Here is a 57,671-nt window from a genome sequence, read left to right as displayed (position 1 = left end):
GCTTATATCCGGCGGAGGGGCAGTAAGGGCCTTGCTGGGATCGACGGGCTCTTTCTTGCCGAATATCTGGCCCGTAATGCCATTGCCCCAATCCACGATTTGCTGATAGATTGGCGATACGGCTTGCGTGACGGTAGGCTGGGAGAACACGAATGCCCCGAATGCCATGGAAGCTGCGATAATACCGGCCAACTGAAATCTGCGGCGTCGCTGTTTCCGATTGTTAAGTTTCTCGACCTGCAGCTTGACTTGCTGCCAGGATTGTCGCTTGGATTCGTCGTCAGTAGGGAGTGAGGAACGTGAAGCTGCACGATCAAAGGCTTCATCAAAGGCCTCATCAAACCAATCATCGTATTTTTCGTTGCTCATCCAATTCACCCCACTCTCTATACAGCATTTTCTTAACGGATTCCCTGGCCCGGAACAAACGCTGCTTCACGATCTCTTCGCGAGTATTCAGCAGCTCCGCGATTTCCCTGTAGGTCAGGCTGTGCTTCCAACGATACTCAATCAATAGCTTGTATTCAGGCTTCAATTGGTCGAGGTACTGCCCGATCGATTCCTCCAGCAAATTCGATTCCACCTGGTGTTCGACGTTCGTGGAAGAAACTACCACGTCCTCTTCATTAATAAAAACACTATCGACATCCACTTGGTTACGGTATTTTTTATTTTTCTTAAATAATTCATGGTTGAGTTTTTCGCGACGACACGGAGCCAGCCCCGCATCTTGCTTTCCGTTTCGAACTTCGGCTTGCTTGTGATCACTTTGATAAAGGACTCCTGAATGATATCCTCAACAGCAGCATGATCCCGTACGACATACAGTATTTGCCCATAAACGAGGTCATAAAATTCATAATAGATTTCTTCCTGAATAGGTTCGCTCAGATCAGCGAAATCTGCTGCAAGGAGGAGCTGTAATCGGTTGGACACGCGATAATCCCCTCTCTGGTGTAACCATCCTATTTCTCTCATCATTTTACAACATATCGGGTAAAAAAGCCCTACAAATTCTAGTAACAGCCGACTCTGGAGACCCTAGGCATCCCGGCTTATCCTATTGAATTCATGGTATTGGGCCCGCTTTTCGCCTCTGTTATCGGCAAGCCAATGAGCTGCGCCCATCTCTTCATCATATGCTCGGCCATCAATGGGTATTAATCGAATCTGGGATTGACTCGGCAAGAGAAAGGGCGGGGATGGACCAGATAAAAACAGGGCAGCCTCTGAGAATCAGGCTGCCCTGTTGACTTAATCGAATGCTGAGTTGCTAGTCATGGTAACGGGAAATATGGCGATTATGCCCAGTTACCATCGATGAAGACCGGCTCTTCCTTGCCATCATGCGTGATTCCCGTAATCTGAAGCTCCTTGGAGCCCATCATGAAGTCGACGTGCGTAATGCTGGTGTTCAGGCCGCTTGCCTGGAGCTGTTCGGACGTCATGGTCTTGCCGCCTTCAAGGTTGAAGGCATATGCGCTCCCGATGGCCAGGTGACAGGATGCATTTTCATCAAACAGCGTATTGTAATACAGGATGCCGCTTTCCGAGATCGGGGAGCGATGGGGGACAAGAGCCACCTCGCCCAGATAATGCGACCCTTCGTCCATGGAGATCAGTCGGGTTAAAGTATCCTGGCCTTGTTCGGCGGAAAAATCGACGATGCGCCCTTTCTCGAACGTAATCGAGAAATTGTCGATGATGTTGCCGCCGTAGCTCAAAGGCTTCGTGCTGCGTACGGTGCCGTTGACGCCGGTTTTGAGAGGGGCGGTGAATACTTCCTCCGTCGGGATGTTGGCAACGAAGCGCTCGCCTTTTTCGTTGTGGCTGCCCGCCTGGGCCCATATATGACCCTCCGGCAGCTCGATTGTCAGATCCGTTCCAGGTGAAGTGAACCGGAGCTTGTGATATTTCTTGGCATTGAGTTCATCCGATTTGCGCTGAAGGGTATGGATATGCTCCTCCCACGCTCCAATAGGATCTTCCAGGTCCGCGCGAACCGCGTGGAAAATCGCGTCCCACATTTTGTCCACCTGCTGGTCGGCAGGAACGTCAGGAAACACCTTGGAAGCCCAATCGGGGGAAGCGTACGCAATGCCGGTCCAGCTCATTTTGTCGGCCTGCTGGTATTGCCGGTATTTCGACATGGCTGCGCCATATGTACGTTGATAATTGGATATACGCTCGGGATCGACTCCTTTTAACAGGTCGGGGTTCGAGGAGAGGATCGTCAAGAAAGCGGCTCCTTGTTCGGCAAGTTCGGTTACTTCCTCTGCGTAATAAGTCGGCGGTTCCAAAAAAACTTCGTCGGGCGCCAGATCGTACCGAATCCGATTCACGATCTCGTCACTGTAATTCACTTTCACTTGCTTGGCACCCGTTTCGTAGGCTTTCTTCACGATCAGGCGCACCAGCGGCGCCGCATCGATCATGGCGTTAACCACCAGCGTTTGTCCCGGCTGCACGTTGGCGCCGACCTTGACGGCTAGCTCCGCATAGCGTTCCAATTTTTGTTCAAAGCTGGACATGACAGACCCTCCATTTCTTATATGCTGCCTCATAGCAACTTCAAGCGTTGTTTAGATTATCGCACAATTTTTAAGTTTGTAAATCAACCTCGGGTCAATTAAAGTCCGAAAAAGTTCAAGAAAGCAGCTACTTCGCGAGAAATAGCTGCTTACGCTGCATCTTATTCTTAAAATGCCCAGTTTCCTTTCAGGAATACGGGTTCTTCCTTGCCATCTGCCGTCACGCCGTAAATATCCATGTCGCCGGATCCGATCATGAAGTCGACATGGGTTACGCTCGTATTGAGGCCGCTCTGAATCAGCTGTTCCTGATTCATGTCCTTGCCGCCCTCGAGACAGAAAGCATAAGCGCTGCCGAGCGCCAGATGGTTGGAGGCATTCTCGTCAAACAACGTGTTGTAATACAGGATGTTCGACTCCGAGATCGGAGATTGATGTGGCACAAGCGCCACTTCACCAAGGTAACGGGCACCTTCATCCATGTTCAAAAGACGCTCCAAAGTCTCATACCCTTGCTCCGCCGTGAAGCTGACCACCTTGCCTTCTGCAAAAGTAAGGGAGAAGTTGTTTATGATGTTACCGGCATAACTTAATGGCTTCGTACTATGTACGGTCCCGTTGACGCCTGTTTTGAGAGGGGCGGTAAAGACTTCCTCTGTCGGCATGTTAGCCACGAAGGAGTGTCCTCTTTCGTTGATGCTGTCGCCTTGTGCCCAAATGTGCCCTTCCGGCAGCTCGATGGTAAGATCGGTTCCCGGCGCAACATAGTGGAGCTTCTTGTATTTCTTGGCGTTCAGCACGGAGGATTTGGCTTCAAGCACTTCGAGATGTTGGTTCCAGGCCTCTACCGGGTTCTCCTGGTCCACACGTACGGTGTGGAAAATCGCTTCCCACAATTTGCCGACCTGCTCGGATTCCGGAACATCCGGGAATACCTTCGCGGCCCACGCAGCCGAAGGAACTGCGACCAGGCACCAGCTGAACTTGTCGGACTGCTGATAGGCACGGTATTGCTTCAATGCTTCGCCGCGCGCCTTGTAGAAGTTTCCGATGCGCTCGGAATCGATGCCGCTGAGCAGATCGGGGTTCTCGGCCAGCACGTGCAGAACGGCTGCCCCGTTCTCGACCAGCTCCGTCATTTCTCCGGCATACCATTTTGGCGCTTCGGTAAACACGTCATCCGCAGCTTTTTCGAATTGAAGCCTTGTTATCGTTTCGTCGGTCCACAGGATCTTAACGAGGCGGGCCCCCGCTTCGTATGCCTTCTTCGCGATCAAGCGGGTAAACTCGGCGGAATCGACAGGAGCATGGACCACCAGCGTTTGCCCTTCCTGTATGTTGACTCCAACCTTTACGGCCAACTCGGCATATTTGTCCAGGTATGTATTGAAATCGGACATTTGGAACCCTCCAATGCAATTATTAATGTAACACCCCATATTATACTAGATCGAGCTGTATAAGAAAAACCATAATCAGCGATCAAGAAAAGTGATATACTGAGTCTTGTGAGTGCTTTACAACGTAACGAAGGAGCGTGAAAACGTGTCACAAGTCCGAATCGAGCGTGCGGATATGAAGCGGGATGATGCCGATCAATTCGTGGGATATACCGTATTTTCTATAGATGGACATGCCTCATCCTACGAGATCACCTTCCTGAGCAAGAACGGCCGGGATTGGGATTACAGTTTGAACTTTGCCGGCGAGCCGGGAATCGAGGAGCAGTTTCTCCAGATAGACGAGCGGATCGAAAACGATGACGAGCTGTTTGACGATTTGCTGGATGCAGCCATTGATGCCAGCGAGTTCGGGGAATCAGAGGCGGACTAAAGAAACGTATTTAAGAAACAAACCGTACACCTCTCTTGGATCGAGGCGTACGGTTTGTTTACATGCGGCAATGAGCGGGCCGGATAGCTTATCCGATTGTGATTCGTCCTTCGGGATGGCGGTACAGCTCCTTGTTATTCTTGCGGCTAAGCGCGTAGGCAAGCGTTAGCGGTCCCAGCCGGCCGAGGAACATGAGCATGGCAATGGTTACCTTGCCCACCCCGGAGAGCTCGGTGGTAAGACCCATGGATAACCCGGCCGTGCCGAAGGCGGATACGGCTTCGAACAGAATCCTTAAGAATTCGCCTGACTCCGTAACGGACAGGAACATCGAGGCGCCTACCAATAGCAGCAGCGATAGAATCGTCAGCGTAATGGAGCGGTAAACCAGGGCTTGGGAGATGCGGTTGCGATAGAGCACCACATCGCGTTTTCCCTGAATCATCGTGACGACGGCACCGATCAGCACGGCGAAGGTAGTCACCTTGATGCCGCCTCCGGTCGATCCGGGCGCTGCCCCGATGAACATCAGGAGAATCATGAAGAACTGGGACGATTGCTCAAGACTCGCAATGTCCAAGGTGCTGACGCCACCCGAACGAGGAGTGATCGATTGGAATATGGAAGCCATGATCTTTACCGGATACGAAAGAGGCCCCAAGGTTTTGGGATTGCTGTGCTCCAGGATAAAGATCATGACGGCCCCGATCACGATTAACAGGGACGTCACCGTCAAGACAACCTTGGAATGAAGCGAAAGCTTTTTGCATTTCGGATACTCGATGAGATCAAAAATAACGATGAAGCCGATGCCTCCAAGGAAAATCAGGAACATCAGGATAATATTCACGATAGGATCCGCTACATAGGTGGCAAACCCTGAGAAGGGTCCGTGAATTTGGCCAAAGAGATCAAAGCCTGCATTGTTAAAGATGGAGATGCTCTGGAATATGCCGAAGTATGCCGCATCGGAAAGCGGCATGATGGCAGAGAACCTGAGCGTCAAAAGCAAGGCGCCCGCGCCTTCTATGATCAGCGTGTAGACCAGCACTCTTCGGATGAGATCCACGATGCCTTGTATTTGGTATTGTCCCATCGCTTCCTGAAGGATCATGCGCTCCCGGAGCGAGATTCTGCGGTTGAACATCAATGCAATCCAGGTGGCCGAGGTCATAAACCCCAAGCCGCCAAGCTGAACCAGCATAAGCATGACAATTTGTCCAAATATCGACCAGTGGGTGCCCGTATCCACGACGGTTAATCCCGTCACGCTAATGGCAGACACGGCCGTAAAGAGAGCATCTACCAGCGGAGTCGAAGTCCCGTCGGCGGTAGCGATAGGGAGCTTAAGCAGAAAAGTTCCGATCAGTGTAATCGATGCGAAACCGATCGCCAAGAATTTAGGAGGCGTCATTTGATTGCGTAGGTCTTTCTTTTTCATGCCGATTATCCTTTACCGAAAGTTTAATTTTGAAATCAATCTCTAATATAACACGAAAGGTGAATCATTTAACCATCATGAATTCGAACCGAGCACCGATTCCCGTTTTTATCCCGTTATTTATAGGGATTATAGCCATATCCTTTTCATCGATTTTCGTAAAATGGTCCGGCAGTCCCGTTTCCATTCAGGCCATGTACCGATTGGTGATCACGTTTCTGATCATGCTGCCGTTCGCGGGAAAATACGTGCCCGTTATCCGATCGCTGAAGCGCTCCGAAGTGCTTCTGCTGATTCTGTCCGGTGCGATGCTGGCCCTGCATTTTTTGTTATGGATGGGTTCCCTGAAGTGGACGAGCGTAGCCAGTTCTACGATCATCCTGGCCCTTCAGCCGGTATTCGTCATGATCGGCGCCTACATCTGGTTTAAGGAGAAAACGTCGCTGGCGGCCATAGGAGGTATGGCCATCGCCTTTCTCGGCGTGTTCCTTCTCATTGGCAGCAGCGGCTTCAGCGGGAGCAAGGGACATCTGACCGGCGATATCATGTCTTTGCTGGGGACGGCCGCGGTGGCCGTCCATATGCTGCTCGGACAACTGCTGCTCAGACGACTCCCGTCATTCCTGTACAGCTGGCTGGTTTTTGCGGTAGCTGCTGCCGTATTGGCGGTATATAACGTGGGCATGCAGATTCCGCTGGCCGGTTATTCCGCTCGCGAGTGGGGGATATTCACATTGTTGGCCGTAGTCCCCACGGTATTCGGTCATCTGTTATTCAATTGGCTGATGAAGTATGCGACTGCCTCCACCGTGTCAATGAGCGTTCTCGGAGAGCCGGTTGGAGCGAGTCTGCTGGCTTTTCTCCTGCTGAATGAGTCGATGAATTCGCTGCAAGCTGCAGGCGGAGCGCTGGTACTGTTAGGGCTGGTATTGTTCTTGAAAGTCGGCAGAAGCAAAAAGCAGCCGGTGGACATCCAGCCTGAAGCGCTGGGCTGATCCCGCATTATTTTGCCTGATGGACTAGTTCCCGCAAAATTAGCGTACACTGAGCATTGAAAAGCCAAATTATTACAATTGTGGAATGAAGGCTTAGAGCGGGGGGCGCGTGAGTGAAAGCAGTCACTTATCAAGGCAGACATCGGATCAAAGTGAAGGAAATGAAAGACGCCGTTCTTCGGCACAGCGACGATATCTTGATTCGAGTCACCACCACGGCGATCTGTGGATCTGATTTGCATATATATAACGGCGAGCTGAGGCAGCTTAACGATAATTACATTATCGGACATGAGCCCATGGGGGTCGTTGTGGATGCAGGGCCGGAAGTAAGCAGGGTCAAAGTGGGCGATCGCGTAATCATTCCTTTTATCGTGTCCTGCGGCAAGTGTGTCTTCTGCCAGAATCAAATGGAGAGCCAATGCGATTATGCGAATGAAGCAAAGGATACCGGCGGTTTTTTTGGATACAGTGACGCGTACGGCGGCTTTCAAGGCGCGCAGGCGGAGCTGCTCCGGGTACCTTATGGTAATGTCATGCCTTTTATCATTCCGGAGGATGCCGAGATGGAGGATGAAAAGCTGCTCATGCTGTCCGATGCGCTGCCAACCGCGATCTGGAGCGTGGAGAACGGAGGAGTTAAGCCCGGCGATGTCGTCATTGTTCTCGGGTGCGGCCCGATAGGCTTGTTAACGCAGAAGTTTGCATGGCTGAAAGGAGCGAAGCGGGTCATCGCCATCGACCATGTGGACTACAGGCTGGCGCATGCCAGCCGCACCAATTATGTGGAAACCTACAACTTCGAGAAGATACCCGAGATCGAGAACTATATCCTTGAGATAACCAAGGGCGGCGCCGACGTGGTCATCGATTGCGTGGGCCTGGATGCCAAACGGACCGGCATCGAGATGCTGGGCAGCATGCTGAAGCTTCAGGGGGGCTCCTTGGGGGCTTTTCGCATGGCTGCGAGAATGGTGCGCAAATACGGGACCATCCAGCTTACGGGCGTATATGGGCTTATCTACAATGCATTTCCGCTAGGCGAACTGTTTGAACGCAATATTACGTTAAAAATGGGTCTTGCCCCGGTCATTCATTACATGCCCCGCCTGTATCAAATGTTGAAAGAGGGGACGGTGGATCCTTCGGATATCATTACCCACCGGTTTCCGATGGAGAAGGCTGCCCTTGGCTATGATATTTTCAATGAGAGGAAGGATGGCTGTATCAAAGTCATCCTGAAGCCTTAGGCCACGGCGATCCAATTAAAACGAGGAGCGTTTCGGAAGATGAGCAGCACGTCCGGAACGCTTTTTTATTTGTATGGAAAAAAACGATCCCTGGCGTTGACAAGCCAGCAAGAAGTATTCATAGTAATGAAAAATAGAATTGTAGAGGGAGAGAGGAATCGAACACAGATGAGCACCAAGTCAGAACGGCTTCCCGCCGATATCGAGGGAAACCAGGCCAATTCCTATCTTCAAGGATTCAAGGATTGCATACCAACACTGCTGGGATACCTGAGCATCGGTTTTGCGGCAGGCGTCGTCGAGCGTACCGCAGGTTTCAGCCTGCTCGAGATTGCGCTCCTTTCGCTGCTGCTCTATGCGGGCTCCGGACAATTCATAGCCGCGGGGATGGTAGCCGCCGCAAGCCCGGTCTTATCCATTATTGTCACGATATTTTTCGTAAATGCCAGGCACCTGCTGTTAAGCGCGGCGATTGCACCGTATTTTAAAGGGTTGTCCTCGGGAAAAAGCTTCTTCATCGGTTCCCTGCTAACCGACGAAACGTTTGGTGTGGCGGCAGCCAAGGCGGCCGAGCAGAAGAGGCTGGGTTACCGGTGGATGGTGGGACTGAATATCACAGCGTATCTGTTCTGGTGTGCAGCGAACGTTGCGGGAGGTCTTGTCGGAGCGTGGATACCGGAGCCGGAGAAGTTTGGCCTTGACTTTGCATTGCCTGGCATGTTTATCGGATTGCTGGCCCTGCAATGGATCAGCCGAAAGAAGTATAAACTGGACTTCATGGTGATTATGGTTGCCGCCGTTTCGGTAATTGCGATCAGTACGATCATGCCGGGAAGCGCAGCGGTCATCGCTGCGATTATGGTTGCGGCTACAGCAGGGATGGTGATCGAACGATGGAAATAAGATGGCATATCGCCATACTGATTATCGGATGCGCTGTCGTCACCCTGATTCCAAGGGTTCTGCCGCTAATGATTCTGAGCAAGCTCCGCATTCCGGAATTGATGATTCGATGGCTGGATCATGTGCCGATCGCGGTTATGGCGGCTCTATTAGCGCAGGAGCTGCTCGTTAGTGACGGACGCGTGGATCCGGGGGGCCATACACTGGAACTGATAGCGGCTGTCCCTGCTTTCCTAACCGCATTTCTTACGAAAAGCCTGTTTGCCACCGTCATTGTCGGGATCCTAACCTTGGTGGGGCTCCGCTTGTTGATCTGACCAAACGAAGCGTTATGCATGAGATGTTTATCGTAGCCCTGACCGGAACGCTTACAAACAGCCGTATTCCTTGGAATGACAAGGAATACGGCTGTTTTATGTTCATTTGCTAGGAGCACTTTGGGAAACTAGTGTGCCAAGCCAGTGACGGTAGGTTTCTTCCATGCCTTCTTCCAGGCTGAACAACGGACTCCACCGCAGCCGCTCCCGAGTCCTTTCATTATTCAGGCAGCTGTGCCGAATATCGCCGATCTTCGCGGGCAGATAATCGACATCGATGCGGTCTGGGTGCAGCCGGCTGATGAGATCGACGAGTGTATTGACGGAATGGTCGGTGCCGGTACTAACATGAAGCACACTTTGATCACCATGAAGGATGGAGGCAAGGTTCGCGTCAACCACATCTTTGACATAAATGAAATCCCGGGTCTGCAGACCATCGCCGTATATTGGGAGCGGCTTGCCTTGATACAGGCGTTCGCCGAAGACCGCCACGACACCGCCTTCTCCCTTTGCGGTCTGACCCGGACCGTAGACGTTTCCATAACGAAGAATGGTGTATTGCAGGCCGAAGAAGCGGTGATAAAGACGGATATATTGTTCGCCTGCTACTTTCGATAGCGCATAGAAGGAGACCGGGTTAACCGGATCGTCTTCCGTTAGCTGAGATCTCTCGAGGTCTCCATACACACCGGAAGTCGAAGCAAACACGATCTTTCGAACGCCAGCCTTACGGCAAGCGTCCAGTATGTTTATCGTGCCCATGACATTGGCATCCGCATCAAGCCGAGGTTCCTGGATCGATCGCTGCACATCGGCCTGTGCGGCCAAATGAAAGACGACATCGGGCTTCAGCACCGAGATGTATGCCGTTGTCTGCTGACTGTTTACGTCAGCTACATGTAAAATCGCCTCACTATGAAGGCGACCTGGATCTCCGGTTGTCAGGTTATCAATTACATGGACTTCATAGCCTTGATTAACGAGTCCGTTCACCAGGTGGGAGCCGATGAAGCCCGCTCCGCCGGTTACAACCATCTTCATGCGTAAACCCTCCAGCCTTTGATTGGGATGCATTATCCTACGTGGTACGGATGGATCATGCATTGGACACTTGACGGGGGAGCGAAGGAATGGGCGGATTAGATCGGTGTTTACATTCCTGTTATAATGGAAGCTGCAAATTAACATTACTTTTACAAAAGAGGGAATGGGAAATGGAACGCTACCTTGAACAAAGGTTGAAATTATGTGTACTCGTTTTTTGACGCTCTTAGTCAAGCTGATCCTTCTAAGAGTGTTTCTGTTTAATGGGATTGCATGGGGGAAGGTGCTTACCGATGCACTGTCGCTCCTCGCCCTGATTAGCTTTTTGGAGCTGCTGCTGCCGGTCAGAGGGAAAAAGACGGTCTATGTGATCCTAAATGTCGTCTTATCTTTCATCATGTTTGCATCGGCTGTTTATAACGTTCATTTTGGGTCCATACCGACGTATACCGCGCTTGCGGGTATCGGTCAAGTAAATCAGGTACGGGCCAGCATTACGGCTTTGCTAGAGCCGGAGCATTTTCTATTCTTCCTGGACCTGCTGCTCCTGCTGGTCATATGGGCGGTCCGGAAAATACGTTCTCGCTCCCAAAGGGGCTTGCATTTCGGTGGAGCTCGTTCCGGATATTCCGTAACCTACTCACGCAGGCCTGGTCTGATGTGGCGTACTTCCATGACCGTTGTTCTTATCGTAGCGGTTGTTCTGTCCGGACTGATCATTCGCAAAGAATGGGGAATCGAGAATGAAATCGTGCGGGCGGAGCAAATGGGGTTCATAAACTACCAGGTGTCTGCTGTCGTGCGTAACTCGCAGGAGAAACGTGCGCTGGCCGAGGGAAGTCTGCAGGACACCATCCTGCGGTCCCAGCAGCTGCTGGCGACGTATCCTTACGTCAAGGAAGCACAGGATAAGCCGGACTATTTCGGCGCTGCAAAAGGCAAAAATCTGATCATCGTCCAGATGGAGTCCTTGCAGAACTTCCCGGTGGGCCAATCCCTGAACGGCCAGGAACTGACACCGGTGATGAACGAGCTTGCGGAAGGCGGCCTGTATTTCCCCCACGTCTTCCAACAGATCGGCCAAGGCAATACATCGGATGCCGAGTTTGCGGTGAATACCTCGATCTATCCGACAGGAACGGTTGCCATGTCCACCGGATTCGGAAATAAGGAGCTGCCGGGCCTTCCGCGACTCTTGAACAAGCATGGCTATGCAACCGGCACATTCCACGTGAATGACGTGAAGTTCTGGGATCGCAGCAAGATGTACCCTGCGCTTGATTTTCAGCATTATTACGACAAGCCGTATTTTACGAATGATAACTTCAATGAATTCGGTCCTTCCGATGAAGAGCTGTTCCGAGTCGGCGTAGACAAGCTGCTGGAGAGCCAACAGCAGAATAAACCTACCTATGCCCACTACATCACGGTCTCCAATCATTCTCCATACCATGTGAAGGATGAATTCGCGAAAATCACCTTGCCGGCCGAGCTGGAAGGGACCCATTTGGGAAACTATCTGAAGTCGGTGAACTATTCCGATTATGCGCTGGGAACGCTGGTAGACCGCCTGAAGCAGAACGGGCTGTGGGATGAAACCGTCCTGGTCGTATATGGAGATCACTTCGGCATCAATCCGGCAGAAGCGGACGCGGAGATGATCTCGTCAACGCTGGGTATTCCTTACCATGAGCGCGTCAGTCGATTTAACATTCCGCTCATCATTCATGTTCCCGGCATGAAGGAAGGGAAGGTCGTTGAGCAGGTGGGAGGACAGGTGGATATTCTGCCTACCGTCGCAAACCTTCTGGGAGTCTCGCTCGATGAGGAGGGGTTTAACGCGTTCGGGCATGACCTGCTTAACGTAGACCGTAACGTTATAGGAATGAGGTATTATTTGCCGACGGGATCTTTCTTTAATAACGACATTCTGTTCGTGCCGGGAGACGGGTTTGAGGACGGTACCGCAGTGTCCTTGAAGACGCTTGAGCCCGTAACGGATTTCGAAAAATACCGCAGCGATTACGACTATATATTGCAGCTGATGAAAATGTCCGATGAGTATGTGAAAATGCTGCCCAAGCGGGCACCGTAAAGCCAACAATTCGTTGAAATAGGAAAGGGATTGTTTCATTAAGCCGGATGTCGGCTTTGATGAAGCAGTCCCTATTTTTTTTGCGGAGGCTTCAATGGAGGATTGCCTCACTTTCGTGGCCTGTGCTATTATTATCCATATTGTTAACCTTTATATCGTTAAAAATGGTTGACAATCAGAATGGAGAGGGAGATTTTGAATATGACAACACAAACCCATTACGATTGGTTGAAGCTGGCGGATCGGGTCGTGAAAGGACATGAAGTGACCCCGGCCGAAGCCTTGGCGGTTCTGAACAGCGAGGACGGGGAGCTTCTGAACATTATGCAGGCCGCCTACCACATCCGTCGCGAGTATTATGGAAACAAGGTCAAGCTGAACATGATCGTGAACGCGAAATCCGGTCTGTGTCCTGAGGATTGCGGATATTGCTCCCAGTCCATCGTGTCGGAAGCGCCCATCGAAAAATACGCATGGCTGACCAAGGACAAAATTCTGGAAGGCGCGCGAGAGTCGATTCGCCGTAAAGCGGGCACCTATTGCATCGTTGCATCCGGACGCCGCCCTTCCAATCGGGAAATTGATCATGTAGCCGAAGCGGTGAAGGAGATTACCCGGACGACCGATCTGAAGGTGTGCTGTTGCCTGGGCTTCTTGAATGAGGAACATGCGCGCAAGCTTGCCGATGCCGGGGTCCATCGATACAACCATAATCTGAATACTTCCAAAGATAATTACGGGCATATTACGACTACGCATACATACGATGACCGGCTGGACACGGTGAAGCAGGCAAGCTCTTCCGGAATGTCCCCTTGCTCTGGAGCCATTTTCGGAATGGGGGAGAGTTTGGAAGAACGTGTGGAGATTGCGTTTGCCCTGAAATCGCTTGGAGCGGATTCGATTCCATGCAATTTTTTGAATGCGATCGAGGGAACCCCTCTGGAAGGTCGCAAGGAATTGAAACCGATCATGTGTTTGAAGATTCTTGCCATGATGCGGTTTGTTAACCCGACGAAAGAGATACGGATTGCAGGGGGGCGGGAAGTGAACCTGCGATCCCTTCAACCCCTTGGACTGTACGCGGCGAACTCCATATTCATCGGCGATTATTTAACGACAGAAGGCCAGGCTCATACGGCCGACTGGGGATTGATTGAAGACCTAGGGTTTGAAATTGAAGAAAACGCGCTGTCATGATGTATTGACAATTAGGTACGGAGCACATACTATATACCCGTAGGGGTAGGATTGGCGATTTGTTAAGCCCGTGATCTTACCGCCATGCCTCATGCTGAAACACATGATATTGATGGGGGAATGCTTCGTGCTGATTGCATCTGCCGCACTGATAATCTTTATATCCGGTCTCTACTACCGGAGGTATGTACCTATAACAGGTTTGCGCTTCATGAAGTGCAGTGATCTTCGTCTGGCACAGAAGGAATGCCCGAATCTGAAAGTGCTTGATGTACGCGATGTGTCCGAATTTATGGAATGTCCGAGGAAAGAGACCATAAACATCTCGCTTGGAAGGTTGCCGTATGTGTGGGAGAAGGAGCTCAAGCCCGATGATTCCGTAGTCATCGTAACGCCCAAGCGCTCGGATGGAATCCTGGCTGCGCGCAAGCTGAAGAAGGCCGGCTTTACTTCGCTTTTTTATTTGCAGGAAGACTGCGCTGCCTGCAATTCCGTGCAGCGTGCATCGATGAATTGATCCCAATCTGATCAGCAGGTTCATGCTGGTCGGATTTTTTTTTGCTAAAGTTGAACGCTTTAACGGTTTGACATTGATAATCGTTATCATTTAGAATGATATATAGTTCGTTTAATCAGGCGGATTTTCGCTAAGGGAGTGTTTATGGATATGTTGATCGAGACTAAAACGATTATTGTTAAAGCAGGCACCTCCAACCTGGTCGTGGAACGTTTCAGCAAGCCCGGACCCATTGAACAAATTGAAGGATTTATCGATCTGAACGTTCTTGTGAAGAATGCGAAACGTACCGACGAAACGGAAGAAGTTATCGTGATGATCCGCTGGGAGTCGAAAGAAGCGTGGAAACGCTGGGAAACCAGTCCTGCGCACATCCAAGGACATCGCGACAACCGCGGAAAGCCGCAGCCTGAGCATGTTATTAGTTCGAGCCACGGCATGTACGAGGTCATGGCATCCAAAGGGCCGAGGCCGGTTCAACAGGCATAATCATTTTCTATATTCCAGAAGAAGCGGCTGCTGCAGCCGCTTCTTCTTTTTTAGTTTCCTTGTTGATTCTGAGGGGCTGACAGGGGTTAAAACGACGGAATTAAGGGAACCGTAAAGGGATGAAAGGCAAGAACAACTAATCATTCCACCTTTTGCTGGGAGGAAGTCAACCATGTATCATCTTTACAGCCATAACGATTTGGATGGCGTCGGCTGCGGCATCATCGCCAAATGCGCCTTCGGTGAAGGAATCGATGTCCGTTACAACTCCATTCACGGATTGAATCAACAAGTCGCAAGGTATTTGAACCGGACCTCCGTACAGGAGAATCCATACGATATGCTGTTCATTACGGATTTGTCGGTCTCTCCTGACATCGAGAAGGAATTGAACGTGTTTGTCGAAGAGGGGGGACAGGTGCAGCTTATCGATCACCATAAAACAGCCCTTCACTTTAATGAATACAGCTGGGGACAAGTGGATGTGACGCATCGGGACGGCCGCTTGGCATCGGCAACCTCGCTGTTCTATGAATATTTAATCGAGCATGGACATCTCGGCAGAAGCGAAGCGCTGGACGAATTCGTTGAGCTGGTGCGTCTCTATGATACATGGGTATGGGAAGAGAGCGGCAAGATCGAGGCTAAGCGCTTGAATGACTTATTCTACATGCTGTCCCTGGACGAATTCGAGAGCAAGATGTCTGAGCGCCTCCGGGAATCGCACGAGGGCTTCTTCTTTGATGAATTTGAACAGAAAATCCTGGACTTGGAAGAGAATAAAATCGAGCGTTACATTCGTCGCAAGCAGCGAGAACTCATTCAAACCTTCGTCGAGGAGCATTGCGTCGGCATCGTTTACGCCGAATCCTATCATTCCGAGCTTGCCAGCGAGCTGGGAACGAGCTATCCCCATCTTGACTACATCGCGATACTGAATATGGGCGGAAGAAAAATGAGCCTTCGAACCATTCATGATCATGTGGACGTGTCCGAAGTGGCGATGCGGTATGGCGGTGGCGGCCATGCCAAGGCTGCGGGGTGCACCATAACAGAGGATGTGTATCAATTGTTTGCGGCGGACTCGTTTGAGCTGGAACCGATCCGGTTCGATGCTTCGCGCAATCAGTTCAATATCAAAGGAAGCGAGTCCGGCGTGCTGTACGAAAGCTGGGGCGAGGATTTGCTGTTTGTTTACGCCTATGCCGGGGAATGGGTGATCGAGTGGAATGGAGAACCTCTCCCATTCCGGTTCAGGTCGTTCGAGGAAGCAGAGCGGCATATGAAGCGTCAGTACGGGGTCTGGTTGTCCCGGGATGACGTATTTGTGAAGATGCTGAAGGAACAATGGATCCGAAACCGTACCCATGAGCGTCCTGGCTTGCCGCCGGATATGGATGAGGAGAAATTAATGGAAGATCTGTAGACGGATCAGCAGGAAGAATGATCCCGCACGATGCGCTGTATTGTGAAGACAGGAGGAATATTCGGTGAAAAAAATGATCGCCGGCTGGGCTCTTGCCCTGCTGACGGCAGGTATCCTCGCTTGGAGTCAAACGCAGAGCCATTCCGAGCCCTCCATTCCCTCGGCGGTTCACAGCAAAGAACTGCTGAAGGATGTTCCCGTACCTTGGTCCGCCACAAAAAACACGATTCGGTTGAATACATCCGATCCAGTAAGTGCAGCTGTACTGACTTCCAAGACGCTGTGGCAGTCCACGAACGTGCACAGCCGCCCGCAGACCGTGATCCTCGTGGACTCGGCTCAATGGCCGATCGCGGCTGTCAGCGTCGATCTGACGCAGCTTAGCAAGGGGCCTTTACTCTTCGTTGAAGAAGGGGGAATCCCGAAGGAAACCTTGGAAGAGCTGAGACGGCTGAAGCCGAGGGGAGCGGAGCACAACAAGGGGATTGAGATTATTACCGTCGGCCCGATCTCGGATCAGGTGATGAAGGAGCTGAACGGACTTGAATACAAGGCCGATCACATTCCTGCCGGGGAAGCCGCGGAAGCGGCAGCAGCAATTGATGCCTATGCTTCCAGGGTAAACGGTTCAGTACCGACCTCGGTTATTGTCGGATCGATGGAACGGCCCGACTATACGCTGCCCGCGGTAAGCTGGATTGCCCATATGCCGGAAACGATGCTGTACGTCAGCGAGAAGGACGTGCCCGAAGAGACGGCGCAGGCCCTAAGGCAGCGTAACGGGAAGGCGAATATCTATGTCATCGGACCTGAAAAGGTGGTGTCCCAGGCCGTTGAAGACGAGCTGCGGCGATATGGGAAGGTAACGCGCATAGCCGGGGACGATCCGTATGAGAATGCCATTCATTTTGCCCAGTATCATGATCCCCGGACGGGTTTTGGCTGGGGAGTACAATCGCCGGGCTACAGTTTCTCCTTCTCGAGGCCGGACTCGCCGACATTGTCCATTGCGGCCGCTCCATTGTCCCATATGGGTAAACACGCCCCTTTATTGTTTACGGAGCGCGACGGAGTGCCACGCTCGATTACGAAGTATGTTGACTCGATCAGGCAACAGAGTGACGCCTCCAAAGTGGAAACTCCCTATAATCATGCCTGGATCATCGGAGATGAACAGACCCTGACCACCAAGCTCCAGAGTGAGATTGATGAAATTCTGGATACGCCTGCAGGACATGATTAAGGGAGCCGCGAATGGCATTGGCAGATGAAGCTGCATATGGAACTGCATATGGAACTGCATATGGAATGCAAAAAGAAACCGTTCCTCGTAATTGGCGGGCCGCACGTCCGTAGATCCGAGAAACGGATCTTTTTGCATGTTTGGAGTATGATGGGGGAATGATTCGCATGCAGCACCTTCAATAGAAAAAAGAGGGCATCCCTCGAGATCTAAGATCTCTTGGGACGCCCTCTTTGATATTGGTGATATGTTCGTGATAGCGAACAATGATCGACGGTACACGTTCACCCCAGATTTTCGCGAGACTTAAGCGTACCAGCCCCATATGAAGATAAACAGCGTTCCGAAGATGGTAACCAGCCCTACGAACAGGGCGAACGCGATGTTGATATAGACGGACTTTTTGTCTTCGCTTTCCCCGACGTGCATGAACAGCATGAGCTGAACGGCTGCCTGCAGGATCGCGGTGACCAGCAGAACGGCCACTTTCGAAGCTGCCGGCATATCCAGCAGAACGACGAGCGCGACAGCTGAAAGGACGAGGGACGATATATAACCCGCTACATGCTTAATTGGAAACAGCTGTTTTAACATGTCACATCAGTCCTTTCAGATACACGAAGCTGAAAATGAAGATCCACACAACGTCCAGGAAGTGCCAGTAGAGCGAGAAGATGAAGGACTTGTTGGCTGTGGAATGATCCAGTCCATGCTTTTTAAGTTGAATCAGAATGGCTGTTCCCCACAGGAGACCGAAGGTAACGTGAGCTCCATGCGTGCCAAGCAATGTGAACAAGCTGGAGGAGAAGGCGCTGGTTGAGAGCGTTACTCCTTCATGAACATAGGTGAAGAATTCAAAGATCTCGATCCCGAGGAATCCCGCACCCAGCAGCAGGGTGATGACCATGAAGATCATCATCTGCTTTTTCAGGCCCAGACGCATCGCATGAACAGCCAAACCGATGGTGAAGCTGCTCGTTAAGAGCAGGAACGTCTCAAGCAGGACCGGCGTAATTTCAAAGATTTCCGCTCCGCTCGGACCGCTGGCAAAGCGGTTCACGAGAACGAAGTAGACGGTAAACAAGGTAGCAAAGAGCGCAATTTCAGCTCCGAGGAACAGCCAGAAGCCGAATATACGATTGCGGTTTTCCTCTGTTCCATATTCCAGCGGCTGAGTGGCATCTATTTTCATACCGTATCACCCCGCAGTTTCTGTTCGGTTTGAACAATCTCTTCAACCGGAATGTAATACCCGTGATCACGGTCGAAGGACATGGTAGCCATAATAATCAATACCGCGATACCGGCAACGATGGATGGAATCCACCAGCTGAATACCAGGAAGAAGCCCAGGAAGAAGAAGGCGATGCCCAGTATAAACGGTTTTCCGGTGTTGCTTGGCATGTGAATCTTCGTGATTTTCTCGTCCGAAAGCGGCTCGTTGTTTTTCTTGGAGAACCAGAAGGCGTCACGGCCTTTGACTTTCGGCGTTACCGCAAAGTTGTAAACAGGAACCGGACTTGGCGTCGACCATTCCAGCGAGCGTGCATCCCATGGATCTCCTGTTTTGTCGCGCGGCTCGTAACGTGTACTCCAGTAAATGTTGTACACCAGAAGGATGAAGCCGATCGCTAGGCCGACCGCGCCGACCATCGACAGCATATTCAGCGGACCAAAGCCGGTTTCGGCCGAATACGTGTACGTACGGCGGGTCATCCCCATAAGTCCCAGGAAGAACATTGGGAAGAACGTAACGTTAAATGAGATGGCAATGAACCAGAATGCGATTTTGCCAAGCTTTTCGTTCAGACGGAAGCCGAACACTTTAGGGAACCAGTAATGGAAACCCGCAATGACGGCGAATACGGCGCCTGGAATGAGCACATAGTGGAAGTGGGCAACCAGGAACATCGTATTGTGATACTGATAGTCGGCACTGGCCATCGCCAGCATGACGCCGGTTACGCCGCCGATCGTAAAGATCGGAATAAAGGCAAGCGAGTAGAGCATCGGCGTCGTAAAGCTGATTCGGCCCTTGCGAAGCGTAAAGAGCCAGTTGAATATTTTGATCCCGGTCGGTACGGCAATTGCCATCGTCGTGATGGAGAAGAAACCGTTGACCATGGCCCCTTGACCCATCGTGTAGAAATGGTGAGCCCATACCAGGAAGGACAATCCGGAAATAATCGCCATACTCAATACCATGGAGCTGTAACCGTACAGGTTCTTTTTGGAGAAGGCTGAGATGATTTCGCTGAAAATACCGAATGCCGGCAGAATAACGATATATACCTCAGGGTGACCCCATACCCAGAACAGGTTGGCCCAGAGCATATCCATGCCCCCGTTGGCCATCGTGAAGAATTGCGAGCCGAAGATGCGGTCGAACATCATAAGCAGAAGCGCAATCGTAAGCACAGGGAAAGCAAAGATAATGATGACGCAAGTGATCAATACCGACCAGGTAAACATTGGCATGCGCATCAGGGTCATACCCGGAGCACGCATTTTCAGGATCGTTACGATAAAGTTAAGGCCCGTCAGCAACGTACCAATCCCTGAAATCTGAAGCGATAGAGAGTAGTAGTTGTTGCCGACCGTCGGACTGAATTCGATACTGGCCAGCGGGAAGTAAGCGGACCAGCCGGCATCAGGCGAACCTCCGATAACGAAGGAAATGTTGAACAGCATCGCTCCGGCGAAGAACAGCCAGAAGCTGATGGCGTTCAGTTTAGGGAATGCAACGTCACGGGCACCGATCTGGAGCGGAACGATGACGTTCATCAGACCGAAAATAAACGGCATGGCCATAAAGAGGATCATGATGACCCCGTGAGTCGTGAATACTTCATTATAATGCTGACCGGTCAGAAACTTCATCTCCGGTGCGGCGGTCTGCGCGCGCATCATGATCGCGTCGACGCCTCCGCGGAACAGCATGATCAATGCACAGATGATGTACATGACACCAATTCTTTTGTGATCCACAGTCGTGAGCCATTCCCGCCACATATATCCCCACTTCTTGTAATAGGTCAAGCCGAAGAGGATTGCGAGCGAGACGAGCACGATACTCACCATGGCGCCGTAAATTAACGGATCACCGGTAACGAAAAATTCGTCCCATTTCATAAAGGCCTAGCTCCTTTCTGGATGTATGAAGTAGATCGGGTGAACAACGTTTCACTCACCGATTTAATGTCCATCATGTTGATGATTTGGGCTTTCTTCAGCCGGGAAGTTCGGCAGCGGTTCGTTTGGATCCACGTTCGTTTCGCTGTCAAATTCCGTTTCTTCCGTTGTTGCAGGATCCGGGTGGACGTCTTTATGGTCCTGATGCTCCTCATTGCCGTTGACGTCACCGCCATGGTGATGGTCTTCGGATGGCGGCGGACTGAATTCCAGATGCGTGTTGGAGAAGGTCATTCGTCCGACGTGCGCGGTGTCCAGAAGCTTCTTGAACTCATCTTCCTTCAGTTCAGGCGCGGTATCCTTTACATCCTTAACCCACTCATCATACTCGGCAGAGGTCATGGCAAGGGCTTCGAACTCCATATGGGCAAAGCCTTCGCCGTTGAAGTTCGCGTTACGACCCATCATCGAACCCGGTACGTCGGCAACCATGTTCAGCTTGGTGATCATGTCGCTCATCGCGTACTTCTGTCCGTGAAGCTGAGGGATCCAGAAGCTTGTGATCGGACCGAACGAATACAGTCGGAACTCGATCGGACGATGGGTCGGAATGTTAACGTAATTGACGGTTTCGATTCCTTCTTCCGGATAGCTGAAATGCCATTTCCAGTTCGAAGAGGAAGCATAAATGACCAGAGGCTCTTGGTTCTCGTAGCCTTCAGGCACGTTTTCGACGGCCACTGTCGTTTTGACGGTTACGACCGAGAGCACGGCAACGATCAGGATCGGAATGGCAGTCCACAGAATCTCCAGCCATTTGTTGCCCTCTTCATGAGGCGGTTCATAACCTTCGTTGGATTTCTTGGCTCGATATTTCGTGAGCATGTAGATATAGAGCGCGTAAACTACCGCTAGGATTCCGACCATCATGAGAATGGAGAATATGATTGTATCGGATAGGGTTCTGGCAGCCGGTCCTTTCGGATCTAATACCGTGAGCGAGCTGCAGCCCGATAAGAGCAAGGTAAAGCATAAAAACAATGCAAATAACGGCCCTCTTTTGTTCATGATGTACCCCTTTCCTTGAAACGTTCGTTCGATTCAATGTTACTGACACATCTATAGTAGAAAGTTCCGGTCGGCTTTGCAAAACACATAAACTTGTATAAATAACAGATAAATCCATATTCGTGTCAATGTATGTAATTTTATGTGTTCAATTTGTTACAAAAGGGGAGGGTTGTGAGCGAGATCATTGTAGTGGCGCGGTTTAGAGGCAGTTCATACTTTGTTCAAACATTCACGAGAGTTACCAGTTTCGTCACAATTCCGGGCCTGTTTTTTACTGCTTTCGGCTCCTTAACCTGCCGAATAAATCCCAGTACTGATAAGGGTTTAGACTTGCAAGTATAATTTTTCACAATAAAATCGAAGCCGATTTTTATTTCCAGTTCACTTATTTAACCAAAAGGCTCGAAGAGGCTTGTGATATGATATAACTAAAAATTGGAACGGAATATTTTGCTGGGAATTGTGAAACGCTTGACAGGAAAGAGAGGGGAGCCGGTGCGGTCGTTCTGGATATGGTTTTTATTTCTTGTTTTGAGCTGGCTGTGCGCCCTCGTCCCTGTGCTGCAGCATGTTGATCCGGATCAATTGCCTTGGCGATTGGGAAGCAGCGCTATTTTTATCACGGGCTTCTTTTTGGCGCCGTTATTCCGCGCGAGGCCTGCAATGCTATTTGTCACACATCTCGCTGCGCTGATCTCGCCGTGAAGCTGGTCCCTGAAGATTATCGCATCGTAGCCGACAATGGATAACCCATACGTCCAGCTAGATGATCAGCATCTCCGTACGGTTTATGAAAGAGAGCTATAAACGATAACGTGATGGCGCGCTAAATCGCGCTGAATAAAGAAAGGGCTAATCCAGAGGGGGGACGGCATTCCTCGGAATAGCCCTTTGCTTTTGCTGTTTACAACACATGGAGGCGAATAAGCTCCGCAAGCCGGATAAGTCCCTTCTCCAGTTGATCGTATGCGGCGTATGCATACGATAGCCGCAGATGCTGCTGGTCGTTACGGTCATAAATAGTTCCGGGATTGAGCAGCAGGCCTTCCTTCAACGCCTGCTCGAATAACGCGCGAATGGAGATCGGCTTGGCGATGCGGAGCCAAACATAAAATCCGCCTTGGGGTTTATTCCAGTGGGCAATATCTTGAAAATATCGTTCCAGCAACGACAGCGTAAAGTCTCTGCGCTTCATCAGCTCTGCCCGGATCCGAACGAGATGCTTCTCATAGGATCCGCTCGAGAGCCACTCCGCGACAGCATGCTGGGACAGCGAGCTGGAGCCGTAATCGGTCTGCATTTTAATGTCGGACAACCGATCGATGACAGGCTCCGGCCCGACCACCCATCCGATGCGCAGACCGGGCCCGAGGGTTTTGGACATGCTGCCCATATAGAGCACGAGTCCTTGTTTATCCGAAGCTTTCAAAGGGGGCGGAGATGGAGTATCCAGCCATAAATCGCCATACACATCATCCTCGATGACGGGCAATCTTTCTTGGGCACAGATTTTCAGCAGCTCCGTCCTTCTGTCGGAAGACATCATTGTGCCTGTAGGGTTATGAAAGGCAGGGATCGTGTAGAGCAGGGCGGCTCTGTGCTGACGCTTGAGCCTTCCGATAGATTCCGTTCGGATCCCTTTGGCATCCATCGGGATGCCGTGCAATTGCATGCCAGCCGACTGGAATACATGAATCGAGTTCAGGTACGTGGGATTCTCCACCAGGATGGCGGAACCGTGATGCAGCAGCCCCAGGGAAATAAGCTGCAAGCCCTGCAGTCCGCCGGAAACGATAAGAATGGAAGAAGGAGATGCGGATATCCCCTTCTTATTCAAATAATCGCTGATGATTTCCCTTAAGTATAGGCTGCCTTTCGGTTCCGAATATCCCAAAGTGAAACGGCTGGACATACTGCCGTTAAACGTCTCCCGCATTTGGGCGGTCGGAAGGAGCTCAGGCGAAAGCTCGCCAGTACCGAGTCGGATCACATCCGGATCGGTTTCCGCACGGTTGATCTGCTGGATCATATGGATGTTCGGCTGATAGGAGCCGGATTTCACGTATTGATTCCAATCAGGCGGGGGCGCGGCGGCCAATACGCTCCAAGTATTGTTAACAATAACCGTGCCTTGTCCCACCCGGGATTCTATAAAACCGTCAGCCGCAAGCTCACCCAAGGCATAAACGATGGTGCTGCGGTTGACTTGAAATTTGGCGGCAAGCTCCCTCTGCGGGAGAATTCGGGTCCCGACCGGCCATTCCCCGTTCATGATTCGGCTCTTCATGTAATCATAAATTTGCCGATGCAGGGGGACTTCGGAAGCTTTATTCAATTTCCATTCTTCTGACATGGACAACCTGCTTTCTGACAACGCCTCTATAGAATCATGCCCAGTATACATCATTGGTTGGGTCGAATGCCAACCAATTGGTTGGAGACGCAGCCAAGCTCCTCCATTACAATGGTGAAAATATTGACTGGAGGTTTGCTTTCATATGATAGCCGTTATACTTCATGGGTTCATTCTGGCTCTCGGGCTTATTCTTCCCTTAGGCGTGCAAAATGTGTTCGTATTTAATCAAGGTGTCGTTCAACCCCGGTTTATTAGGGCGCTGCCTGTCATGATTACCGCATCGTTATGCGATACGCTGCTGATTTCATTGGCGGTATTGGGCGTATCCGTGATCGTTTTGGAATATGAATGGATCAAACTGACGTTATTTACATTGGGAATCTGCTTCCTGGTCTATATGGGAGCGGCGACGTGGAGGAGTAAGCCTTCAGGTCAGGACCCGGAAAGCGCTCGTTCGTTCTCTCCCAAGAAGCAAATCGTATTTGCCATGTCCGTGTCGCTGCTAAATCCGCATGCCGTTCTGGACACGATGGGCGTCATCGGCACGAGCTCGCTTCAATATGAAGGGGCGGACAAAATGATTTTTACCGTTGTATGCATCGCCGTCTCTTGGCTGTGGTTCCTGGGACTTGGCATTGCCGGTCGGGCGATGGGAAGGATGGATTCGACAGGCAGGCTGCTGTCCGCGCTGAACCGAATATCGGCGGTGATTATGTGGGGTACGGCCGCTTATCTCGTGCTTCGATTGGTTCAAACCTAGTTAGGAGAAATTTAGACGGGACTGAGAATTTATGTTAATTAATGGATGGAAAATGTGGTAAGTTTGTATGTGACCCGGGAATAGGAGGAGGCAATGCGATGAACATTTCGATTGGCGGCTATTCTTTTTATAACACGTTTCTCGACGGCAAAATGGATGTGTTCGGTTATTTGGAGACGGTGAAGTATCGCTACCGAATGGATGCGGTTGATTTGTGGAACGGTTTTTTCATCGATCGAAGCGGCCCCATATACAAGCTTGCCGACGAAAGCTACATACGTAAAATCAGGGAAGCGCTGGATGAGAAGGAGATGAGCGTGGTTAACTTTGCCGTTGACGGGGCTCATCTATGGGATCCCGACCCGGATATGCGGGCGAAGTTGTATGACAATGCGCTTGCCCATCTGGATGCCGCAGAAATTTTGGGGGCCAAAACGGTGCGGATCGACACCGGCGGCGGTTATAAAGAAGCGGAGCCGATGCCGGACGAACAATTCGAATACCTTGTCAAGCGCTATCGGGAATTGGCGGAGCGTGCTGGGGATAACGGCTATACCGTAGGTCCGGAAAACCATATGGGCGCCTCCCTCCTCCCTCGGGAAATGAAGCGGATTGCGGAGGAAGTCCGGCATCCTGCTTTTGGTTTCCTGCTTCACCTAGGAAGATGGAGGGCGGATGAGGCCGAAGGCGACGAGATGGTTGCCCCGTGGACGGTGCATACGCATTTCGATGCGAAGACCGCGGTTCATCCCGATGCGGAGGAGAAGGTGCGCAGCCTGCTCGCCGGGGGCTATCGGGGATATTGGGGCGTCGAATACAACGCGCCGGGCAACCAATACGTGGAGATGGAATGGATCATTGGGAACGTAAAGCGAATTTTGAGTAATGCCAGTCGAGCCAAGCAGAAATGACATGATATTCTTATGGATAAAAAGACGAGGGCCGATTCTCCAGAATCGGTCCTCGTCTGATTTTGCCGGTTGCAGCATAAGAAAACGTTCAACGTCCGTTAGCTGGTCAGCTTAAATTGGCTGTTGTACAACTCGTAGTAGAAGCCGCGCTTGGCCAGCAGCTCTTCATGTGTGCCGCGCTCCGCGATTCCGCCATGATTCATGACAAGAATCTGGTCGGCCTCGCGGATCGTGCTCAGACGATGGGCGATGACAAAGCTGGTCCGGCCTTGCATCAGGGCGCGCATGGCGGTTTGAATATGCATCTCGGTTCGGGTATCGATGCTGCTGGTTGCCTCGTCGAGAATCAGAATAACGGGATCGGCAAGCACGGCCCGAGCAATCGTCAAGAGCTGCCGCTGGCCCTGGCTCAGGTTGCCGCCGCCCGAGAGGAGCTGCGTATCATAGCCATCGGGCAGCTTCATGATGAAGTCATGCGCATTGGCTAGCTTGGCGGCGGTTTCGATCTCTTGGTCCGAGGCATCCAGCCGGCCATAACGAATGTTCTCCCGGATCGATGCCGAGAATACATAAGCATCCTGAAGCACGATCCCCAGCTGACTCCGCAGACTGTCCTTGTCCAGTTGGCGGATATCGCTGCCATCTATGGTGATTACGCCATCATCAATCTCATAGAAACGGGTGAGGAGATTGATAATGGTGGTTTTGCCGGCGCCTGTCGGGCCGACGAGCGCAACGGTCTCACCCGGCCGGGCGGTAAGCGAAACATCCCTCAGAATCGGGACGTCTTCCTTATAACTGAAGGACACATGGTCAAATCGTACCTCGCCATACATATCGTCCGCTTTTTTCGTCTGTTCATTGCCTTGGTATTCGGACTCCGTATCGATTATCTCAAAGACCCGTTCTGCCCCGGCAACCGCGGACTGCACCAGGTTGAACTGGTTCGCCAGATCGTTCAAAGGCCGTTGAAACTGCTTCGAATAATTCAGAAACGCAACGACGACCCCGACGGTTGTGAAATCCTTGAATGCCATGTAGCCGCCAACCGCTGCAATCAAGGCAAAACTGACGTTATTCAGCACGTTCATAACCGGACCGACCGTGCCCGAATAGATCTGGGCATGGATGCTGGCGTCGGTCAGCTTTTTGTTCATGTCATCAAACTGGGCAGCGGCATGCCGTTCCCGGCGATATACCTGCACGACCTTTTGGCCCGAAACGGTCTCATCAATGAATCCGTTAAGCTCACCCAGCAAGCTTTGCTGCTTGGAAAAATGCTTCCTTGTCCGGCTTGCCACCGTCTTCGTGAACAGCATGACGAGCGGAATGGTCACCATGCTGAGCAGTGTAAGCCATACGTTCAGGTACAGCATGATGGCAAGCGATCCGATCAGGGACAGAACGCTTGAGATGAGCTGGGTTACGCTCTGGTTCAACGTACCGGAGACATTCTCGATATCATTGGTCGTGCGGCTCATCAATTCGCCGTGCGTCTTGCTGTCGAAGAAGCGGAGCGGCAGGACCTGAAGCCTTGCAAAGATATCTCGCCGCATGGCCAGAATGGACAGCTGGGAGACTTTCACCATGACATGCTGCTGAAGCCATGCCGTGAGCGCGGTGCCTGCATAAACGGCAAGAAGTATCGCACATACCCCCATAAGTCCTCTGATGTCTCCCGGGATGATGTAATGATCCACGGCATTCCCCAGCAGATAAGGGGCGATCAGTGAGAGCAGCGTCGTTACAAGCGTGAATACGAAAACAGCCATCATGCCGCCTTTGAACGGACGGATGTAGCTCCATATCCGGCGTATCGTATCCATCGTATGTTTCGGCTTGGCTTTGGCTATCGTCATTCCGCGGATGGCGTTGCCGCCTCGCATGCTAAGGTCCGGTCCGTCCGTTTGATGGGCATGCTTGGAATCCTGATTCGGTTTAGCCATGAGAAGACACCTCCTTGCCGAATTGCGATCGATAAATGTCCTGATATACTTCACAGGAAGCAAGCAGCTCGCTGTGCGTGCCTTTCGCGATCAATTCCCCGTCATCCAGCACCAATATCAGGTCGGCGTCGATCACGGATGAGATCCGCTGAGCGATCATAAGGCAGGTCCGGTCTTTCATCAGACGGGCCAGCTCTTTCCGAAGCCGTGACTCCGTTCCCGTATCGATGGCGCTGGTGCTGTCATCAAGAATCAGAATGGCGGGTCGAAGCAATAATGCCCGCGCAATGGATATACGCTGTTTCTGTCCGCCGGACAGGTTCACGCCGCGTTGTCCAAGCACGGTATCGTAGCCATCCGGCATGGAAGTAATGAAATCATGCGCTTGGGCAGCCTTAGCCGAGGCCATTACTTCTTCATCGGAAGCGTCCGGTTTCCCGTAGCGGATGTTGTCCCTTATAGTGCCTGTAAAAAGGATGGATTCTTGCAGGACGATGCCGATTCGTTCGCGCAAAGCGGACAGCTCCATTCTCCGCACATCGGTTCCGTCGATTCGGATCTGCCCGGAGGTCACATCGTACAGACGGGGGAGCAGGGATACCAGAGAGGTTTTACCCGAACCTGTTGCACCCATAATGGCTACATGCTGTCCTGGTCGGACCTTGAAACTGATGTCGCGCAGTACGGGCTTCTGCATCTCCGAGTTATAGGAAAAAGTAACGCGGTCAAACATGATCTCTCCTTGCTTGCACGCATCGGTTGCCGGATGAACATCGTTCACAATTTCGGATTCTGTACGCATGACCTCCTGAATACGGTCAGCGGAGACCTTGGCCGTAGAAATCCGTACCAGCATCATGGCCACGGAAGAAACCGAGAACAATACCTGCGTGACATAGTTAATAAAGGCAACCAGGCTACCGACCTCAAAGGATCCGCCGATAGCATCCTTCCCGCCAAACCACAGGACGGCCACGATGCTGACATTCAGAATCATGGTCAGGATGGGCATGTTGAGCGCAACGATCCGCTGGGTTTTTACCGACACTTGCGTGAAGTCCTGGTTCGCATCATGAAATCGGTCCTTCTCGTAACCGGCACGCACGAATGCCTTGGAGACCCGGATTCCGGCGAAATTTTCCTTCAGTACCGTATTCACCTTATCGAGTTTCTTCTGAACGGTGGCGAACAAGGGCAGGGTAGCCCGGATCAGGAAAAACATCACGACGAACAGCAACGGAACGGCAATAGCCAGAATAATGGCCAGCTTGGGGCTGATGATCACTGCCATTATCATGCTTCCTATGGCAAGAAACGGTGAGCGTACGAAGATGCGCAGCAGCATCTGTACCATCGTCTGAAGCTGAACGATATCGCTCGTAAGCCGGGTGATGAGCGATCCGGTCGAGATGTCGTCCAGATTGCGGAATGACAGGGTCTGAACCTTGCGGAACAAATCCCGGCGAAGATCGGCGCCAAAACGCTGTGAAGCAATGGAAGAATAAATCGTGCACCCGAGACCTCCAAGCAGCCCGATGGCTGCAGCTCCCAGCATGAGCAGCCCTGTACTGAGGATGTGTGCCGTATCGTTCTGCATGACGCCGCGGTCGATTATGCTGGCCATCAGCATGGGCTGAAGCAGATCCATGGCGACCTCCAGCAGCATCAACAGCGGTGCAAGCAGGGCCGCTGTCCAGTGAGGACGTAAATAACGAAATAGTTTAAGCAAGAATAATGGCACCTTCTTTATTCTTATTAGTCTAAATACCAAGGTAAGCCATGGGCTTCAGCCTTGTCAAAGGGTAAAGGGCGAAAGCCCGGGAGGGATTCGCATCTCTTAAGAAAAACTTTAACTTTTCCCTACTTTTCCTTAAACTATATTCTTTAAGATGGTGGGACAAAGATAGAGGGAGTTGTTGAAATTGAAGAAGTGTTTGATATTGCTCGTGATCTTCCTGTTGGTTGGATGCGAGCCCGCACTAACGGAGACGCCAAACGCGAATGATAACGAAGGAACACATAAGGAACAGGAGATGAACGCTGGCTCCGACGCGCAGGCGAATCCTCAATCAGAATATGATAACGATGGAAATAAAGCGGCTCAAACGGTCTCCGTGACAGATGAACAAGTAACCCAGGGGAATCTGGTTTTGGTCAACAAGGATCACCCGCTGGATCCGGCAGCCGTACCGACGGATATCGTGAATTTGTTTGAGGAACAAGACTTAATGAACGGCTACGTGGTTCTTGACAACACGATCCGTTTATCGCGAAGCGTGGCGGAGCATTTCGGCGATATGATTGAAGCAGCGGGAGAAGACGGGGTCAATCACTTCATGATCAGCAGCGGGTACCGGGATGAGAGCGAACAGGAGGCGTTATATCGCGAAAAAGGCGCCGATTATGCTTTGCCCCCAGGCTATAGCGAACATAACCTCGGATTATCCATGGATATCGGATCCACGCAGAAGGCGATCGATCAATCTCCGGAGGGCAAGTGGCTGAAGAAGCATGCTTGGGCGCATGGATTCATTTTGAGATACCCACAGGACAAGACGGACATCACAGGGATCCAGTATGAGCCTTGGCATTTTCGTTATGTAGGGCTTCCGCACAGTATGATCATGAACGAACTGGATTTAACGCTGGAAGAGTACCTGGATTTTCTCAAGGAGAAAAAGACCTATAAGGCAACCGTAAACGGGAAGGCCTACGAAATTGCGTACGTACCCGTCCAGTCGAAAGAAACGGAAATTGAGGTTCCGGCCGGCAGCGAGTATGAGATATCCGGCAACAACATCGATGGCATGATTGTGACGGTGCAGCTCGGCAAGGATGAGAATGAATGAAGCAAACGCCTAAATGGATGGTATTATTTCTGTATGTGTTGTATGTATATGTACTGGTCAAAATCATTCTGTTCAAATTCGGCGACGTGAACATTTCGTTTCTGTGGCAGCAGCTGCAGCGTTCGATCGATAATCCCGAATATATGCAGAATCGATTGCAATTTGCCAATTTTACGCCTTTTAAGTCCATCCATCAAAATATGAAACGGCTCTCGAGCCCGCATGACGTGATCAATCTGTTCGGAAATATCGCGATTTTCATACCCAACGGCATATTCGTCAGTGTATTGCTGAAAAACAAGTGGATAGGTTTGCTTGGCGCTTTCGTGACTTCCTTCGGGCTAAGCCTAGGGCTGGAGTGCTCGCAGATTCTCTTTTCGATGGGAAGCTTTGATGTGGACGATTTAATCCTGAATACGGCCGGCGGGGTGATAGGCTGTTTCATGGTCCTTGTCTTGAAAGTAGCCTTTTGGGGAAAACAATCCCATATTGATGAGGGTAGGGGCAAGAAGGGCAAGCCGTTATCCGGGGTGAAGTAGCAAGTGGCCTCACCTTGAATCTGAAGATGAGTACCGATTTGACGTTGAAGACATATCTATAAAGGCGGTGACCAATAATCGTGAATAAACGCTGGAAAAGGATCTTATTCGGTTCCATCGGTATGGTCTTTGTCATGTTCGCCATAAATATCGCATTATATATCCATTCGATCGGTTGGAATCATATCAAACTGATGTATTCGCTTCATACCACCGACAAATCCGTCGTTAAGATCGATGATCCTTCGAACGGCCATGGACTGTATCTTACGAAGATGAGGCAACCCGCTGAATGGATTAAGGAGCGGATGCAGCGCGAGGATTGGCAATTTGTTATGCAAGAGGGCGCCGGATATTTTTTTGAAAAGGATGACCAGGATGTCGTGGTGACAACCAAAATATGGCCGAATCGTTATTTTGTCAGAATTTCGGTTCAGCATGACGTCGTGAATTTAGCCGACTGATGGCATGGCCGTTATCCCAAATAAAAAAGCATCGATACGATGCTTTTTTTGTTGCGTGGGTGCCTGCTAATCGACCGCTTCTTTGGCAATATGCCGTGAACCGGTCGCAGCATTAACATGGATCTCACTTCCTCTCACGCCTCGGCCGATCCGGTCTGCGCGCCGGATGGCACGCCGCGGAGCCAGCTGCGCCGCCATTTCAGCTGCATCACAATCGTAAGGGCCAGCGATGCGGCGGCAATGAAGCTCAGAATGATGAACCCGGCGGTGTATGAGCCTGTCGCTTGGTACAATCGTCCCAATATCAGCGGCAGCGCGTAGCCGCCCAAGCCTCCGGCAGCCCCGACAAACCCGGTAACCAGGCCGATCTCGCCGGCAAACCGCTGAGGGACAAGCTGAAATACGGAACCATTCCCCGCGCCCAGGCACATCATGCCGATAAACAGCAGCGTGACGACAAGCCAAAGCGGCGGCAAGAAGGAGACGCCGATCAGCATAATGGCAGCTCCGGCATAGAGAAACATCAGCATTCGCGAGCCGCCGATGCGATCGGCCAGAAAGCCGCCTACAGGACGGAAGAAGCTCCCTGCTATGACGCAGATCGTTGTAATGTCCGCAGCCTGAACCGCGGTAAGTCCATACTGGGCGTTGAAGAAGATCGTTAAATAGTTGGCGAGCCCGACAAAGCCGCCAAACGTCACGCAGTACAGGGCACAGAATACCCAAGCATCGCGCTGTTTAAGCACATTGCCATATTCGGACAGCCGTTTGGGGGCAGGCCGATTCGGACTGTTGCGGGCAAACAGCGAGAAGTAGATGAAGACCAATACAATGGGAATGATGGCAAGTCCGAAGACAATCTCCCAGCTTCCGAAATGCTGCGCCAGCCGGTTGGCGAACAGGGTCGCCAGGACGGTGCCGCTGTTCCCAGCTCCGGCGATTCCCATCGCCAGGCCTTGATGTTCTTTGGGATACCACTGTCCCGCAAGAGGAAGTGCTGCGGCGAACGAAGCCCCCGCGACGCCGAGAAGAATCGCAACGACGTACAATTGATCAAGGGAATCTACCCATAACCAGCCAAGCAAAAGAGGGACCAGCGTGACGACCATCCCGATCTGAGCCGTTAGCTTCGGGCCGATGCGATCGGCAAGGAAACCTAATACGAGTCGAAGTATCGAGCCGCCAAGAACGGGAAGTGCCACTAGATTTGCCTTCTGCACCGGATCCATCGGATAATCTCCGGCAATGACTACCGCAAGCGGTCCGAGCATGCCCCATATCATGAAGCTGATGTCGAAATACAAAAAAGCACCGAACAGGGAGGGCTTGTGCCCGCTTTGCCAAAATCCTTTCTTCTCCATAGTTATCGCTCCTTATCCAAATGTGTACGTTTTCTATTCTTGGTGCGGATCTGCAGATGCAGGCATAAAAAGGCCGCAATTCGCCCATTGCAGAACGACTTGCGGCCCCGTTGCCCAAGACGCAGACACGTCATTGTGTCTTCCGTCTGAAAAAATATATGATTTTGCTGATTCACATTATAGATAACAGGTCAAATGAATGTCAATATACATCACACAAAAAACCGAATAATTATTGATTATTAAAATTTCGATGAATATATGTCATGTATATTGACACATTGAATTTCGTCAACTAAGCTAATACCAATACGGCACAAGGATGTGCCGGTTTTGAAGGCAATGACGCCCTTTCCTGTTCGCAGGGAAAGGGCGTTTCGTATTTTCTTACATGAAAGTGACATGGGTGGAGCGGAGGTAATTCATGAATAGAAAGAAGCTCGTGGTTGTCGGTAATGGAATGGCAGGGATACGATGCGTAGAGGAAATACTCAAGCTTGGGCCGGAGCTTTTCGATATTACGATATTCGGCGCCGAACCTCGCCCCAACTATAATCGGATTCTATTGTCCAAAGTCCTTCAAGGCGAACATTCCCTGCAGGATATTATCCTGAACGACTGGTCTTGGTATGAGCAGCATGGCATCCGGTTATTGACCGGTGAAGCCGTTCATCATATCGATGTCAAAGCCCGCTGCATCGAGACGGTCTCCGGTAAGCGGGAAGGGTATGATGCATTAATTCTGGCAACAGGCTCATCCCCTTTCGTTCCGCCTATCCCCGGGACGGATAAGGAAGGTGTCATTTCATTCCGGACGGTGGACGATTGCATGAAAATGACCGAAATGTCCAAGGTTTACACGAAAGCGGCCGTCATTGGCGGGGGATTGCTGGGATTGGAGGCTGCCAGGGGACTTCTCCATCTCGGCATGGAAACCCATGTGGTTCATAATGCCCCTTATATCATGAACCGGCAGCTGGACCGGACGGCAGCCAATATGCTGCAGCGAGAGCTCGAAAGCCAAGGGATGCGATTCCACTTGGCGATGGATACCACGCGAATCGTTGGCCGAACAAGGGCGCAGGGGCTTCGGTTTATCGACGGAACTCGGCTGGATGCGGATGTAGTGGTGCTAGCCGTAGGGATCAGGCCTAACGTGGAGCTGGCCCAGAGAAGCGGTCTGCTGACGGGGCGGGCTATCCTGGTGGATGACTACATGAGGACGAGTGTGCCGAATATTTATGCGGTGGGAGAATGCGCGGAGCACCGGGGGATTAGTTACGGTCTAATCGCTCCCCTGTATGAGCAAGGAAAGGTGCTTGCCCGGGTTATCTGCGGCCGGCAGGCCGAGCCTTATGGCGGTTCGATTCCTTACTCCCAGCTTAAAGTCTCGGGTGTGGATGTATTTTCGGCCGGCGCGATATCGGGGATCGATGCGGAAACCGCCATTCAGCAATACGATGCCGTAAGCCGCACGTACAAAAAAGTGATCATGCACAAAGGCAGGGTTACGGGTGCCATTCTGTTCGGAGACACGACTGAGGGATCCGCGCTGCTGTCCATGGTGAAGAAGGGCGCGGCTGTCTCAGAGCTTATCCCGCAAGAAGGCATTGTAAGCACGGCGGAAGCAGCTGCACAGACGCTCCCGGATCATGAAACGGTGTGTGCTTGCAACGGCGTGAGCAAAGCGGAGATCATGCAGGCCGTTACCGATCGCAATCTCCAAAGCACGGATGAGGTTAAGCAGCTGACCAGGGCATCCGGTTCGTGCGGCGGCTGCCGGCCTATGGTGGATGCTCTTGTCAAACATGCGCGAAGCGGCAAAAAGAGGGGTTCACAGAGGGGGGCCATAACGCAAGACGAGATTCCCGTATGTGAATGCACGAAGCTGGGGCACTCCTCATTGAAGCAAGCGATTGCCCATGCGGTGAGTCAAGGCTGTCATACGATATCGGATTTCATGCTCCATCAGGGCTGGAAGAAGCCGGGCGGATGCATGGCCTGTGGGCCAGCCGTACGTTATTACCTTGAAATGACGGAGACAGGAAACGGTGACGAACCGTTTCAGAAGACTTGGCATCATGTCTCCGATGCGGATCATGAACTCTACCAAGGCGTTCAGGTATGGATCGGAGACACGGAAGGCTCGAGGATGGAGGCGGCAGGCATAAGGCGCATTGGAGAATGGCTTCGCCTTCGCTGGCAAGAGGTATCGCTGCCTTATCCTGTACATGCAGGGGTGTCCGATCGTTTAGCATCGTCCGTCAGCATACTGGTTCAGGGGATCGGAATATCCGCTTCGCCCGCAGGCTGGGAGGTTTATCTCGGCGGACATGCGGACCACCCTGTCCGAGAAGGACAATTGATCGGCGTTGCTGAACGTGAGGAAGATGTAGTGCAGCTCGTATCCGCTTGTTTGCAGTGGTACCGGCAGAACGGCTTGTACGAGGAACCGTTGTGGAAATGGGTGGAACGTACGGGTGTAACTTCGATCCGGGAGCATGTTCTGGACCACGATCTGCAAAGAGAGCTTGCAGAGATGCTGTCTCGGAGGGAATGGAAGACACAAGCTGGTTAAACAAGCGAAATATAGGGAGAGGTGGTCAGTTATGGTTTATTCGGAATCGCCCGCTGTGGGAGGAGCTGCTGCCGTGGTAGAGACACAATGTCCGTTTTGCAGCGTACAGTGCAAGATGACGGTTGCATTGGAAGAGAAGAGTATCCCGGGACAGTTCAGGGCCAAGTATAAGGTGGAGGGGATACCGAACCTTGCTTCCGAAGGCAGGGTGTGCGTCAAAGGCATGAATGCGCATCAGCACGCAGCCCACTCGCAGCGGCTGCAACATCCGTTGATCCGTTCAAACGGCGAACTCGTTCCTTGCTCTTGGGATGAAGCGATGGCGGTGATTAGCGAACGATTTCAGGCGATATCCGAGAAATATGGTCCCGATGCCAATGCCGTATACGGCGGCGGGTCCCTGACCAACGAAACGGCCTATTTGCTCGGGAAATTTGCCAGGGTGGCACTCGGTACCCGGTATATCGATTATAACGGCCGTTTCTGCATGTCGGCCGCAGCCTCTGCCGGGAGCAAAACCTTTGGAATCGACAGGGGACTGACGTTCAGGCTGTCCGATATTCCTCTTGCCCGCTGCATCGTGCTGGCCGGCACCAATATAGCGGAATGCCAGCCAACGCTGCTCCCTTACTTCAACCAGGCCAAGGCGAACGGGGCGAAGATCATCGTCATCGATCCCCGCAGAACCGCAACGGCCGCAATAGCCGATATGCATTTGGCGATCAGACCTGGGACGGACGCCATGCTGGCGGATGCGATGCTGAAGATGATCGTGGATGAAGGTCTCTTAGACGAAGGCTTCGTTCAAGCAAGAACTACGGGTTACGCCGAGCTGAAAACCTATCTGGACAGCTTCGATTTATCACGGGCCGCCGATTTATGCGGATTAGATGTGGAGCTGATCCGGGAGGCCGCCGTATCCTATGCTATGGCGGATACCGGGATGTTGCTGACGGCCCGAGGGGTGGAGCAGCAGACGGATGGCCATCTTGCAGTACGCCGTTATCTGAATCTGGTCTTGGCATCAGGCAAAATCGGGAGGGAGGGCTGCGGATACGGGGCGATCACCGGACAGGGAAACGGTCAGGGAGGAAGAGAGCATGGGCAGAAGGCCGATCAGCTGCCAGGCTATCGATCGATCGAGAATGAGGAGGACCGGGCATATGTTGCGTCCGTGTGGGGCGTTAAGGCTTCCAGCCTGCCTGGAAAGGGCGTGTCTGCCTACGAGATGATGGAGCTGATTCATGAGGGTGAAATTAAGTCGCTCTTCGTGATGGGGTCCAATCCCGTTGTTTCGAATCCGAATGCCGGGCTTGTGGAGGAAGGCTTGAACCATCTCGAATTTCTGGTGGTTGCGGATATGTTTATGTCCGAAACGGCCCGATTCGCCGATCTTGTCCTGCCAGTAACCTCCTATATGGAAAATGAAGGTACGCTGACGAATTTGGAGGGACGGGTTCTTCTCCGGAAGGCGGGGCGTGAGGCGCCGGGGGAGGCGCGTCATGACTGGATGATTCTGTGTTCGATCGCAGACAAATTGGGCAAGGGTGAATATTTTGACTTTCACGAGCCTGAAGAGATATTTAATGAGCTGAGGCTTGCAAGCAAAGGCGGCATTGCTGACTACTTTGGCATCACCTATGATCGATTGCGCCGGGAAGAGGGAGTATACTGGCCGTGTCCCTCCGAAGAAGAATCGGGGACGGGGCTTCTGTTCCGGCAATCGTTCGCCCATCCAGACGGAAAGGCCGTGTTTTCCGTGACGCCGGGGAATCCGTGGGTGGGGGTGTCCGAGGAGTACCCGCTCATTCTGACCAATGGCCGCGTTCTGTCACACTACTTGACGGGCGTGCAGACTCGGAGAAGTCCTTCCCTGCTTGCGCGCGAGCTTGAAAATTTCGTGGAGATCCACCCGATTACCGCACAGCGTTACCGAATCCGTGACGGGGAGTGGGTAGAAATCGTGTCGGAACACGGACGTTTTTCCGTACGCAGCAGGATTAAAGAACATATAAGAGAAGACACGCTGTTCGTCCCGATGCATTGGGGCGGCGTGCAGAATGTCAATCATGCGACCCGGCCGGAGCTGGATCCGGTCTGCAAGATGCCCGGTTTTAAGACTGCCGCTGTCCGGATACGGTCATTGAGGTAATGGTGATGCAACAATGAAGTCCGTTCTCCATTGACAGGATGAATATGGAAAATTATAATAGGAACAATTTTATATACAAACACAATGATTGGGAGTAGTAGAAATCGTTCATGGTTTAGAGAGCTGCAGCAATGGTGAAATGCAGTCCATGAGGATTCCGAAGCTCGCCCATGAGTGGTGAGGCAGAAATTGGAGTATGCCTTGACGTTTAGACTTCGTGATCGGGCTTCAAGCGGATTCGATGAAGATCGGATCAAGTAGAGTGGTACCGCGCGGGTAGTTAGCCTGTCGTCTCTTAGGGGGATGGCGGGCTTTTTTATACTTTATCGAAGGGAAGGGTTGATATGGTTAACGCGAAAGAGCGGGATTGTTTTATCTGTCGAAAGCATCGGGGAGAGATCCAGCTTCCGGGGGGAGCGATTTATGAGGATGAGCTGCTCTACGTAGGCCATATTTCTTCCGATTCCAACGAAGCTTATCTGGGATATGTCATGATCGATATCAAGCGGCATGTATCGGGATTAGCGGAGCTGCAAGACGATGAGTCGGCCGCCGTCGGACGGATGCTGACCCGGGTGAGTCGCGCATTGAAAGCATGCATAGGCGCGGAACATATCTACTCCTTTGTGCTGGGAGATCACGTCCCCCATCTGCATATCCATCTGATTCCGCGTTATCCGAATACGCCCACGTCCTATTGGGGGTTTGGAATCAGCGGTTGGCCGGAAGCTCCCCGAGGTGATGCCGCCCAGATCGAAGAAGTGTGTTCGCGAATCAGGCGTTGTATGGCGCAGGATGAGGTTGCTCCATGAGGCCCCATATCGTGAAGTGGCACGGCAGCTCCAGCATGTTCCTCGACGATCCGCAGACGATTGCGGTTTCCCATGGGGTACTGGGCCGGTATGGCGGCAGCTCCGCAGCCGGGGCCGATAAAAACGAAGATGGCGTTTATATCTGGATCGATGCGGAATCTGACTTGGAGTTCGTCCTGCTGCTGGATGCACATGAAACCGATGAGAGCGCCCAACTCGTCTTATCCTATATCGATGGGGCCATTTCAGAGATCGCCGGCATCCTTCGCGGGCCAATCGAGGAGTGCTTTCGAAACCTGCATGACTATATGCTGGGCATGTTGACTTCCGAACGCTTTCGCGAGGATTGCAGGGGAATTGCGGGTGAAACTTCCTGTCTGCTATGCTGCAGACGCGAAGAATACTTGTGGTGGTTTAACGTCGGGGATTGCCTACTCTATCTGCTTCATCCCGAATTGACAGCGCTCGGGCAAACCTTGCTTAATCAACGGAATTTCTACGAATGGATAGGGAAGGTAAACACCTTCGATAAGCAGGTCCCTTGTTATTCCACGGGCGTAAGAGAGCTGCGCTCCGGGAAAAACGTGATTGTATTAAGCACTGATGGCGCTTTAGAAATGGGACCGGTATTTCTGGAACATATCAAACTGCTGTTTGACGCTGATCTGGAAAAAGGTGTGAAGGATTTCATGCAAATGTCGCATGACCGGGGAATCAAGGACAGCGTCACCATGATTGCATGGCAAGTGGAGCTTGGGCATCATCCCAGCTATCCATCCGATGGTTCAAGACAGGAATTGGATGCAAGGCAAATTGAACTCAACTGAAAAAGGCTTGGAAACCCGGTCAATGACCGGGTTTCCATTGATTTAATGAAGCTGGTGCTGGAGATTTTCCGCCCACTGTTCATGAAGATCTTCCTTGGAAAGATGGAAGATGCCGTAAAAATCATCCGGATTGCGAATGAATTGGTTTAATGAATCTAACCCGTATTTTTCAATCATGAACGCAACGATCAAATATGAAAACTGAAATCCTGTTTTGCCGAAATCCCAGGAATCATCATTCAGATCCTCGAAGCTTGGAATTGCCCGACTAAGAATCGCTTCGGTTGTCGTGCTTCGAATGAAGTCTTCGGACATCTGCTGAGCTTCGTACCCCCCGATGCCCTGACGGATCCATCTAGGCGCCAGTGGATTAATATCACTAATCAACCACATGGCATACAAGTGCAGGGTGGACCGGAGGATCGAGTGATAGGTATGCTCGGGTCCCGGGTTCAAGGGCGAGACGATTTTTAACGTGTTGTTATCGAACGTGCCCATGAACCAATTAGGTGCATCGCTTTCGCCTACGGCTTGATGGAATGTGGGCAGGTCGGGATAAATTTCGATAACGATTTTGCGGGAAGGCTGATGATTATATTTCGCTGCCATCTGTTCTACATTATTCTTGAGTTCTTGAAACAGGTCCTGATGCACCTTGCTCTGATGATGATTCGCCTCACTTTTACTTTCAATGGATATCAAGTCGAGTATCGACATAATCGTGATGTCACCCCATTCTCTTAATTCTTTCTTCAGCTTCGCCAAGGACCGATACAATCGGTTTTTCACCGCACTCTCGCGCATGCCGACGATCTTGGAAATTTCCTGCAGCGTACAATCCACAAAAAATCGTAAAGATATGATTTGCTGATCCCGTTCACTTAACTTCTTAAGCGCTGCTCCGATATCGATTCGAATATCAACATAACCGGCAAAATCAAGGGAGATGGACTGCGATTCAAAACGCGTAAAGTCATAAGGTTTTTCATTTTTTCGCGCTAAACTTCGATACTCGTTTTTGACTGTGTTTTGAGCAATTTTGAAGATCCAAGTGAACAGACTGGATGTTCCGTTAAACTTATCAAGGTTCTCAATTGCCTTTAAAAACACTTGCTGGGTTAAGTCATCTGCCGCCGTCGGATTCAATTTCAGTGCGAGATAATGCCGGATCCTCGGGCGATATTCATCATACGTATCTTCAAATGTTCGCTTTGTTCCCTGATTATCCGGATAATCAGGGAGTTTGTCATGAGCTCTAGACATGGATAAGAACCTCCTCTTGACCTTGCAGTTTATTAGACACCGGAGGTATGCAAAAAGCCACAGTGAATCGAAATATTCTTGCAATCTAGGTTTTTATGCATTTATATCATCACCCTATAAAGGCACAAGAAAGAAAGGCGTTCTGTGCATATGATGTCATCATCATGGATATGGGAAGCGAGGTGATCCTTATATGCCTTCGAAACGCGTAAGGAAGTCCAGATCCGCTTCCATACCGAGACCGCCGCAGCATTGGGTAGGTCAGCCGGTCGTGGTCGTTCTGAAGGACGGCAGCTATTACGTCGGCGAACTGAATCAGATCCAAGGCGGGGAAGTGACGCTATCAGGGCTCCGGGCCAACAATAAGATGCCGGCTGCGATTGCCCGAAGCGGAGACAAAGCGCAAATATCCGGATTTTTAAGCGACCTCTTTGGCGGTCCTCCAAGCGCTGCGTCAGCCGAAGGAGCCGAGGAGGGAGTGGCGGCTACGCCTGCAGGCCCTCTCGGCTTCCTGGGACAGATCGTGCCTCATATTAAACTGGGCATGAACGTGATAAAAGCCATCATGCCATTAATGGGAGTGTTGAAAATCTAACCGAGGGCAAAGGTCTAATCGAACAAAAAGAAGCTTGAACCCTCAAGCTTCTTTTTGTTATTGCCATTAGATACAAAAATCTCATGGAAGCATCAAATCGAGATGGCACGCTTCATAATTGATTTGGCCTCCCGTGCAACGGCTTCATCCTTATCGTCGATAGCCTGCATGAAGATGAGCATGGGGATATAAACGGCGATTAAACGAGCCAGCACTTTCGTTTCTTCGTCCACGCTGCCATAGGCTTCAAAAAATCCCTCCCTTGAAGCCGGAGGCAAGAAGCTGTAAGCAATGCTCAGGTCGCAGGCGGGATGTCCGATGCTGACGTCGCCCCAATCGATGATGCCGGAAAGCTTGCCTGTTTCGTCCACCAGCATGTTTTTGAAATGGAGATCTCCGTGAATAAGAATATGTCGCTGCTTGACCCGATCCAAGGAAATGCCGTGCAAATAGTCGGCGATCTCCTTCATTTCTGCTTGCGTGAAATGGGGGATTAGCTGGGATAGGAAGTCCAGCATTTTATCCCTGCGTCCGGCGAGATCGGTCAGATTACGATGGTCCACGGCGACACCTTCTTGCTGCGCCATTTCCACGGGAAAGGCATGCAGGTTCTTCAGAAAGCGTGCAAGCGCTGCCGCCGACTGCATCCGAGTTTCATCCGTCAGTCCAATCGGAAACGTTCCGGAAAGATAGGTGTACCCCAGGAAAGGCGCGGCGTAGTCTGCGCTTTCTCTTCCGAAGAAAAGGGGCTTGGCATAGGGTAACGTTATGTAATTCGCCAGCTTGGGCAGGATTTTGGCTTCGGTTTGAAGTAAAGGGATGGCAAATGCTCTTCTGGGAAAACGAAACACATACTCTTCGCCGATGCGATAGACGGTATTGTCCCAGCCGCTGCCGATCTCATGGATCGGGAGGGAGGACAACTGGGGAAATTGACGGTTAAGCAAGAGCCGGACTAACGGCTCCGTCACTTCCCATTCGGCATCCCATGGATTTTGTCCCATATTCGTCTTCACCTCCATGAATGAATAATTTCCACAAAACGGAACACTTACCCAGTGTATCGGAATCGCATCGTACGGGCAACGGAAAGGACAGCTGTAATTGAACTTTACCGGCCAATTTAGATATCTGCATCATAGTGATTCCTTTCACAATAACATTATTGTATAGTAGAAGAGAGATAAAAGTCACTTGCGGACATCCAGAAGACCAATAAATCGATGAAATGAAGGGATCAGTGTGCCATATTTACGTTTTAAAGGATTTTCAGAAGTTTTCCTCGAAGAAATAACGCCAACCGTGGTTGAAACATTCGCCGGTATTGTTCAAATTCCGAAAGAAATCGTGAAAATCGAACAGCTTCCATATCGGATCATTACAAATACGCCGTTATCCGTCGAAATCCTGATGTTTCAGCGGGCTCAGGAGACCCATGATGCGGTTGCGGCCAGCATACATGAGATCCTGTCGGAGCACGGGTACCGGAACGTACATATATTCTTCGTGATTCTTAATCGGAATCTCTATTATAAAGAAGGCAGGCCTTTAGAATAAATTAAGATATGATGAGTGAAAACAAGGATGCTAGAAAAAGCATCCTTGTTTTTTTACTTAAAATGAATGATGGACTTTATGTCATATATGCTTACCGTTATGATAAATCAAAGAGATTATGAGGCATGGTAAGTGCATAGATAGGAGGAAACATGGACCGACTACAGGGCATTTTGAAGGAATATTACGGTTTGGGTCATCCCGTTATTGTACCCCAGCAGGGCGGTTGGGCTGCGCTTGCTTACAAAGTGAGTAACGGCGCACAGGACTATTTCCTGAAAGTATATGAGAAGAGCCGGGCCTCCACACCCAAGTGGACTGCGCTGATTGACGATTATGTTCCGATCCTGCTGTGGCTTGAGGAGCATAGTCGATTAAAGGGCAGCATTCCGGTGCCGATGCTGACGACAGACCAACGTTATCGATGCGAGGATAACGAAGGCATTTATTTGGTGTATGAATATATCGACGGGGACACGATCGCAGACCGCAAGCTGATGGAGAATCAAGTGAGACAACTGGCAGAGATCATCGCTGAGCTCCATCGTTACGGGGCGGATTTTCCGCTGGTGACAAGTGCCATGACGGAAAGCTTTTCGGTGCCTTTTCTTGGTCAGCTAAGGGAGGCGCTGGATACGAAGAAGCCGGTTGACATCGGGGAAGTCGTGAATCCCCATATCGACAGCTTGAAGGGTTTGATGCTTGAAGTGGAAGCGCTGTCCGAAGAGCTGAAGAAACGCGATCTTCGCCTGGCGCTGTGCCACACCGACGTGCATGCCTGGAATCTGATGTCGGATGGTCAGCAATTGATATTGATTGACTGGGAGGGGCTGAAGCTGGCGCCGGTCGAAGCGGATATGATGTTTTTTGTCGCTGAACCCTATTTCGAATCATTTATGAGGATTTATAAAGAAACGCATAGCGATTACGAGATGAACAGCGAGGCGCTCACGTTTTATCAAGGCAGACGTAAATTGGAGGATATCTGGGAGTTCATGGAGCAGCTGCTATGTGATGTCCAGAATGACGAAGAACGTGCGTCCACGCTTCACAGCCTGAAGAAAGAGCTTAAAGAGATCACGATCTCTAAATCCTAATCAGCATTAGGTTCCAAAATGTAAAAGCCTCCTGTTAGAGTTCATTGCATCTACCAGGAGGCTCTTGCTTTGCTTGTCCATTGGAATGGTTCACATGACGTATTTTGCCAGCACCCAACAGAGCAGAGCCATAAACCAGGAGACAAAACCGAAGATCATCACGATTTTGTTCTCGCTCCAGCCGTACTTGAGACTGAAGTGGAAATGGATCGGCGCCATCCGGAACAGGCGCAGCTTGGTCCGTTTGTAATACCATACCTGCAGGATAACCGAAAGCTGCTCCGCCAAATAGATCAGGAACAGCAGGGGAATCAGAATTTCGACCTTCTCGATCACCGCAAGGAATGAAAGGGAACCGCCGATAGCGAGGGATCCCGTATCGCCCATAAAAGCCCGGGCCGGATGAATATTGTAGAGCAGCAGGCCTAGCAGACAGCCGATCATGACCAGCGAGAACATCTGAACCTCCGGTTGATCGGAGATCAGGAAGAAGAAAAAGTAGGTGGGAATGGCCACATTGATCAACAGTCCGTCCAAACCATCGGTAAAGTTGATGGCATTCGCCGAGCCTACGATGAACAGCAGCATGATGACGATGTAGACGCTGATCGGCAGGTGAAGCTGGAACCCGTTGAAGAGCGCGATATCACTTGTCAGCGAGAAGGACTGGAACAGGACATACAATAATGCCCCGGTAAACAGGAACTGAAGCACAAGCTTCGTTCGGCCGGAAATTCCGGACGGGTCCTGCCACGCCGCTTTTTTGAAGTCGTCCATAAACCCGATCGAGCTGAACAGAAGAAAGGTGGAGCATAAAAAAAGGGTCAGCGGCGTAGGTTGAAACTGCAGCGACATCCCAATGCCAATCAACAAAATAAGGCCCGCCATCAACGGCGTCCCGCGTTTGGCCTGATGATCGGGAGGCAGCTCGGTCCGGATCGGCTGCGTTAGCTTTAAGGTGCGCAAACCCCAGATGAGCAGCGGCGTAAATAGCGTCACCAGCAAGAACGATAGTCCGGACACACCCAGAATTCCATTCATCTCATACACATCGCTTTCTATCAAATTCCGTTAGTTCATTGTATTTCGATGGAATGGACAAATATTCCTCCTGATTAGAAGTTAATAAAAAGAATAACGCATCCTATTCTCGACGGGGAGACGTTAATGATCGGGAGCTTACAACGTCGATTGAGGCGATTGGGAGCTCTTTTTGCTTTCCAATAATTAGGTTGCTGCTATAATGAGAGGGTGGAAATGTGAGATAAAAGCTTGTAGTCAAGTCCATCGATTTCACACTTTTGTACAACAGCAAAATTATGGGATGGGAAATTAACTCACAATACTATGAACTATAAGTGATTCAAGAAGGTGCTGACATCCTATAACACCATGTTCACAGATCAGGCCATTCGACCTACGGCCCGGTCGGAATTAGAAGTGGATTCGTAGACGAGATATTCAGTAGCTGGGAAGCGGATTCAGCTGGACACATCCAACTTCCTAACCGCGTCACGGCCCCCCCTTCGGGGCTTAAGGGAGTTGGACGTCGTGAACATAAGAACGTTATAGGAAATCAACGCAAAAAAGAAAAATACAAAATTCTATTAAGAGATATAATGAGGACTCCAGAGAATATTAACCTGACTTGAGGATGAAAGGAGAATTTTGGTGACTAACAATCATGAAATATATGATTTTCTTTATCAAGCAGATGTTTCCGCTCCATTAGCAGTAATGATGTGTGGAGTGGCTGGATCGGGAAAAACAACATTTGCTCAACGATTAGAGCAGAGGGGCTTTGTACGTCTCTCCATTGATGAAGAAATTTGGGCTACAAATGGTCGTTACGGAATTGATTATCCAGTTGAAATCTATGAGCAACTAAAAGTTGAAGCCGAATTAAAGCTGCGTAATGAACTAGTAAATCTTTTGAATGAAAAGCGCAATGTGGTTATTGATTTCAGTTTTTGGCAGCGGAAGAGACGGAATGAATATAAAAAGCTAATTGAAGATGGGGGAGGAGAGTGGAAACTGATTTATTTGAAAGTTCATCCTAATGATTTACGGGAACGACTTCGCATTCGGAGCCAGCGATTCGACGCTAATGCTGCGTTTACAATAACAGAAGAAATATTATCTTCATTCCTCAAGGGTTTTGAAGTGCCTTCTGGAGAAGGGGAAATTATCATAGTAGCTAAAGAATTATTAAAGTGAACTAATGGTGTAGGAGTTTCAATGAAGGCGCGGATATCCAATAACATTATATTCACGCATCGGAGCCTGGCGGCTCCTTGGTGCGCAAGAAGAGATTGGCATGGGAGAGGAATCAGCGGACACATCCGCACCGACTTAAGGCTGCTGGCGCAGCCTTAAGTCGGTGCGACGTCGTGAATATGGGAACGTTATCGGAAATTTCCCAATGGAAAGGATATATATAATGGAAACAAGAGTTGGGAAGACTCGAAAATGAAAAAAAGAATTTCGAAAGCAACTCCTTAGCATTCCAAAGATGTTTATTTTTCTGGTGATAAGTCTATTAGCCTATATGTTTTCTTTACTTTTGTGGACAAAAAGCCTTAAGGGAACAGCATATTCTGAACTTTTAGGCACTATATTAACAATAAATATGATGGCTATTGGTTTGTTTATGGCGTTAGGATATATGAATTTAAAATTTATCATCGTAATCTTCAAATCTCTAATTAAAATAATGTTCACAGTATGGGTAGTGATAATCGTTCAATTTTCACCAATGGATCAAATTGAGCAAAACGCTTGGATAGTTTTATCTGCATTCTTTTTTGTGTACTTAGAGGTTTTACTGGATATAAACGACTGTTTATTTCAAGTCAAAGACGATTTTCAACTTCCGAAATTAAAATATGTAACATCGACATTAATTAAAGATAATTCCATTTCTTTCAATATCCATTTTATGTTTGAGTGTAATTAATTCAGTATTATCATATTTCATTATTGATTTATTAAAAGCGATTTATAGCTAATTCAAAGAAGTAGGGTACATCCGATAACTTAATATTCACGCTGCGGCTCCTGTGGAGCCTTGGTCTGCTAGATGGATTTCGAAGAGGCAATTCAGCATACAACCCTTTTGGGGTTCATGAATACCGGAACGTTATATGAAATTATTGCTTAATTTATCTTGAAGCTATCTTCAGGAGGAGAATATGAAACAAAAACATGCTGATCGTCCCTACTGGGGACGTATAATCAAGAAACGATACTATCAAGAATATATAAATGATGATCACTTTAAAGGGTATATTACGTATTTATTACTCGATAAAGTCAGAGAACCTCTAAATGTTAAGTATGACTTAGATGAGATTTGTATTGCAGATAACGGATATTCATGGATAATGATTTTTCCAACAAGTAAGTTCTATAGTTTGACACTAATGATTAATAGAGAATATGAAGTGCTTCAATGGTATTTTGACATAGTGAAGTCGATAGAAATTACAATTGAAGGGATTCCATTTATTAATGACATGTATCTGGATTATATTTTATTGCCTAGTGGAAGACTCATTATCAAAGATGAAGATGAATTGAACAATGCATTTAATGAAGGTTTGATAACTAATGAAGAATATAATAACGCAGTAATCGAAGGAGAGGGATTAAAGCAAAGTATAGTAAATAAAACGAATGAATTATTGAATGATATCGATTGGTATATTGAAGGATTAAGGAAGTACAGAGAGGGCAAGTTCGAAGAAGGCAATAACATCTGATAACAAAGTATTCACGCGGCGGGCCGGTTGGCGCTGTCCCTTGGTCCGCCCGGGGCGAATCGAGGAAGTGTAGTCAGGCGGACAACCCTGCGAACCTAACCGCGGTCGCGGCCGGCAGCTGAAGCTACCTTAAGGTTCTCGGGTTCGTGAATACGGGAACGTTAGCTGAAACCGGAATAATGCTATGAAAAACAAGTGAAATGGAGAACGAAACAATGAAAAAATACATACTCTTCGATCATGATGGCGTTCTGGTTGATACTGAATTCTGGTATTACAAAGCGGGTGAACGCGCATTGGCTGACATTGGATTTACGTTAGATAAAGATCAATACCTCCACGACATGACCCAGTCATTGGGAACTTGGTCCCAAGCAAGGGTGGCAGGTATTGATGAACAGACCATTAGCAAGCAGCGTGAGGTCCGAAACGTCTATTATCAGGAATATCTAAGAACAGAAGCCATTGAGATTGAAGGCGTAGTTGAAACTCTAGCCGAACTGTCAAAGTACGTCCGCATGGCCATCGTAACTACTGCAAAACGTGCTGATTTTCAACTCATTCATGAAGAACGCCAGATTAGACAATTCATGGAATTCATCCTTGTTCGCGAAGACTACGAGCGCACCAAGCCGCACCCGGAACCATACTTGACAGGCCTAAAGCGCTTCGGAGCTACCAAAGAAGAGACCCTGGTTGTAGAGGATTCAAACAGAGGGTTGAAATCAGCCGTGGCAGCTGGTATTGACTGTGCTATTGTCCATAACGACTTCACAAAAACACATGATTTCTCACAGGCCAGTTATCGAATCAAGACTCTGATTGAACTAAAGGACATTATCCTGAATGTAACCTGATTCGAAAGAAGTAATAGAAATAGAAATTAAAAGATATTGGATACACATACAAATCAGATAAAGAATATTTCAAGAAGTTATCAGCATCAGCTAACACCATATTCACGCATCGGGCTGTCGCCCTCGGTCCCAGAAGCGGCTTCGAAGAAGTAGTTGCTGTAGACACACCCGGCATTCGCCGGGCGTCGTGAATATACGAAACGTTAGCTGGAATACGATGCTCTTTGATTATGGGGTGAATTTAATGAAGGAAGAATGTATAAACATACAGATCAAAGTTCATCGGGCAACTAAAACTGATAGTCAAAGTATACTTGATCTTTGGAAAGGGTCTGCTAGATGGATTCAATCTAAAGGGATTAATCAATGGAATCCGGATCATTTTAATATTAATCAAGTTCATGAATGCTTCGATAGCGGATTTGAATTTTATTTAGCACGAATGAACGGAGAAGTAGTAGGAACCTTATATATCTGTTGGTCAGATCCGATTCTATGGGAAGAACTTGACAATAACAATTCCGGATATATCCATAGATTCGCGGTAAGTAGAGCTCATATCGGGAGTGAAATAGGCAGACAGTTAATTAATTGGGCTGAAGTATATATTAGAAACTCAGGTAAAAACATAAGACTCGATTGTATGGCTGAGAATGCTAGATTAAATCGATATTATATTGATATGGGATACAAGCATATTAGATACATAGAATGGAAGAATGGTTGGAAGATCAATTTATATGAGAAGTACTAATTTGGGGGCAACTCAGGGTACTTCAGCTAACATTATATTCACGTGGTGGGCCGACTTTCGTCATCCCTTGGTCCACCAGAGGCTATTGGCAAGGAAGTGGAGCCAGGCGGACAACCCTGCGAGGCTAACTGCGCAAGCGCAGCCGGCGACGTTGTCACCTTAAGCCTCTCGGGTTCGTGAATACGGGAACGTTATGCGAAACCTCGAAAAATCAAATAACATATAAAGGGACTATCAAATATGAGTCGATTTGAATTAAGAATGTTAAACCAACATTTCTTAACAGATGACCTTGCAGAACCATGTTCTCACGGTCAGATATTTTTAAAGGTGAATTCAACAGTGATTTCGAATGAAGATGATGGTGATTGGGTTATTAATGAAGCAGCTATTTCGTTAATGAGAACTGTGAGGTATGGATTTCCAAATGCTGAAGTACCCCCACCTAGATATTATTCAGCAGGAATATTTGAAGAAACTTTGATTAATTGTTGTGGGGCATATATGCTGTTTTGTCCATCAAATATTAAATGGAGAGTTACCATCTCCGATGATGAAGTTACATTAAGTGAATTTATTAAAGATGAACATATAAACTTTGGGGATATTCAAGTTACATTAAAAATGTCTATGTATGCTGAAATAGTCTATGAATTTGCAAAACAGTCCATTGATTATTTTATAGGTAAGAATGTAGATATAACTGGTTGGGAACAGTTCGAAGGTCAATATAATGAATTCTGGGAAGAATATAGAGAACTAATGGATTACATTAAGAACAAATACTTGGTGTAAGAAAATTCAGGAAGCCGAAGCATCGCATAACACAGTATCTACGCTGCGCGCTTCGTCCTTGGTTCGCAAGAAGAGGTAGACAGAGAAGCTAATTCAACTCACAACCCTGCGAGAGTAAGTCCGCTGGACCCAGCGAATTCGCGCCTTAAGCCTCTCGGGTTCGTAAATACAGGAACGTTATCGGAAATTCTTGCGTGCGGTTAATACGTTTTAGGAGGGCTTATGAAGTCAGTATATAATAATCTTGTTATAAATACTTTATCCGGAAATCTCAAGGATGACATATATATTTTTTTAGTGAACAACGGTTGCCCTAAAACTGCGGAGCATTGTGTCAGGGTGGGGAAAGAGGCAAGAAAGATAGCGGAAAGATTTAATGCTAATGCAGATTCAGCTGAAATTGCTGGATATTTACATGATATAAGTGCGGTTTATTCTAACGATGTAAGGATTCAAGTTTCCTATGATCTAGGTATTGAAGTACTATCTGAAGAAGAGGCTTTTCCAATGATAATTCATCAGAAGATATCTAAAGAAATGGCTAGAGATATATTTAATATTATGGATCAGGAAATTCTTGATGCAGTTGGATGTCATACGACACTAAAGAAAAATTCAACTATTTTAGACAAGGTTTTATTTGTTGCAGATAAGATTGAATGGGACCAAAATGGGGAACCTCCATATTTATTTCAGATTACGCAGAAACTAGATCATTCTTTGAACGATGCAGCATTCGAATATATTGATTTTTTATGGAAACAGCGAGATAACCTTAGAGTTATTCATCCATGGCTTAGAGACGCTTATTATGAATTGAAGGACTTAGGTTAGTAATTCGAAGTAGTCAAGAACATCCGATAACATCGTATCTACGCTGCGGGCCGTTCGGCCTTGGTTCGCAAGAAGAGCTGGGCAGATAAGTTGATTCAGCTCACAACCCTGCGAGGCTAACCTTAAGCCTCTCGGTTCGTAGATACAACAACGTTATAGGAAATCAGCGCAAATCAATAAAAATAAAGGATGTAATTAAATGCTTGATTACATATGGATTGATGACGAAACATCAATATTAAATCAGGTCAAAGGTCAATATAAATATGCTTTAATCATTACTAATCCTTTTATTCAAATGCCGCAAGGCTGGTACAACAATAAAAAAATTAGTGGCCTTGAATATACATACCCAACAAATGAGGAAATAATTGAGTATGGTAAACCTGTTTTGTGGAGTCAAATATTAAAGCTAACTGAACTTGAAGATTTAAGAAGTTTAGCTTTAGCGATGAAAACATACATATCAGCATTAAATAAATTCTATGCAAGTTCTGATTTAATGGAGAAACTTAAACTAGGGTTGCAAGAGGACGTATATTTGCCTAACGAAGATAAGATCTCTCAGTTCTTAATTCCAACAATAATTGAAGTGTTTAAATCAAGGGGAATTACTAAAATTCAATACTCAGAGCCGATATTTGATACAAGTGGCGAAATACTAGTAGATGATATTACAATTGGAAACTTTTATGAAATGGCACCTTCAGAAATTATTGTAACGGACGAAACTAATGATACAGCATTTTTAAGTGTTTATGATTCATTTATTACACTCATGTTAACCAATGATATAAACACGAAGGAAACAATTCTTAGGGCAGGTTGGGAAGCAATTGAATGTAATGAAGCTACAATGATTAATTGGTATCTTAAGTAAATAAACTTCGATATGTAGATGATTCAAAGAAGTCACTGACATCCTATAACATAGAAAGTACGCTGGGGCTACGCCCTTGGTTCGCAAGAAGTAATAGCAGAGAAGTGGAATCAGCTCACAACCCTGCGAGGCTAAGTCCGTCGGACCCAGTCACTACGCTCCTTTAAGCCTCTCGGGTTCGCAGATACAGAGCCGTTATGGGAAATACCTGAGGAAGGAAATAACTATGGGATACCAGAGTAATATTTTACTATTCATTCTTTTATTTGTATTACTCTCAGGCATTATACTAGCTGTCATGCTTAGGAAGAAGAAGAGTATCGTAGTTGGAATAATAGCGATAACTATGCTTATCTGCAGTCCGATTATTTTTATCATTTCTAATTTACATGAGGATAATTTGAAAAAGGAAATAAACAAAGTAATTGAATTTCGCGGCGGGCATGTAATAACTATAGAAAAATTAAAAGAACAGGACTTTACAACACCATTTAACTATGAAGTTAGCAATTACAACATTTTATTTAAGATAACATATACAAAAGACAGTAATGAGCATGTGGCATGGTACAGAGCTGTTAAGACAATTAATAATATTCATGATCAAACCCCTGAAAGATATAATGATGGTTATGGAGAAAAGTGGATTTTTGAATGAGAATTCATGAAGTCAGGTACTTCACATAACACCACATTCCCGCAGCATGGACATTCGCCTCCTTGGTCCGCCGAGGATGAAGCGAATTCACTCCGGAGTATATTCAGCTACAGGGAAGCGTTGGCGGACAACCCTGCGAACCTAACCGCGTCGCGGCCGGCCCTTCAGGCCTTATGGTTCTCGGGTTCGGGAATACATAAACGTTAAGTGAAGTTACTGCAGACAACATTGCAGACCATATATAAATAAAAATAATCAACAAAACCTATAAAAGCGTTATAAAATGAGTTATACTGAGGTAAGAATAAGTAAGGAGCCGTGCGCTAACACGACTCCAAAGTACAATAACTGCATAAAGAGCAGTCGGCCACGTAAGATGGGTCGGAAATAGACCGTTATCCTAGCCAGGGCGGTCTATTTCTTTTTCATGTAGGTGAGCAATGCCAAAATGAACATGCCAAACATGAACATTAAGGAAAGTGCATCTTTGACCTCCATGGGCATCACCTCCCTTCTGGGAGATTAGCCGACCGCCCTTATAGCCGTATATTGTACTAGAAAATTATATCATATAGAACATGATAAAATACCAATAGAATATTATAAATAACTAGAATACATAGAAAAACAATATTTAATCTAAATAGTTATGAGAATGTAAATACAGAGAAGCAGAAACATCACTTAACAACGCATATATGCTGCGGGGCATTCGCCACTTGGTTGTCAGAAGCAAGCTCATAGGCGTATATTCAGACAACACACGGCCCGGCCTAAGATAAGAACTATCTCAGGCCGGGTCGCGTCACAGATGCGGGAACGTTATAAGAAATCGGGGAATAGCGTAAAAAATAATTAGAGTTGGTGATCTCGTTGAAGGCTCCAGTGATTATTGAACCGTATAGGGATAATTGGCTAAGTCTCTTTAATGAATTAAGAGCTCAGATCGTAGCGAAAATTGGTTCTGATATACATAGAATTGATCATATTGGGTCGACGGCAGTAGTTGGTTTAGCAGCGAAGCCCATTATTGATATTCAGATATCTGTAAGTGATTTAGGCAATATAGAGACAATCATATCCGGACTTGCATCTTTAGGATATCGATATCGTTCGGATAATGATGATTTGACTAAGAGGTACTTCAGAGAAGCACCCGGGACGAGAAGAACCCATATTCATGTAAGGCAAGCAGGTAGCTGGTCTGAACAATTCAATTTATTATTTCGAGATTACTTAAGAACTCATGAAGATGATAGAGATCAATATGAAAGGAAGAAATATGAATTAGCAAACCGGCATAGAGATCAAAGAGAACAATTGTAGAAGCCAAGACTGAAATCGTATGGGAAATTATAAAGAAGGCTAATACATGGAGTCAAAAGATCGGATGGAAACCTAGTCAAGGGGATTTGTAAGTGATTCGAAGAAGTGCCGACATCTTATAACATTATATTCTCGCTGCGGATCGGCTAAAGCCGATCCTTGGTCCGCCAGGGGGGATTGGCAGGGAACCTAAATCTGGCGGACAACCCTGCACCGACTAACCGCGTCGCGGCCGCCCTTTTGGGGCTTAAGTCGATGAGGGTTCGTGAATACGGTAACGTTATAGGAAATTCGGGCAAAACATATAAACAAACTGAGCCAGGCAACTGGTGATCTTTGTAATGCTCGAATAGAGGCATCGAAAAAAGGATTGATCTGATGAAATTAATTAGAAGAATTACTGATAGTGATATTTTCGGTGGAACTCCTGAATTGATTGAGTCGGTATCACGATATGCTTCAAGAGGTGTCCTAATTGATGAAGAAATGAATGCAGCTATGATGTATATGTCAGAAATTAATCTATACAAATTGCCAGGTGGGGGAATCGAAGAAAAAGAAACAAAAGATGAATCATTTTTAAGAGAGATTAGAGAAGAGACTGGTTATGAAGCAAAAGTATTCCATAAACTGGGATATATTGAAGAACATAAGATGAAAAATGATTTTATGCAATTATCCTATTGTTGGATAGCATATGCAAGGAGAAGAGTCAGCGCTGTAAACCTTAGCGAAAGCGAAAAACAACTTGGAATGGTGGTTAAATGGATGACATTAGATAAGGCAATGGAATTGATGAATGAGTCATTGATAAACTGTAATGATTATTCAACAAAGTTCATGATTCTGCGTGATAAGACTATCCTAAATATTGCATATGAAATATTAAAAAGGAACGAAAGTGAAACATTTTAAGTGACTCGAGGAAGGCCCGAACATCCTATAACAACATATCCACGCTTTGGAGCCTTACGGCTCCTTCGGTCCGCCCGACGGGAATTGCCAGGGGAGCAGAATCAGGCGGACACATAATAGTTATGAGAATGTAAATACAGAGAAGGCAGTAACATCACTTAACAATGCATCTATGCTGCAGGGCTTTCGCCCCTTGGTTGTCAGAAGCAAGCTCATAGGCGTATATTCAGACAACACACGGCCCGGCCTAAGATAAGAACTATCTCAGGCCGGGTCGCGTCACAGATGCGGGAACGTTATCTGAAACCGTGCAAGAGCGATATAGTTCAATAAAGGAAGTGACTCATTTGAAGTATTCTGACTTGTTGAATTTAAAGGATATATATCTCGAGCAGATATTTGAGCCTGAAGAGAACACACTTAGATTACTCTTTAGTCGAAGTAGAACTAGTGAAACTCCTGAAACGATAACAATTGGAGAAATAGAAATTGAAGATACCTATTCGATTGATGTAGATGAAACATTACCTTTTATACAAATGGATTTTGAATGGTATATTGGATATTCTGTTAGAAATGAAAGTTACACTTCATGGGATGATTACGAAGAGTTTGAAGGTAAAATCTTTAGAATTTATAGTAAATCCAGGTACCTAGACTTCATTAAAGTTGGAACATTTGCATCTGAAGATTACCCAGGCCCATTCAAGCATTTTGGCATCTCATGTCTTAACCATGTCGTAGATGTTGCATCAGTTTCAGAACCAATTATAAAGGAAGTTCAAAGAACTAAATAAGATTATTGAATGTTTCTCAAGAAGGCACCCGCATCAGATAACAAAGTATTCACGCGGCGGACCGGTTTGGCCGACCCTTGGTCCGCCCGAGGTATTTCGAGGAAGTGAATCAGGCGGACAACCCTGCGAACCTAACCGCAGTCGCGGCAGGCAGCCAAAGCTGCCTTAAGGCTCTCGGGTTCGTGAATACGGGAACGTTACCTGAAACACAGGCTAGCTTGTATAAACCAATAAATTCAACGAAAAAATTATAAGAAATCTAAAGTTCGAATAAATAAGGCAACAATAAATTTTTAAGAGTTGAAAGGAGATCTATGAAACGAATAATTGTTTGGACCCTTTCAATAGTAAGTCTAATTTTCGTCATTTCAATACTAACTTGTCCGAATGATGATGATTATTTTAAATGGTTATCAGATAAACACAGTATTTCATGTACATCGACTCCCAATGGTATGATTTGTAAAGATGGCGATAAGAACATTGAATGGAATTCGAGACATATAAGAAGTGCAGGTATTTATATGCAGGTAGAGGATCACTATTCATATTCAAATACTATATATGAGATGAAAGTTATAGGATTATTTGGATTTTTTATTGATTATTCAACGATAAGTATCAAGGAAGGTTCTTAACTTGAAGGTACCTCTAAGATAAATAAGAGCTAAATTTGAAGTAAATTCAATGATGGCCTGAGCATCAGGTAACATCATATCCACGCATCGGAGCCTGGCGGCTCCTCGGTCCGCGAGAAGCGATCGCCCCAGAGAAGCAGATTCAGCGGACACATCCAGACCGACTAACCGCATCGCGGCCGGCTCCTAACGGGCCTTAAGTCGGTGGGACGTCGTGGATACAGGAACGTTATAAGAAATTCGGGCAATAACAGATAACACAAATAAATAGTTTATACTTAGTGTGTAAATGGAGGGGACTTATGAATCATAGCAAACTTTCAGATCATACTTTCAAAAAAGGAAAATTTATCACGCCTTGGAATGAGTTAATGAGTGAAATCGGCAGAGAAAATTCATGGTATCATGGAAGGTTGCCAGAATATTTATGGATAGCTCTTATTATTAATTTTTATGGTAGAGAAAAAGGACTAGTAAAATGCAACATCATTCTCAATAAACTTAAGGAACAAGATCCCACATTAATTACTCCAAAATTTTCGAGGATTCTTAACTTTGAAACGGAAAAGCAAACAAAATTATTTAGTTTCTTATTAACTGTTATTGATGCTCAAGTGTTATCACCTTTAACTACTATCTTTACCTATTCTAACTTTCCGGTTTTTTCGTCAAAGTTCCAATCAAATATGTCAGTTGATGAAAGGGTAGAAACTATAAATTCTGTAATGGAGGAAACCAGCGATCATCAATCATATCTTTCTACTGACGTTAGATTTATTATAGTGTATTTCGTTGTACTGTCAGGGAAGTTACAAATGCAACGTGAATCTATGACAATGCTTCTTGAGTATCCTACATTATCACATGAAGATGAAAGAATGAGAATGATACGTCCAACGGTAAGGTCAATGGAAATGCTGCAGAACGAAATTGATCCTTTTGATGGAAAATATTTAGATTTCTTTTGGGAGGCAGTTAGTAGAATGAGTGATTGTAAGTTGTTTTACATAGATATGTCCAGTGAGCTACCTGATACAAAAGAATACATGAGCAGAGTAAAAGTAATACTTGAATATTATACGGATTTGCTTATATCAGCAAATCCACTTGATAATAAAATGCTGGTTCTCTTGGGAATAACCACGTATTCTTACAAACGATTAATAGAGTTGGTTGAACATGAACTCTTCTATACAATTTCAGGCAGGGGTATTGTTCGTACTGTAATAGAGGATTACATAATGATGAAATATTTACTTAAAAACGAATCATTACATGCTGATATATGGACAGAGTATCAGTATTACGGAATTGGTCAATACAAACTCATTGTTGAACGTTTTAGACTATTGGAAAAAGAGTTGTCATATAGCCATGTTTCTTATGAATATATGGATAGTTTAGTAAATGAGTATAAAAATAAAGAATTTATAGACATGGATACTACCTACTTTGATAAACAAAATATTAGAGGAAAGGCTATGAGTGTGGATGAGAAGGAGCTATTTGATTTTTATTATGACTATGACTCTGCGTTTGAACATGGACTATGGGGAGCGATTCGTGAAAGTTCATTAATTAAGTGTAATACACCTTCACATCAGTATCATTGTGTTCCAGATATAGAAAATAACCAGAAACTGAGAAACGTTTGGCACGATTGTGTAAGTGTTATGAATAAAACACTCAATGTTTTAGAAGAATTATATGGAATCCCTTCGCATTTGTCGGCAGGAGTAAAAGAATATGAACAATAATCTTCTTTTATACGAATTAATTAATATTCAAGTTGAATATAGAACTATATTAATCAATGCTCTAAAAAATATTAGTGACAATGATGCTGATGCTGTTGTAGATGAAATTGGGGTCTTTTGGAGACGTAATAAAAAAATTGTA

The 57,671-nt window shown here is 48.2% G+C and carries 54 protein-coding genes and 1 other annotated feature (1 of these 55 running past the window's edge); of the genes, 35 read left to right on the top strand and 19 right to left on the bottom strand.

All coding sequences use genetic code 11. From position 1 onward, the window contains the following. The 5 genes from HMPREF9412_RS01185 to HMPREF9412_RS01170 form a co-directional block, all read right to left on the bottom strand. Positions 1 to 369, bottom strand: partial view of a DUF4367 domain-containing protein gene (locus tag HMPREF9412_RS01185; protein WP_009589415.1) — the start only. The gene continues 450 nt to the left of window position 1, outside the view; 369 of the gene's 819 nt are visible here — the first part of the coding sequence; the start codon lies at positions 367 to 369; its stop codon lies beyond the left edge, outside the window. Further along, positions 347 to 652 (bottom strand): RNA polymerase sigma factor, encoded by a 306-nt coding sequence (locus tag HMPREF9412_RS33160; protein ID WP_254663973.1) that lies wholly within the window; start codon positions 650 to 652, stop codon positions 347 to 349. The genes HMPREF9412_RS01185 and HMPREF9412_RS33160 overlap by 23 nt, the downstream gene beginning before the upstream one ends. Further along, entirely contained in the window at positions 610 to 936 is a 327-nt protein-coding gene (locus HMPREF9412_RS33155; protein ID WP_009589449.1) for an RNA polymerase sigma factor, read from the bottom strand. The genes HMPREF9412_RS33160 and HMPREF9412_RS33155 overlap by 43 nt, the downstream gene beginning before the upstream one ends. Positions 937 to 1,301: 365 nt before the next feature. Continuing rightward, complete coding sequence (locus HMPREF9412_RS01175) at positions 1,302 to 2,531, bottom strand: aminopeptidase (protein ID WP_009589428.1); 1,230 nt, start codon at positions 2,529 to 2,531, stop codon at positions 1,302 to 1,304. A gap of 167 nt (positions 2,532 to 2,698) precedes the next feature. Beyond that, complete coding sequence (locus HMPREF9412_RS01170; protein ID WP_009589406.1) at positions 2,699 to 3,931, bottom strand: aminopeptidase; 1,233 nt, start codon at positions 3,929 to 3,931, stop codon at positions 2,699 to 2,701. Positions 3,932 to 4,076: 145 nt separating this feature from the next. Between HMPREF9412_RS01170 and HMPREF9412_RS01165 the strand changes: the two genes are divergently transcribed. After that, positions 4,077 to 4,364, top strand: coding sequence for a hypothetical protein (locus HMPREF9412_RS01165; protein ID WP_009589418.1), 288 nt, complete (start codon positions 4,077 to 4,079; stop codon positions 4,362 to 4,364). 88 nt (positions 4,365 to 4,452) lie between these two features. Here HMPREF9412_RS01165 and HMPREF9412_RS01160 read toward each other — a convergent pair whose 3' ends face one another. Continuing rightward, positions 4,453 to 5,805 (bottom strand): TrkH family potassium uptake protein, encoded by a 1,353-nt coding sequence (locus HMPREF9412_RS01160; RefSeq protein WP_009589411.1) that lies wholly within the window; start codon positions 5,803 to 5,805, stop codon positions 4,453 to 4,455. Between the two features lie 77 nt (positions 5,806 to 5,882). Here HMPREF9412_RS01160 and HMPREF9412_RS01155 point away from each other — a divergent pair, with 77 nt between their 5' ends. The 4 genes from HMPREF9412_RS01155 (at position 5,883) to HMPREF9412_RS01140 (ending at position 9,270) form a co-directional block, all read left to right on the top strand. Then, entirely contained in the window at positions 5,883 to 6,800 is a 918-nt protein-coding gene (locus tag HMPREF9412_RS01155) for a DMT family transporter (RefSeq protein WP_036670955.1), read from the top strand. Positions 6,801 to 6,913: 113 nt separating this feature from the next. Next, complete coding sequence (locus tag HMPREF9412_RS01150; protein ID WP_009589435.1) at positions 6,914 to 8,050, top strand: alcohol dehydrogenase catalytic domain-containing protein; 1,137 nt, start codon at positions 6,914 to 6,916, stop codon at positions 8,048 to 8,050. 168 nt (positions 8,051 to 8,218) lie between these two features. Next, positions 8,219 to 8,953 (top strand): AzlC family ABC transporter permease, encoded by a 735-nt coding sequence (locus HMPREF9412_RS01145; RefSeq protein WP_036670975.1) that lies wholly within the window; start codon positions 8,219 to 8,221, stop codon positions 8,951 to 8,953. Then, positions 8,944 to 9,270, top strand: a complete 327-nt coding sequence (locus HMPREF9412_RS01140; protein WP_009589408.1) for an AzlD domain-containing protein — start codon at positions 8,944 to 8,946, stop codon at positions 9,268 to 9,270. Before HMPREF9412_RS01145 ends, HMPREF9412_RS01140 begins: the two co-directional genes overlap by 10 nt. 102 nt (positions 9,271 to 9,372) lie before the next feature. Here HMPREF9412_RS01140 and HMPREF9412_RS01135 read toward each other — a convergent pair whose 3' ends face one another. Beyond that, a complete protein-coding gene (locus HMPREF9412_RS01135) occupies positions 9,373 to 10,314 on the bottom strand; it encodes an NAD-dependent epimerase/dehydratase family protein (protein WP_036670953.1) in 942 nt (313 codons plus the stop codon). A 205-nt stretch (positions 10,315 to 10,519) separates the two neighbouring features. Between HMPREF9412_RS01135 and HMPREF9412_RS01130 the strand changes: the two genes are divergently transcribed. From HMPREF9412_RS01130 to HMPREF9412_RS01105, 6 genes are all read left to right on the top strand, one after another. Continuing rightward, positions 10,520 to 12,412: an LTA synthase family protein gene (locus HMPREF9412_RS01130; RefSeq protein WP_036670951.1), complete on the top strand. Its 1,893-nt coding sequence runs from the start codon at positions 10,520 to 10,522 to the stop codon at positions 12,410 to 12,412. Between the two features lie 201 nt (positions 12,413 to 12,613). Then, positions 12,614 to 13,612: a biotin synthase BioB gene (gene bioB, locus HMPREF9412_RS01125; protein ID WP_009589397.1), complete on the top strand. Its 999-nt coding sequence runs from the start codon at positions 12,614 to 12,616 to the stop codon at positions 13,610 to 13,612. Between the two features lie 127 nt (positions 13,613 to 13,739). Next, positions 13,740 to 14,129, top strand: a complete 390-nt coding sequence (locus HMPREF9412_RS01120; protein WP_036670949.1) for a rhodanese-like domain-containing protein — start codon at positions 13,740 to 13,742, stop codon at positions 14,127 to 14,129. A gap of 150 nt (positions 14,130 to 14,279) precedes the next feature. Beyond that, positions 14,280 to 14,618 carry an antibiotic biosynthesis monooxygenase gene (locus HMPREF9412_RS01115; protein ID WP_036670973.1) on the top strand — a complete coding sequence of 113 codons (339 nt, stop codon included), beginning with the start codon at positions 14,280 to 14,282 and terminating at the stop codon, positions 14,616 to 14,618. A 172-nt stretch (positions 14,619 to 14,790) separates the two neighbouring features. Continuing rightward, positions 14,791 to 16,044 (top strand): DHH family phosphoesterase, encoded by a 1,254-nt coding sequence (locus HMPREF9412_RS01110; protein ID WP_009589403.1) that lies wholly within the window; start codon positions 14,791 to 14,793, stop codon positions 16,042 to 16,044. A 73-nt stretch (positions 16,045 to 16,117) separates the two neighbouring features. After that, positions 16,118 to 17,287: a cell wall-binding repeat-containing protein gene (locus tag HMPREF9412_RS01105; protein WP_254663975.1), complete on the top strand. Its 1,170-nt coding sequence runs from the start codon at positions 16,118 to 16,120 to the stop codon at positions 17,285 to 17,287. A 306-nt stretch (positions 17,288 to 17,593) separates the two neighbouring features. Here HMPREF9412_RS01105 and qoxD read toward each other — a convergent pair whose 3' ends face one another. From qoxD to pdxR, 5 genes are all read right to left on the bottom strand, one after another. Continuing rightward, entirely contained in the window at positions 17,594 to 17,881 is a 288-nt protein-coding gene (gene qoxD / locus HMPREF9412_RS01100) for a cytochrome aa3 quinol oxidase subunit IV (protein ID WP_009589381.1), read from the bottom strand. Position 17,882: 1 nt separating this feature from the next. Then, a complete protein-coding gene (qoxC, locus tag HMPREF9412_RS01095; RefSeq protein ID WP_009589471.1) occupies positions 17,883 to 18,479 on the bottom strand; it encodes a cytochrome aa3 quinol oxidase subunit III in 597 nt (198 codons plus the stop codon). Beyond that, a complete protein-coding gene (gene qoxB, locus HMPREF9412_RS01090; protein WP_009589459.1) occupies positions 18,476 to 20,419 on the bottom strand; it encodes a cytochrome aa3 quinol oxidase subunit I in 1,944 nt (647 codons plus the stop codon). The genes qoxC and qoxB overlap by 4 nt, the downstream gene beginning before the upstream one ends. 63 nt (positions 20,420 to 20,482) lie before the next feature. Continuing rightward, entirely contained in the window at positions 20,483 to 21,487 is a 1,005-nt protein-coding gene (gene qoxA, locus HMPREF9412_RS01085) for a cytochrome aa3 quinol oxidase subunit II (protein WP_009589422.1), read from the bottom strand. Positions 21,488 to 22,394: 907 nt separating this feature from the next. Beyond that, on the bottom strand, positions 22,395 to 23,843 hold the full coding sequence (gene pdxR, locus HMPREF9412_RS01075) for a MocR-like pyridoxine biosynthesis transcription factor PdxR (protein ID WP_009589467.1): 1,449 nt from the start codon (positions 23,841 to 23,843) through the stop codon (positions 22,395 to 22,397). A 145-nt stretch (positions 23,844 to 23,988) separates the two neighbouring features. On the opposite strand from pdxR, the gene HMPREF9412_RS01070 reads away from it, so the two are divergent. After that, positions 23,989 to 24,606, top strand: a complete 618-nt coding sequence (locus HMPREF9412_RS01070; RefSeq protein ID WP_009589462.1) for a LysE/ArgO family amino acid transporter — start codon at positions 23,989 to 23,991, stop codon at positions 24,604 to 24,606. A 98-nt stretch (positions 24,607 to 24,704) separates the two neighbouring features. Next, positions 24,705 to 25,517 (top strand): sugar phosphate isomerase/epimerase family protein, encoded by an 813-nt coding sequence (locus tag HMPREF9412_RS01065; protein ID WP_009589412.1) that lies wholly within the window; start codon positions 24,705 to 24,707, stop codon positions 25,515 to 25,517. A gap of 98 nt (positions 25,518 to 25,615) precedes the next feature. Here the strand turns inward: HMPREF9412_RS01065 and HMPREF9412_RS01060 are convergent, their stop codons facing one another. Beyond that, entirely contained in the window at positions 25,616 to 27,463 is a 1,848-nt protein-coding gene (locus HMPREF9412_RS01060; protein ID WP_009589409.1) for an ABC transporter ATP-binding protein, read from the bottom strand. Further along, a complete protein-coding gene (locus HMPREF9412_RS01055; protein ID WP_009589486.1) occupies positions 27,456 to 29,192 on the bottom strand; it encodes an ABC transporter ATP-binding protein in 1,737 nt (578 codons plus the stop codon). Before HMPREF9412_RS01055 ends, HMPREF9412_RS01060 begins: the two co-directional genes overlap by 8 nt. Positions 29,193 to 29,385: 193 nt before the next feature. Between HMPREF9412_RS01055 and HMPREF9412_RS01050 the strand changes: the two genes are divergently transcribed. The 3 genes from HMPREF9412_RS01050 to HMPREF9412_RS01040 all read left to right on the top strand — a co-directional run bounded on the left by HMPREF9412_RS01050 (position 29,386) and on the right by HMPREF9412_RS01040 (position 31,315). After that, the gene (locus tag HMPREF9412_RS01050; protein WP_009589398.1) at positions 29,386 to 30,312 is read left to right on the top strand and encodes a D-Ala-D-Ala carboxypeptidase VanY; all 927 of its coding nucleotides are present in this window, start codon (positions 29,386 to 29,388) and stop codon (positions 30,310 to 30,312) included. Beyond that, positions 30,309 to 30,851, top strand: a complete 543-nt coding sequence (locus tag HMPREF9412_RS01045; protein WP_009589465.1) for a VanZ family protein — start codon at positions 30,309 to 30,311, stop codon at positions 30,849 to 30,851. The genes HMPREF9412_RS01050 and HMPREF9412_RS01045 overlap by 4 nt, the downstream gene beginning before the upstream one ends. A gap of 80 nt (positions 30,852 to 30,931) precedes the next feature. Continuing rightward, on the top strand, positions 30,932 to 31,315 hold the full coding sequence (locus HMPREF9412_RS01040) for a hypothetical protein (protein WP_009589434.1): 384 nt from the start codon (positions 30,932 to 30,934) through the stop codon (positions 31,313 to 31,315). A gap of 134 nt (positions 31,316 to 31,449) precedes the next feature. Here the strand turns inward: HMPREF9412_RS01040 and HMPREF9412_RS01035 are convergent, their stop codons facing one another. Next, positions 31,450 to 32,676: a nitrate/nitrite transporter gene (locus tag HMPREF9412_RS01035; protein ID WP_009589419.1), complete on the bottom strand. Its 1,227-nt coding sequence runs from the start codon at positions 32,674 to 32,676 to the stop codon at positions 31,450 to 31,452. 424 nt (positions 32,677 to 33,100) lie between these two features. Between HMPREF9412_RS01035 and nirB the strand changes: the two genes are divergently transcribed. The 4 genes from nirB to HMPREF9412_RS01015 all read left to right on the top strand — a co-directional run bounded on the left by nirB (position 33,101) and on the right by HMPREF9412_RS01015 (position 39,045). Then, the gene (gene nirB / locus HMPREF9412_RS01030) at positions 33,101 to 35,254 is read left to right on the top strand and encodes a nitrite reductase large subunit NirB (protein ID WP_009589396.1); all 2,154 of its coding nucleotides are present in this window, start codon (positions 33,101 to 33,103) and stop codon (positions 35,252 to 35,254) included. Between the two features lie 31 nt (positions 35,255 to 35,285). Then, the gene (gene nasC / locus HMPREF9412_RS01025) at positions 35,286 to 37,406 is read left to right on the top strand and encodes an assimilatory nitrate reductase catalytic subunit NasC (protein WP_050802772.1); all 2,121 of its coding nucleotides are present in this window, start codon (positions 35,286 to 35,288) and stop codon (positions 37,404 to 37,406) included. A gap of 75 nt (positions 37,407 to 37,481) precedes the next feature. Continuing rightward, positions 37,482 to 37,705, top strand: a binding site (T-box leader). A 45-nt stretch (positions 37,706 to 37,750) separates the two neighbouring features. Then, positions 37,751 to 38,218, top strand: coding sequence for an HIT family protein (locus HMPREF9412_RS01020; RefSeq protein ID WP_009589383.1), 468 nt, complete (start codon positions 37,751 to 37,753; stop codon positions 38,216 to 38,218). Beyond that, positions 38,215 to 39,045 (top strand): protein phosphatase 2C domain-containing protein, encoded by an 831-nt coding sequence (locus tag HMPREF9412_RS01015; RefSeq protein ID WP_009589372.1) that lies wholly within the window; start codon positions 38,215 to 38,217, stop codon positions 39,043 to 39,045. The genes HMPREF9412_RS01020 and HMPREF9412_RS01015 overlap by 4 nt, the downstream gene beginning before the upstream one ends. A gap of 42 nt (positions 39,046 to 39,087) precedes the next feature. On the opposite strand, the gene HMPREF9412_RS01010 is transcribed toward HMPREF9412_RS01015, so the two are convergent. After that, positions 39,088 to 40,308 carry an RNA polymerase sigma factor gene (locus HMPREF9412_RS01010; protein WP_009589483.1) on the bottom strand — a complete coding sequence of 407 codons (1,221 nt, stop codon included), beginning with the start codon at positions 40,306 to 40,308 and terminating at the stop codon, positions 39,088 to 39,090. A gap of 193 nt (positions 40,309 to 40,501) precedes the next feature. Here HMPREF9412_RS01010 and HMPREF9412_RS01005 point away from each other — a divergent pair, with 193 nt between their 5' ends. Continuing rightward, positions 40,502 to 40,903, top strand: a complete 402-nt coding sequence (locus HMPREF9412_RS01005) for a hypothetical protein (RefSeq protein WP_009589424.1) — start codon at positions 40,502 to 40,504, stop codon at positions 40,901 to 40,903. A gap of 92 nt (positions 40,904 to 40,995) precedes the next feature. On the opposite strand, the gene HMPREF9412_RS01000 is transcribed toward HMPREF9412_RS01005, so the two are convergent. Next, entirely contained in the window at positions 40,996 to 41,907 is a 912-nt protein-coding gene (locus tag HMPREF9412_RS01000; RefSeq protein WP_009589427.1) for an aminoglycoside phosphotransferase family protein, read from the bottom strand. A gap of 238 nt (positions 41,908 to 42,145) precedes the next feature. Here HMPREF9412_RS01000 and HMPREF9412_RS00995 point away from each other — a divergent pair, with 238 nt between their 5' ends. Continuing rightward, positions 42,146 to 42,460 carry a DUF1904 family protein gene (locus tag HMPREF9412_RS00995; protein WP_009589457.1) on the top strand — a complete coding sequence of 105 codons (315 nt, stop codon included), beginning with the start codon at positions 42,146 to 42,148 and terminating at the stop codon, positions 42,458 to 42,460. A gap of 152 nt (positions 42,461 to 42,612) precedes the next feature. After that, positions 42,613 to 43,557, top strand: coding sequence for an aminoglycoside phosphotransferase family protein (locus HMPREF9412_RS00990; protein ID WP_009589373.1), 945 nt, complete (start codon positions 42,613 to 42,615; stop codon positions 43,555 to 43,557). Between the two features lie 90 nt (positions 43,558 to 43,647). Here the strand turns inward: HMPREF9412_RS00990 and mraY are convergent, their stop codons facing one another. Further along, entirely contained in the window at positions 43,648 to 44,598 is a 951-nt protein-coding gene (gene mraY / locus HMPREF9412_RS00985; protein ID WP_175320729.1) for a phospho-N-acetylmuramoyl-pentapeptide-transferase, read from the bottom strand. Positions 44,599 to 45,228: 630 nt separating this feature from the next. Here mraY and HMPREF9412_RS00980 point away from each other — a divergent pair. From HMPREF9412_RS00980 to HMPREF9412_RS00940, 8 genes are all read left to right on the top strand, one after another. Continuing rightward, the gene (locus HMPREF9412_RS00980) at positions 45,229 to 45,774 is read left to right on the top strand and encodes an AAA family ATPase (RefSeq protein ID WP_009589417.1); all 546 of its coding nucleotides are present in this window, start codon (positions 45,229 to 45,231) and stop codon (positions 45,772 to 45,774) included. Between the two features lie 974 nt (positions 45,775 to 46,748). Next, positions 46,749 to 47,318: a DUF402 domain-containing protein gene (locus tag HMPREF9412_RS00970; RefSeq protein WP_009589438.1), complete on the top strand. Its 570-nt coding sequence runs from the start codon at positions 46,749 to 46,751 to the stop codon at positions 47,316 to 47,318. Positions 47,319 to 47,533: 215 nt separating this feature from the next. Continuing rightward, a complete protein-coding gene (locus HMPREF9412_RS00965) occupies positions 47,534 to 48,175 on the top strand; it encodes an HAD family hydrolase (protein ID WP_009589436.1) in 642 nt (213 codons plus the stop codon). 244 nt (positions 48,176 to 48,419) lie between these two features. Beyond that, on the top strand, positions 48,420 to 48,929 hold the full coding sequence (locus tag HMPREF9412_RS00960; protein ID WP_036670942.1) for a GNAT family N-acetyltransferase: 510 nt from the start codon (positions 48,420 to 48,422) through the stop codon (positions 48,927 to 48,929). Positions 48,930 to 49,169: 240 nt separating this feature from the next. Then, a complete protein-coding gene (locus HMPREF9412_RS00955) occupies positions 49,170 to 49,724 on the top strand; it encodes a hypothetical protein (RefSeq protein WP_036670940.1) in 555 nt (184 codons plus the stop codon). A 222-nt stretch (positions 49,725 to 49,946) separates the two neighbouring features. Continuing rightward, positions 49,947 to 50,558 (top strand): bis(5'-nucleosyl)-tetraphosphatase (symmetrical) YqeK, encoded by a 612-nt coding sequence (yqeK, locus tag HMPREF9412_RS00950; protein ID WP_009589473.1) that lies wholly within the window; start codon positions 49,947 to 49,949, stop codon positions 50,556 to 50,558. A 199-nt stretch (positions 50,559 to 50,757) separates the two neighbouring features. Then, positions 50,758 to 51,438, top strand: a complete 681-nt coding sequence (locus HMPREF9412_RS00945; protein WP_009589433.1) for a DUF2711 family protein — start codon at positions 50,758 to 50,760, stop codon at positions 51,436 to 51,438. 226 nt (positions 51,439 to 51,664) lie between these two features. After that, positions 51,665 to 52,096, top strand: a complete 432-nt coding sequence (locus tag HMPREF9412_RS00940; protein ID WP_036670938.1) for a hypothetical protein — start codon at positions 51,665 to 51,667, stop codon at positions 52,094 to 52,096. Between the two features lie 414 nt (positions 52,097 to 52,510). On the opposite strand, the gene HMPREF9412_RS33545 is transcribed toward HMPREF9412_RS00940, so the two are convergent. Continuing rightward, a complete protein-coding gene (locus tag HMPREF9412_RS33545; RefSeq protein ID WP_220687457.1) occupies positions 52,511 to 52,594 on the bottom strand; it encodes a putative holin-like toxin in 84 nt (27 codons plus the stop codon). 387 nt (positions 52,595 to 52,981) lie between these two features. Between HMPREF9412_RS33545 and HMPREF9412_RS00935 the strand changes: the two genes are divergently transcribed. From HMPREF9412_RS00935 to HMPREF9412_RS00915, 4 genes are all read left to right on the top strand, one after another. Next, positions 52,982 to 53,422: a GrpB family protein gene (locus HMPREF9412_RS00935; protein WP_254663972.1), complete on the top strand. Its 441-nt coding sequence runs from the start codon at positions 52,982 to 52,984 to the stop codon at positions 53,420 to 53,422. Positions 53,423 to 53,800: 378 nt separating this feature from the next. Then, entirely contained in the window at positions 53,801 to 54,337 is a 537-nt protein-coding gene (locus HMPREF9412_RS00930) for an NUDIX hydrolase (RefSeq protein WP_009589460.1), read from the top strand. 347 nt (positions 54,338 to 54,684) lie between these two features. Then, a complete protein-coding gene (locus tag HMPREF9412_RS00925) occupies positions 54,685 to 55,134 on the top strand; it encodes a hypothetical protein (protein ID WP_009589454.1) in 450 nt (149 codons plus the stop codon). Positions 55,135 to 56,074: 940 nt separating this feature from the next. After that, positions 56,075 to 57,529 carry a DUF5677 domain-containing protein gene (locus HMPREF9412_RS00915; RefSeq protein ID WP_009589392.1) on the top strand — a complete coding sequence of 485 codons (1,455 nt, stop codon included), beginning with the start codon at positions 56,075 to 56,077 and terminating at the stop codon, positions 57,527 to 57,529. Positions 57,530 to 57,671: the final 142 nt, after the last annotated feature.

Source organism: Paenibacillus sp. HGF5 (genome assembly GCF_000204455.1).
GTDB classification, from domain to species: Bacteria; Bacillota; Bacilli; order Paenibacillales; family Paenibacillaceae; genus Paenibacillus_AQ; species Paenibacillus_AQ lautus_A.
Note: the sequence above shows the minus strand (reverse complement) of the source record. Positions and strands in the feature narration are given on the sequence as shown.

Coding starts and splice junctions, on each gene's coding strand:
- HMPREF9412_RS01045 (WP_009589465.1), top strand. CDS start 30,309: ATGAAGCAAACGCCTAAATGGATGGTATTATTTCTGTATGTGTTGTAT.
- qoxD (WP_009589381.1), bottom strand. CDS start 17,881: ATGTTAAAACAGCTGTTTCCAATTAAGCATGTAGCGGGTTATATATCG.
- HMPREF9412_RS01035 (WP_009589419.1), bottom strand. CDS start 32,676: ATGGAGAAGAAAGGATTTTGGCAAAGCGGGCACAAGCCCTCCCTGTTC.
- yqeK (WP_009589473.1), top strand. CDS start 49,947: ATGAAGTCAGTATATAATAATCTTGTTATAAATACTTTATCCGGAAAT.
- HMPREF9412_RS01145 (WP_036670975.1), top strand. CDS start 8,219: ATGAGCACCAAGTCAGAACGGCTTCCCGCCGATATCGAGGGAAACCAG.
- qoxC (WP_009589471.1), bottom strand. CDS start 18,479: ATGAAAATAGATGCCACTCAGCCGCTGGAATATGGAACAGAGGAAAAC.
- HMPREF9412_RS01115 (WP_036670973.1), top strand. CDS start 14,280: ATGTTGATCGAGACTAAAACGATTATTGTTAAAGCAGGCACCTCCAAC.
- HMPREF9412_RS01160 (WP_009589411.1), bottom strand. CDS start 5,805: ATGAAAAAGAAAGACCTACGCAATCAAATGACGCCTCCTAAATTCTTG.
- HMPREF9412_RS01135 (WP_036670953.1), bottom strand. CDS start 10,314: ATGAAGATGGTTGTAACCGGCGGAGCGGGCTTCATCGGCTCCCACCTG.
- HMPREF9412_RS00965 (WP_009589436.1), top strand. CDS start 47,534: ATGAAAAAATACATACTCTTCGATCATGATGGCGTTCTGGTTGATACT.
- HMPREF9412_RS00970 (WP_009589438.1), top strand. CDS start 46,749: ATGAAACAAAAACATGCTGATCGTCCCTACTGGGGACGTATAATCAAG.
- HMPREF9412_RS00990 (WP_009589373.1), top strand. CDS start 42,613: ATGGACCGACTACAGGGCATTTTGAAGGAATATTACGGTTTGGGTCAT.
- HMPREF9412_RS01070 (WP_009589462.1), top strand. CDS start 23,989: ATGATAGCCGTTATACTTCATGGGTTCATTCTGGCTCTCGGGCTTATT.
- bioB (WP_009589397.1), top strand. CDS start 12,614: ATGACAACACAAACCCATTACGATTGGTTGAAGCTGGCGGATCGGGTC.
- HMPREF9412_RS01175 (WP_009589428.1), bottom strand. CDS start 2,531: ATGTCCAGCTTTGAACAAAAATTGGAACGCTATGCGGAGCTAGCCGTC.
- HMPREF9412_RS33545 (WP_220687457.1), bottom strand. CDS start 52,594: ATGGAGGTCAAAGATGCACTTTCCTTAATGTTCATGTTTGGCATGTTC.
- HMPREF9412_RS00955 (WP_036670940.1), top strand. CDS start 49,170: ATGAGTCGATTTGAATTAAGAATGTTAAACCAACATTTCTTAACAGAT.
- HMPREF9412_RS01020 (WP_009589383.1), top strand. CDS start 37,751: ATGGTTAACGCGAAAGAGCGGGATTGTTTTATCTGTCGAAAGCATCGG.
- HMPREF9412_RS01155 (WP_036670955.1), top strand. CDS start 5,883: ATGAATTCGAACCGAGCACCGATTCCCGTTTTTATCCCGTTATTTATA.
- HMPREF9412_RS01140 (WP_009589408.1), top strand. CDS start 8,944: ATGGAAATAAGATGGCATATCGCCATACTGATTATCGGATGCGCTGTC.
- HMPREF9412_RS01105 (WP_254663975.1), top strand. CDS start 16,118: ATGATCGCCGGCTGGGCTCTTGCCCTGCTGACGGCAGGTATCCTCGCT.
- HMPREF9412_RS01065 (WP_009589412.1), top strand. CDS start 24,705: ATGAACATTTCGATTGGCGGCTATTCTTTTTATAACACGTTTCTCGAC.
- qoxB (WP_009589459.1), bottom strand. CDS start 20,419: ATGAAATGGGACGAATTTTTCGTTACCGGTGATCCGTTAATTTACGGC.
- qoxA (WP_009589422.1), bottom strand. CDS start 21,487: ATGAACAAAAGAGGGCCGTTATTTGCATTGTTTTTATGCTTTACCTTG.
- HMPREF9412_RS01170 (WP_009589406.1), bottom strand. CDS start 3,931: ATGTCCGATTTCAATACATACCTGGACAAATATGCCGAGTTGGCCGTA.
- HMPREF9412_RS01110 (WP_009589403.1), top strand. CDS start 14,791: ATGTATCATCTTTACAGCCATAACGATTTGGATGGCGTCGGCTGCGGC.
- mraY (WP_175320729.1), bottom strand. CDS start 44,598: ATGAATGGAATTCTGGGTGTGTCCGGACTATCGTTCTTGCTGGTGACG.
- pdxR (WP_009589467.1), bottom strand. CDS start 23,843: ATGTCAGAAGAATGGAAATTGAATAAAGCTTCCGAAGTCCCCCTGCAT.
- HMPREF9412_RS00930 (WP_009589460.1), top strand. CDS start 53,801: ATGAAATTAATTAGAAGAATTACTGATAGTGATATTTTCGGTGGAACT.
- HMPREF9412_RS00960 (WP_036670942.1), top strand. CDS start 48,420: ATGAAGGAAGAATGTATAAACATACAGATCAAAGTTCATCGGGCAACT.
- nirB (WP_009589396.1), top strand. CDS start 33,101: ATGAATAGAAAGAAGCTCGTGGTTGTCGGTAATGGAATGGCAGGGATA.
- HMPREF9412_RS01060 (WP_009589409.1), bottom strand. CDS start 27,463: ATGGCTAAACCGAATCAGGATTCCAAGCATGCCCATCAAACGGACGGA.
- HMPREF9412_RS01010 (WP_009589483.1), bottom strand. CDS start 40,308: ATGTCTAGAGCTCATGACAAACTCCCTGATTATCCGGATAATCAGGGA.
- HMPREF9412_RS01005 (WP_009589424.1), top strand. CDS start 40,502: ATGCCTTCGAAACGCGTAAGGAAGTCCAGATCCGCTTCCATACCGAGA.
- HMPREF9412_RS01130 (WP_036670951.1), top strand. CDS start 10,520: ATGTGTACTCGTTTTTTGACGCTCTTAGTCAAGCTGATCCTTCTAAGA.
- HMPREF9412_RS00915 (WP_009589392.1), top strand. CDS start 56,075: ATGAATCATAGCAAACTTTCAGATCATACTTTCAAAAAAGGAAAATTT.
- HMPREF9412_RS00940 (WP_036670938.1), top strand. CDS start 51,665: ATGGGATACCAGAGTAATATTTTACTATTCATTCTTTTATTTGTATTA.
- HMPREF9412_RS01000 (WP_009589427.1), bottom strand. CDS start 41,907: ATGGGACAAAATCCATGGGATGCCGAATGGGAAGTGACGGAGCCGTTA.
- nasC (WP_050802772.1), top strand. CDS start 35,286: ATGGTTTATTCGGAATCGCCCGCTGTGGGAGGAGCTGCTGCCGTGGTA.
- HMPREF9412_RS01015 (WP_009589372.1), top strand. CDS start 38,215: ATGAGGCCCCATATCGTGAAGTGGCACGGCAGCTCCAGCATGTTCCTC.
- HMPREF9412_RS00945 (WP_009589433.1), top strand. CDS start 50,758: ATGCTTGATTACATATGGATTGATGACGAAACATCAATATTAAATCAG.